This window comes from Paenibacillus oleatilyticus (assembly GCF_018998565.1).
Lineage (GTDB): Bacteria > Bacillota > Bacilli > Paenibacillales > NBRC-103111 > Paenibacillus_G > Paenibacillus_G oleatilyticus.
The window spans coordinates 56501-100348 of record NZ_JAHNZO010000030.1; the positions used below are offsets into that span (position 1 = coordinate 56501).

General features: G+C 42.6%; 36 protein-coding genes (1 of these 36 running past the window's edge). 7 read left to right on the forward strand and 29 right to left on the reverse strand.

What is annotated here, in order from left to right:
• The 6 genes from KQX66_RS29140 to KQX66_RS29165 form a co-directional block, all read right to left on the reverse strand.
• Window positions 1–1436 carry the 5' portion of a Tex family protein gene (locus KQX66_RS29140; protein WP_284439857.1) on the reverse strand. It extends 790 nt beyond the left edge of the window, so only the first 1436 of its 2226 coding nucleotides appear in the window; the start codon lies at window positions 1434–1436; the stop codon falls past the left edge of the window.
• Window positions 1437–1499: 63 nt separating this feature from the next.
• Window positions 1500–1850, reverse strand: coding sequence for a type II toxin-antitoxin system PemK/MazF family toxin (locus tag KQX66_RS29145; protein ID WP_010494553.1), 351 nt, complete (start codon window positions 1848–1850; stop codon window positions 1500–1502).
• A gap of 3 nt (window positions 1851–1853) precedes the next feature.
• Entirely contained in the window at window positions 1854–2135 is a 282-nt protein-coding gene (locus KQX66_RS29150; RefSeq protein ID WP_010494551.1) for a CopG family ribbon-helix-helix protein, read from the reverse strand.
• A gap of 272 nt (window positions 2136–2407) precedes the next feature.
• Window positions 2408–3595 carry an alanine racemase gene (gene alr / locus KQX66_RS29155; RefSeq protein ID WP_216796538.1) on the reverse strand — a complete coding sequence of 396 codons (1188 nt, stop codon included), beginning with the start codon at window positions 3593–3595 and terminating at the stop codon, window positions 2408–2410.
• A gap of 170 nt (window positions 3596–3765) precedes the next feature.
• Window positions 3766–5136, reverse strand: a complete 1371-nt coding sequence (locus tag KQX66_RS29160) for an outer membrane lipoprotein-sorting protein (RefSeq protein ID WP_216796461.1) — start codon at window positions 5134–5136, stop codon at window positions 3766–3768.
• A 130-nt stretch (window positions 5137–5266) separates the two neighbouring features.
• Window positions 5267–6676 carry an undecaprenyl-phosphate glucose phosphotransferase gene (locus tag KQX66_RS29165; protein ID WP_216796463.1) on the reverse strand — a complete coding sequence of 470 codons (1410 nt, stop codon included), beginning with the start codon at window positions 6674–6676 and terminating at the stop codon, window positions 5267–5269.
• Between the two features lie 981 nt (window positions 6677–7657).
• Here KQX66_RS29165 and KQX66_RS29170 point away from each other — a divergent pair.
• Entirely contained in the window at window positions 7658–9481 is a 1824-nt protein-coding gene (locus tag KQX66_RS29170) for an acyltransferase family protein (RefSeq protein WP_216796465.1), read from the forward strand.
• A 911-nt stretch (window positions 9482–10392) separates the two neighbouring features.
• On the opposite strand, the gene KQX66_RS29175 is transcribed toward KQX66_RS29170, so the two are convergent.
• The 12 genes from KQX66_RS29175 to KQX66_RS29230 all read right to left on the reverse strand — a co-directional run bounded on the left by KQX66_RS29175 (window position 10393) and on the right by KQX66_RS29230 (window position 25932).
• Window positions 10393–12225, reverse strand: coding sequence for a putative hexosyltransferase (locus KQX66_RS29175; protein ID WP_216796467.1), 1833 nt, complete (start codon window positions 12223–12225; stop codon window positions 10393–10395).
• 96 nt (window positions 12226–12321) lie between these two features.
• Window positions 12322–12735: a divergent PAP2 family protein gene (locus KQX66_RS29180; RefSeq protein WP_216796469.1), complete on the reverse strand. Its 414-nt coding sequence runs from the start codon at window positions 12733–12735 to the stop codon at window positions 12322–12324.
• A 17-nt stretch (window positions 12736–12752) separates the two neighbouring features.
• The gene (locus KQX66_RS29185) at window positions 12753–13091 is read right to left on the reverse strand and encodes an EamA family transporter (RefSeq protein ID WP_216796471.1); all 339 of its coding nucleotides are present in this window, start codon (window positions 13089–13091) and stop codon (window positions 12753–12755) included.
• Window positions 13092–13107: 16 nt separating this feature from the next.
• Window positions 13108–14022 (reverse strand): decaprenyl-phosphate phosphoribosyltransferase, encoded by a 915-nt coding sequence (locus KQX66_RS29190; protein ID WP_216796480.1) that lies wholly within the window; start codon window positions 14020–14022, stop codon window positions 13108–13110.
• 477 nt (window positions 14023–14499) lie between these two features.
• Window positions 14500–16497 carry a glycosyltransferase gene (locus tag KQX66_RS29195; protein WP_216796482.1) on the reverse strand — a complete coding sequence of 666 codons (1998 nt, stop codon included), beginning with the start codon at window positions 16495–16497 and terminating at the stop codon, window positions 14500–14502.
• The gene (locus KQX66_RS29200; protein ID WP_216796484.1) at window positions 16494–17603 is read right to left on the reverse strand and encodes a glycosyltransferase; all 1110 of its coding nucleotides are present in this window, start codon (window positions 17601–17603) and stop codon (window positions 16494–16496) included. The genes KQX66_RS29195 and KQX66_RS29200 overlap by 4 nt, the downstream gene beginning before the upstream one ends.
• Window positions 17600–18871: a class I SAM-dependent methyltransferase gene (locus KQX66_RS29205; protein ID WP_216796486.1), complete on the reverse strand. Its 1272-nt coding sequence runs from the start codon at window positions 18869–18871 to the stop codon at window positions 17600–17602. Before KQX66_RS29205 ends, KQX66_RS29200 begins: the two co-directional genes overlap by 4 nt.
• 1 nt (window position 18872) lies before the next feature.
• A complete protein-coding gene (locus tag KQX66_RS29210) occupies window positions 18873–20150 on the reverse strand; it encodes an ABC transporter ATP-binding protein (protein WP_216796488.1) in 1278 nt (425 codons plus the stop codon).
• A gap of 21 nt (window positions 20151–20171) precedes the next feature.
• The gene (locus KQX66_RS29215) at window positions 20172–22250 is read right to left on the reverse strand and encodes an HAD hydrolase-like protein (RefSeq protein WP_216796491.1); all 2079 of its coding nucleotides are present in this window, start codon (window positions 22248–22250) and stop codon (window positions 20172–20174) included.
• 11 nt (window positions 22251–22261) lie between these two features.
• The gene (locus KQX66_RS29220; RefSeq protein WP_216796493.1) at window positions 22262–22978 is read right to left on the reverse strand and encodes a hypothetical protein; all 717 of its coding nucleotides are present in this window, start codon (window positions 22976–22978) and stop codon (window positions 22262–22264) included.
• Window positions 22971–25118 carry a glycosyltransferase family 4 protein gene (locus KQX66_RS29225; protein WP_216796499.1) on the reverse strand — a complete coding sequence of 716 codons (2148 nt, stop codon included), beginning with the start codon at window positions 25116–25118 and terminating at the stop codon, window positions 22971–22973. The genes KQX66_RS29220 and KQX66_RS29225 overlap by 8 nt, the downstream gene beginning before the upstream one ends.
• Window positions 25119–25140: 22 nt before the next feature.
• Complete coding sequence (locus tag KQX66_RS29230; RefSeq protein ID WP_253957509.1) at window positions 25141–25932, reverse strand: ABC transporter permease; 792 nt, start codon at window positions 25930–25932, stop codon at window positions 25141–25143.
• A gap of 196 nt (window positions 25933–26128) precedes the next feature.
• Here KQX66_RS29230 and KQX66_RS29235 point away from each other — a divergent pair, with 196 nt between their 5' ends.
• On the forward strand, window positions 26129–28612 hold the full coding sequence (locus KQX66_RS29235; RefSeq protein WP_216796503.1) for an O-antigen ligase family protein: 2484 nt from the start codon (window positions 26129–26131) through the stop codon (window positions 28610–28612).
• Between the two features lie 158 nt (window positions 28613–28770).
• Window positions 28771–30438, forward strand: a complete 1668-nt coding sequence (locus KQX66_RS29240; protein WP_216796505.1) for an S-layer homology domain-containing protein — start codon at window positions 28771–28773, stop codon at window positions 30436–30438.
• Window positions 30439–30744: 306 nt separating this feature from the next.
• Here the strand turns inward: KQX66_RS29240 and groL are convergent, their stop codons facing one another.
• From groL to KQX66_RS29285, 9 genes are all read right to left on the reverse strand, one after another.
• The gene (gene groL, locus KQX66_RS29245; protein WP_054974092.1) at window positions 30745–32379 is read right to left on the reverse strand and encodes a chaperonin GroEL; all 1635 of its coding nucleotides are present in this window, start codon (window positions 32377–32379) and stop codon (window positions 30745–30747) included.
• Between the two features lie 99 nt (window positions 32380–32478).
• The gene (groES, locus tag KQX66_RS29250; RefSeq protein ID WP_010494510.1) at window positions 32479–32760 is read right to left on the reverse strand and encodes a co-chaperone GroES; all 282 of its coding nucleotides are present in this window, start codon (window positions 32758–32760) and stop codon (window positions 32479–32481) included.
• A gap of 198 nt (window positions 32761–32958) precedes the next feature.
• Complete coding sequence (gene tatC, locus KQX66_RS29255) at window positions 32959–33726, reverse strand: twin-arginine translocase subunit TatC (protein ID WP_216796507.1); 768 nt, start codon at window positions 33724–33726, stop codon at window positions 32959–32961.
• Between the two features lie 47 nt (window positions 33727–33773).
• A complete protein-coding gene (locus tag KQX66_RS29260) occupies window positions 33774–34037 on the reverse strand; it encodes a twin-arginine translocase TatA/TatE family subunit (protein WP_216796509.1) in 264 nt (87 codons plus the stop codon).
• Between the two features lie 42 nt (window positions 34038–34079).
• Window positions 34080–35084, reverse strand: a complete 1005-nt coding sequence (locus tag KQX66_RS29265) for a molybdopterin-binding protein (RefSeq protein ID WP_216796511.1) — start codon at window positions 35082–35084, stop codon at window positions 34080–34082.
• Complete coding sequence (mog, locus tag KQX66_RS29270; RefSeq protein ID WP_088834226.1) at window positions 35074–35574, reverse strand: molybdopterin adenylyltransferase; 501 nt, start codon at window positions 35572–35574, stop codon at window positions 35074–35076. Before mog ends, KQX66_RS29265 begins: the two co-directional genes overlap by 11 nt.
• Window positions 35575–35607: 33 nt before the next feature.
• A complete protein-coding gene (moaC, locus tag KQX66_RS29275; RefSeq protein WP_010494502.1) occupies window positions 35608–36096 on the reverse strand; it encodes a cyclic pyranopterin monophosphate synthase MoaC in 489 nt (162 codons plus the stop codon).
• The gene (locus tag KQX66_RS29280) at window positions 36089–36724 is read right to left on the reverse strand and encodes a 5-formyltetrahydrofolate cyclo-ligase (RefSeq protein ID WP_216796513.1); all 636 of its coding nucleotides are present in this window, start codon (window positions 36722–36724) and stop codon (window positions 36089–36091) included. Before KQX66_RS29280 ends, moaC begins: the two co-directional genes overlap by 8 nt.
• 235 nt (window positions 36725–36959) lie before the next feature.
• Window positions 36960–37535 carry a biotin transporter BioY gene (locus KQX66_RS29285; RefSeq protein ID WP_216796515.1) on the reverse strand — a complete coding sequence of 192 codons (576 nt, stop codon included), beginning with the start codon at window positions 37533–37535 and terminating at the stop codon, window positions 36960–36962.
• 164 nt (window positions 37536–37699) lie between these two features.
• Here KQX66_RS29285 and KQX66_RS29290 point away from each other — a divergent pair, with 164 nt between their 5' ends.
• Both KQX66_RS29290 and KQX66_RS29295 read left to right on the forward strand, forming a co-directional pair.
• Window positions 37700–38491: an ATP-binding cassette domain-containing protein gene (locus tag KQX66_RS29290; protein ID WP_308647298.1), complete on the forward strand. Its 792-nt coding sequence runs from the start codon at window positions 37700–37702 to the stop codon at window positions 38489–38491.
• Entirely contained in the window at window positions 38482–40239 is a 1758-nt protein-coding gene (locus tag KQX66_RS29295; protein ID WP_216796519.1) for an ATP-binding cassette domain-containing protein, read from the forward strand. The genes KQX66_RS29290 and KQX66_RS29295 overlap by 10 nt, the downstream gene beginning before the upstream one ends.
• A 41-nt stretch (window positions 40240–40280) precedes the next feature.
• On the opposite strand, the gene KQX66_RS29300 is transcribed toward KQX66_RS29295, so the two are convergent.
• A complete protein-coding gene (locus KQX66_RS29300; protein WP_216796522.1) occupies window positions 40281–41090 on the reverse strand; it encodes an endonuclease/exonuclease/phosphatase family protein in 810 nt (269 codons plus the stop codon).
• Window positions 41091–41374: 284 nt separating this feature from the next.
• Here KQX66_RS29300 and KQX66_RS29305 point away from each other — a divergent pair, with 284 nt between their 5' ends.
• On the forward strand, window positions 41375–43348 hold the full coding sequence (locus KQX66_RS29305; protein ID WP_216796524.1) for an ABC-F family ATP-binding cassette domain-containing protein: 1974 nt from the start codon (window positions 41375–41377) through the stop codon (window positions 43346–43348).
• 30 nt (window positions 43349–43378) lie between these two features.
• Here the strand turns inward: KQX66_RS29305 and KQX66_RS29310 are convergent, their stop codons facing one another.
• Window positions 43379–43675 (reverse strand): hypothetical protein, encoded by a 297-nt coding sequence (locus KQX66_RS29310; RefSeq protein WP_216796527.1) that lies wholly within the window; start codon window positions 43673–43675, stop codon window positions 43379–43381.
• Here KQX66_RS29310 and KQX66_RS29315 point away from each other — a divergent pair.
• Window positions 43631–43848: hypothetical protein (locus KQX66_RS29315; protein WP_216796529.1), on the forward strand; the 218-nt coding region annotated here is incomplete at its 3' end. The genes KQX66_RS29310 and KQX66_RS29315 overlap by 45 nt on opposite strands.

Here is a 43848-nt window from a genome sequence, read left to right on the forward strand (position 1 = left end):
GCTTTCGGCTCGATTTTGACCAGCTCCGCCAGCGGGTCCTGCAGCCGCCGCGCGATGGAGATCGCGCTCCGTTCCGCTACGTCCAAGTCCGGGAACTCCGTCTGCGCCAGCTTGGAAGCCGAATAGACGCTCGCCCCGGCTTCGTTGACGATCAAATACTGCAGCTTCCGCTGCTTTATCTCGCTGATCAGCTCGGCCACGAATTGTTCCGTCTCGCGGGACGCCGTCCCGTTGCCAATGACGATCAATTCGACGCGGTAAGCGTCGATCAGACGCTTGAACGTCGCTTTCGCTTCCGCTACTTTATTGTTCGGAGGCGTCGGGTATGTGACGGCGATCTCCAACATTTTGCCCGTATCGTCGACGACAGCCAGCTTGCAGCCTGTCCGGTACGCGGGATCGACGCCAAGCACCACCTTGCCCTTGACCGGCGGCTGAAGCAGCAGATTGCGCAAATTTTCGGCGAATACCTCGATCGCTTTTTCCTCGGCCTTCTCCGTCATTTCATTGCGCACTTCGCGCTCGATGGACGAGGCGATCAGCCGTTTGTACGCATCTTCAATGACAGCCGTCAATGTGTCGCGAACGATGGAAGGCCCCTTGAGCACTTGCTTCGCGATATACTCGTGAATCCGCTCGACCGGAACGTCCAGCGCCACCTTCAGCACTTCTTCCCGTTCTCCGCGATTGATCGCGAGAATCCGGTGCGGCGGTAGCTTGCGGACCGGCTCCTGGTAGCTGTAATACATCTCGTAGACGGATTCTTGCTCGGCGTCCTTGGCTTCGGTCCGCAGGATGCCCTGCTCAAACGTGTGACGGCGCACCCAAGCGCGGATTTTCGCATCGTCGGCGATTTGCTCCGCAATGATATCCATCGCGCCTTGTACGGCTTCCTCGGCCGTCTGAACGCCTTTCTCCTCGCTGACATACTTGCCCGCTTCGGCAAGCAGATCGCCCTGCTTGGGCTGCGTCTGAATCCAGAGCGCCAGAGGCTCGAGCCCCTTCTCCTTCGCCACGCTGGCGCGCGTCTTGCGCTTCTGCCGATACGGGCGGTACAAGTCCTCGACTTCCTGCAACTTGACCGACTGCTCGATCGCCGTACGCAGCTCGGCCGTCAGCTTGCCCTGCTCGTCGATCAGACGGATGACCTCCAGCTTCCGGTCCTCCAGATTGCGCAAATACGTCAGCCGCTCTTCAATGTCCCGCAGCTGATTTTCGTCGAGCTCTCCGGTCATTTCTTTCCGGTACCGGGCGATAAAAGGAATCGTATTCCCCTCATCCAGCAGACCGACCGTCGTCTTCACCCGGCCTGCGGCGATTTGCAGCTCGGACGCGATCTGCTTCAGAATGCGTTCCTGAATCGCCGCTTTCATCTCTTCCGTCAGTTCCACAACCGCCCGAACTTCTTCCGTCTGACCCGTTTTCTCTTTTGCCATCCGACTTTTCTCCTCCCAGACATAAAAAAGCGAGGGTACCCGCACCCCCGCCTCGTCAGCATGTTAAAACTCAATCAGACCTACGCTTATTTGCAAAGCTTCATCGACCTTGCGCATGGTTTCCTCATCCAAGTGCGTGATTTTGTCCGTCAGGCGCTGCTTATCGATGGTCCGAATCTGCTCCAGCAGGATGACCGAATCCCTGTCAAAACCGTGCGCTTCCGCGTCAATCTCCACATGCGTCGGCAGCTTGGCTTTTTGAATCTGCGCCGTAATCGCCGCTACGATCACCGTAGGACTGAAGCGATTGCCGATATCATTCTGAATGATCAGTACGGGCCGAATGCCGCCCTGCTCCGAACCGACGACCGGTGAAAGATCCGCGAAAAAAACATCGCCACGTTTGACAATCAAGCGTCACACCCCGCTTACCAGGCGGTCCAGCGTATTGTCCGCTTCTTCCTCCGCCTGAAACGCTTCCGAGGCCATGTTCAGGTTGATCTTAGCCATTTCCATATAGCCGCGTTGCATCGATTCGCGCAAATGCCGTTTCTTACGCTCCAACAAGTAAAGCTTCATCGCCTGACGGATAAACTCGCTGCGGTTGGAATTTTCCTTCTCCACCAGATGATCGACTTCCTGCAGCAAATAATCCGGCAAGCTGATCATGATTCGCTTCGTGTTATGCGCACCCGCCACCTATACATGCACCCCCAAAAACATACAAGAACCTATTTCCATTATGGCAAACTTCCAGATAAAATATACAAAATCAATATATGCCGAAGGTATAGCATATATGTTATACCTTGACGCGCTCCGCAGCATTTTGCCTCTATACTTATTCGCGGCAAACCAAGAAAATCCTCTCATGTTAGGAGGAAAAATTCAATGGAAAATGCAGCCAGTTCTTTTTTTGGACAAAAAGTATGGTCTTCCGCGAAGAGTTTGTAGAGGCGGCGGAGCCTTTATTATGCCTCCGGCTCCCATACGTGCCGCAGCAGCGGATTCACTGACCGTGCAGCGCAGCCTGCCTTTATATACACTCGGGGCACCCGATGCGAAATCATGCAGACGACCTCGTAATTGATCGTTCCGAGCCAAGCGGCGTGCTCTTCCGCCGTAATCCGGTCTTCACTCTGACCGCCCAGAATTACCACTTCTTCGCCCATTTGGATATCAGGCATTTCGGATACATTCAGCATGCATTGATCCATACAAATTCTTCCTACTACGGGGACCCGCCGCCCTCGAATCAATACTTGCGCCTTGCCGGTCAGCATTCGGGAAAAGCCGTCCGCGTACCCGATCGGCAGCGTCGCAATCGTCTCTTCACCCTGCGTCCGGTACACGATGCCATAGCTGATACCTGAACCCTCAGGCACTTGCTTCACCATGACGACGCTGGATTTGATGCTCATTACCGGCTGCAAATCAACCTGCTGCTTATTCACCTCTTCGGACGGATACAATCCATACATCGCGATCCCGAGCCGTACCATGTTGAAGGATAAATTCGGCGTATCGATCCCCGCAGCGCTGTTCCCGGCGTGAACGTACGGAAATTGAATTCCTTTTTGCGTAAAATGATCAACGACCTGCTCGAATCGGCCGTACTGCTCAAGCGTGTAGCTCTTGTCCGTTTCATCCGCGCAAGCAAAATGGGTAAACAACCCTTCCACCCGAATCCCCGGTGTCCGCATCGCCCGTTCGATCAGCACGATCGCTTCTTCCGCATCCGTTAACCCGAGCCGGTTCATTCCGGAGTCGATCTTAATATGAATGTTTAACGGGCGCTCCTTTGCCCCTAGTCGTTCCCACGCGTCCAGCAGCTCATGGGTATATATATTGAGCGTAATCCCATGGGCCCATGCGGTTTCCAGCCCTTCCGGGGGCGTATAGCCCAATACGAGGATCGGGGCTGTAATACCTGCTTGCCGAAGCTCCAAACCCTCATCCAAAAAAGCGACCGCAATATATTCCACGCCGCACTGCAGCGCCTCCCGGCATACCTCCACCGCTCCGTGTCCATAGGCATCCGCCTTGACGACTGCCATCATACGTACATGCTCCGGAAGCACCCGTCGAAACTCGCCCAAATTATGGCGCAGCGCATCCAATGAAATTTCCACCCGGGTCGGCCGGTAAAACGAATCCACCTGATCCACCTTCTTCGGTCTCATAAAATCAAGGGAAGCCGCTTACGAGGCCATAGCTTGCGCCTGTAAAGAAGCTTCCCGCTTAAAAATTCATATGATCATGGTAATGCGTACCGCAGGGCCCTGTCAACGAACAAAATAGTAACATCGCGCCCGTCAGTTTTTGGTTATTATTTACCGATTTCCCCTTGCACCGCTTGCGCCACCTTAATCATCTCCGTCTCGGGCAAGTCCCCTGTAGATAAGCGGAATTCGATACCGTCGTAGGTCCAGGTCAATGTTTTCTTCGCATCCCCGGTCACAACACCGAGCGTAAAGCCCAGATCCAAAATATCCCCCGGCAGGACCGACACCGTCTGTACCTGCGGACGCGACTCCATCAGCGTATAGTTGTATTTGCCGGAGTAGCGGAGCATCACCGCTTGATCTTCACCCAGCTTAAGCTCCGTCACGTCTTGTTTCTTCACGCCGCTCGGCATGTAACGCGGTTCAATGATGCCGAACGATTGCTGCTTGGAGGTGTCTTTTTTGGCGCCTGTGGCTGCCGCCTGCGTCCCGTTGGCTGCAGTAGCCTTCTCGCTTCCGGCGTCTGCCGCCGTGCCTTGGCTGCCGTTGGCGCTGCTCGTCTTCGTGCTATCACTGCTGGTTCCGGGTGCGGCAGCACCTTTGCTGTCACCTGCAGCTGTGCCTGCTGTATTGCCTTTGCTCGTGCCCGCTGCGTCGCTTTTTGCATCAGATCCCGACCCTTGTCCCGTAGCGGTTCCGTTTGTTCCTTTCCCTGTACCGTTACCGGTCACCGTTCCTTTGCCGCTCGCTGCCCCTGTGCCGGCCTTGGAATCGGTAGCTCCCGATTTCTCAGCGGCTTTCGAATCCTCTTGCATCATCGTGGGCAGCGTCTTCAGGTTCCAGCCCGTCATATTGCGCTGCATATCAAACTGATCCTTCTCAAACTTCGTACCGAACTCAAATTGGTCGAATTTCACAATGACCATCACATTGGAGTTGGCATCCGACACTTCCACATGCTGCGGAGCATAGTTTCTCTTGTCCAGCCACACCTTCTGCCGCGCCAGGGAGCCGTTCTGGTAATTCGCCACTACATCGAATACATACGCCTTCTCGTCCGACGTAAAATGCCGTTCATTATCCATCAGAATGCTTTGGACGAGCGACTGGTATAAGTAAACTTGGCCTTGATTCTCCGGCCAATCGCTTTGGAATCGGAAGCTTTTGTTCAAATGCGGCGTCAGCACGAATACTCCGTCATCGTTGCGCAGCACAATTTGCGTAATATCCTTCTTCGCATTCGTCAGCGAAATCCGGTAAAACGAAGGGGCCTGGAAGCTAACCTCCACATCGTATTCTTGAGGATCCTGCCCCGTGCGCAGCGTCATCTGCCCTTTTCCGTGATAGCTCTGCAGCTTGCTCATCACACCGTCCAATTCCTTTACTACCGATCCTGCATCCTTTTTGCCGCACCCGGACACTACCAGGCTTAAACAAACCATCACAAGGGCCACCACCCACGTGAACCGCCGCATCGTCTCATCCCCTCCACCACATAATCAATCCAGATTGATACCATGTCTATGTGGGGACTTGGCCAATTATGCAGACAAGGTTGGCGGGGAAATAAAAACTCCTATAACCGGTTGGTTATAGGAGTAGGGCTTAATATGCATTTTTATTAACAAAGCCATTAATGATGGTCTTCCAAATAATCTTGATGTCGAACAAAAAGCTCCAATTCTCAATGTAGAAAATATCGTACTTGATCCGGTCCTCTATAGATGTATCGCCACGCAGCCCGTTGGACTGAGCCCAGCCGGTAATCCCGGGGCGAATGTGATGCTTCACCATATACTTCGGAATTTCTTCTTTAAATTGTTCAACGAAATACGGTCGTTCCGGCCGGGGCCCGACAACACTCATATGTCCGAACAATACATTGAAAAACTGCGGCAGTTCATCCAAGCTCGTTTTTCTCAAGAACGTACCGAACTTTGTTTTGCGCGGATCATTTTCTGTCGTCCATTGGGTATCGGAAGATTGCTCCGTTTGTACTCGCATCGAACGGAATTTATACATCATAAAATTCCGTCTGTTTAAACCGACACGTTCCTGCTTAAAAATAACCGGACCCGGAGAAGTGATCTTCACACCGATAGTAATAAGGATTAATAATGGCAGTGTAATAAGAATGGCAGCTAATGAAAATGCAATATCAAAGGCACGTTTGAAAAAACGATTTCTGAATTCATCCAGCGGAATATCCCTGACATTAATTAAAGGAATGCCTGCGAAATTATCAAAATACGGCTTGGACGGAAGGTAATCAAAATAATCGGGAATAATTAACGTTTTGACTCCGGCCTTTTCACAAATATTAATAATTTTTCCGAACTTATGATGAGCGTCCAATGGTAAAGCAATGATCACTTCATCAATTAATGTCGTCTCCAGAATGGCCTCAAGCTCATCGACCCGTCCAAGAATAGGCTTGTAGTTTTCAAAACCGACTTCATGACAATCATGAAAATCATCCAGGAAACCCACTACTTCGTAACCTAATTCGGGGTACTGTAGTAAATTCCGGTAAAACCTTTTCCCGATCGAACCGGCACCAAGAATTAGTACGAATTGTTTATTGTATCCCTTCTGCCTCAAACGTTTCAAAGATATCTTAAGGATATAGCGGTAAAAGCTGATGGCGAGTATGCTATTTACTAAAAATAAGAAAAGGAACGAACGCGAAATATCAATTGCCTTAAATATGAACAAAAAACTTAACAAAATAAGTAAGCTTATTGTGTAAACTTGAACAATAGTGAATAATTCATAAGAAAATTTTTTTCTTCTTTTCGGGGTATAGAAATTAAAGGCGTAACTTAGAAATATTGCAATTCCCCCGTAAATTAAGCCCCATACTACATAATTTTGAAATGGGAGCCGATCATCGTCAAATGGAATCAATCCACTTTTAAATTTAAGCCACCATGAAAACAAGAAAATAAGCTGCACGCAAATAAAGTCAGTTAAAGAATAAATTTGCGATAAAAAACCTTGGCTCTGACGTACCATTTACTCACCTCACAAAACAAAAACAAAGTACTCCAATGATAGTAGCTCTAATACAATATAACATATTACAACTACGTTTGAATACTTGTGTGAAAAAAACTCAAACTATGTATTTATTTATTTTAGAAAATCAAATCTGAAAAAGTGATCTTGCTTGTACTATATAAAGATTGAATTTAAGTAAGCATATGAGACTCATACTGAGATTAGAACTTGGATCAATAGTCTTGGGTATCGTCTAATTGCTGATGACGATAATCCATTGGAATCTTTATTTTGAATACTTAATACTTAAAACATAACCACTAAGGTATGAAAAAATACAGACTGCAAAGATTCCATAACAAACCATTTTAGGGACATTTTTGCCAACAAAATATCAAACCTAGAGTGCACAAGATTAATATCACCAAGCACAGATGCAGGGTAGAAAGCAAACAAATAATGTCCTAAAACAACCATGAGACAAGCTATCCCCCTAAGACTCTCTAATTCTCCCCCTCAAACCTTTTCGGGAATAAACTACCTCTTAACTTAATGAATTTTACAAATTTATTGAAATCAAAGTTATGAGCAATTTAAACTTCCCATAAAATCAATAAGATTCATTCTTGCCCGAAAACAAGAAGTAAATCCTGAAAGCCAGATTTTTCATTATTGATTCGCACCTTCGATGAGGTTAAAAAACTTTTTTTTAATAAAAATATTATTCTCGTTAATATAAACAATATATTACGATTCTTTATATTTTAAGGTTATTTTTAGTTTGCAACTCTATCTAAACGTATAGTTCAATTCTACTTACTATCCTACGTTGCTTCTCTGAAAAATGTTATTTTTGTACGATATTCTACGATTGATTTACATGGTATAATGCAAAGATATGTATGACAAAGAGCTTCGTGAAATAAATAGCTCGGGTCAAACTAAATTTTCGATAACAAACAAACTTATAAACTAACTATGATAAGGAAATTTACAATGGCCAAATTTTTATGGATAATAACATTTTTTTTAGCACTCTTGATTGGATATTCTTATTTATATATTACTTTTCCTCAATATTTGGAAACATATAACATTAAAGCATTGTTGTCACTTTCATTTTTTGCAACTATTTTCACTCCTTTTATTTTCAAGATGTTTCTTCAGATAAAGAACTGTTTAACAAAAAAACATCTTTACATTTTTATTTTAATTTTAAGCCTTTTAGTTGCAATTGGAATTAATAAAATATCACTAAATTTTCCAAAAAAAACATCAATTGAAATAATTGCAACTGGTACCCAAAATGCTTTATCGAAGGGAACAGAAGTATGGATTAAATACTTTGAAATTGATAATAAAGAAATTGCTCTTAAAAACTTTGAACTGCCACCAAATTGGGAGTTAATTCGTGAAACACCTGTTTCGTATAAAATGCAACCTTCAATTTATAGATGGGATGGTTATATTAAAAACTTCGCATCGATAGGTTTTACTTCTCATCCATACTCAGGTAATGTTGAAATTGCTGTTAATGGAGTAATTCAAAAAAAAATTGATCTCTACTCTAATAATGAACACCTTCAATTTACAAGAATTGAACCAAGCAAATACTATTCTTTCAAATCGAAAATAGCTATAAGTGGTTTTTGCTTATTTGCCTGTATAATTTTATTATATTTATATGTTGTTTTCCAACACACTTATAAACTCTTAAAAAATAAAGGACTACGTTATTTTGAACAAGCTAATTTACCAAACCAACCGAAGCAGGGAGTACAAGAGATCTATATTTTAAGGGCTGTATCTTGTTTATCCATTGTTATTATCCATATATTATCAAGCGTTTATACAATCGGAGCCGACATTAGTCCTTTTAAAGAAATGACCCTTCAAACATTACAAATAATATTAATGTTTGGCACTCCTGCTTTTACATTTATGTCTGAATTTATAACATCTTATACGTACAAAAATAACATTCCTAAGCATTTTCTGAAAAAGAGATTTTTATTTATTTTTACACCGTATATAGTGACTAGCATTTTATACGGAGTGATTATTTCATTATTTAGCGAAAGCTTCATCGGTAGATTTATAACGTACTTAGGAAATTTCGAATTTATTAGTTTTTTTATATTAGTTATTTTCCAATTCTATATCTTTCATATTTTTTTCGTTAAATATATTATTAAGCGCTATTCAACAAAATCAATAATTATTTCAACATTTTCAATTAATTTCTTGTATCTTTTAAATTTTAATTTAATTAATCCACCCGAACCAAATGCATCATTTATCTGGAAACATTATGATTTATTATTACTTGCGTGGATTTTTTACTTTGTTCTCGGTTATTATGGCGGTATATATTACAAAGAGGTCAAATATTTTATAAATAAAAATATAAATCTTATTATTTTTTGTCCTGTTTTAACGGCCCTAACTATGTTGTTTTTTCATTGGAATAATACTATTAGTATCCTAAGTTCAAAAAGAATCGATATACTTTTTTATACAATAACTGTAATCATTGTTTTATTTTATTTAGCAGATGTAATAAATCAAAGATTGAAAAAAGTTCTAATCTGGATAAGTAGTTATTCGATTGGAATTTATTTTTTACAGCCTTTTTTTATTTTTATATCTAATGTTACAACAAAGTATTATTTTAGTACTCTAAGAAATACGTTTTTAGTAGAATTCTATATACTATCTACTTTTGTGTTTACGATAAGTGGCTCGATTTTTGTTTTATGGGTGGCAAATAAATGGAAAATAGGAAAATACATGTTTGGAAAAATAAATAAGATCAAGTAAAGCCTGAAGAAAAAAGCATTACAGCGCAAAGCGTGCGTGAATGTTATGACTTCCAGTATATTGAAAGCAAAGACGAAAAGAAGTGGAAGGCGGGTTTCCAAATCCATCACGCCCGTCTGTCCACTTCACAAGATGTTCGCGGCTTCTTTCTTTTGCCTGCATACTTCGAATTTAGGGGTGATTCGAGCTTCTCATTAACTTCGTTTTAACAACGCAATGTCTCGATGGCGGCCAGTTCGCAAGTCGCATTGAACACAGTATCCCCTGATTCGGACCCGGTGAGGAACTTTTCTACGTGAGGCCGTGTTCGTCGTTATAGTTTCACCCTTCTTTCGCCTAGGTAACCTCCACGGCGATCTTCTCATTTACTTCAGCAGTTGCCTGCCCGCTTAGCCGCTTGCGAAAGTTGGTCATGAGGGATGAATAAAGCAGCGGATCACCTTAGCCCGCCAAACCTGGAAGTATTGGGGTACAGGTTTTCTACGATCGTTTCGACCGTTTCGCGATCCGATTGTTAAAGCCGTTCCTGGATGATCAGGCTCCGAGCACCATACGAACAGGACTGTAAATTGGTTTATCCCTATTGCTACCATCTTCCTCGCTGATCTAGTCTCCCGGATTACCTCATCATTTATTCGTACGTTTTTTATCCAAAGTAATCGTTGTTTTCGATACGCCCACTTTTCCTCTACGTGTACTGAATGGCTTTTGCCTTTAGATTCTCTGAATAGTTGTTACTTTCGTCCTTTTAACCGGCATAAAAATACACCCCCTAGATTTTCACAAATAACCTAGGGGGGCCATTATATTTCTAAGGAGTGGTCAGTCATAAGCGTTCTTTTACTTAAAATTAATAGATCCCCAATCATTACACTTTTTGTACAGAGCTTCTTAATTATGGATCATTTTTATTACATTAATTCAGAGCTATATTCCTCATGTTTTTTAATACTCTTTAAAAAATGCACCCCTTTTAGTAGGAAAATAATCCCTAATGCCAGCATGGCTGTATTGGAAATAGTAAATACAGCGGAAATCATTTTGACCGTATCCCCTTCACCTAAACTTTGTATTTTTGTCCAAAATAACGGTGCTGCATTCCAGCCTCTCCAAATTCGGCTTATATCTCCAAAGTCCATAAAAAAATAAGAAAAAACCGATAATAGAGAAACAGAAAAAATGTAAATTTTTGAAACAAAGTCTTTAGAGGTTGCATATAAAATTACAAAAGCACCGGTTGTATGAAGAAGAATTGAAGGACTGTGCATAATTGTAAAATTAAACATATAATCAAGTGAACCAATAAGTAATATCCCATTAATTATAATTTTTTCTGTAGATATTTTACTATGCAAAAAATAATAATTTATAAGTAGAACTGTCAAGGGTAGAACTATTGATAAGAATAAAAATAGTTGAGGAGAGTATTGAACTACTGTCCACCAAATACGTTCTGTTTGTTTGAAACTATTAAGAAATACATACATAGGGCTCCCATTTTGACTAGGCACTACGAAAAATAAAGCCAATACACTCAAATGAAGAAGAAAACTTAGACAAAAGCGTTTTATTTTAAGTCTAAATGACATCTGTTCGGAAAAAATAATGAAGAGCAATGTTATAAGAATGACTGGATAAAAAAGGAATAGTTGAAGTTTTGTCAATAAACCTAATGATATAACAAATACCGATAGATAAGGAGAATGAGTTTTATGCATCAAAAGTAAACCAATAATTATTAGATACATTGGTAAAGTGTCGACTTGCACAAACAAAATAGCAATGTAGTAAAAAACCGGATTAAATAGACTTAAATATAAAGATACCTTAATTTTTTTCCAGTCAGAAATAACTTTTTTGTCGATTAAAAATGAAAGTATGGACAACGCTGTCAATAGGCCGAATAATAAATTCATAATTTTAAATATCCCTATTTGAAAATAAGGATAACCTCTTAACGAATTAAAATTACCAAAAATTAAGTCCCAAACATAAACGATAGGAGTCCAACCTAATAACATACTTGGATTGTAAGCAAACTCCGTGTATTCAAAATGTGTATATGCACGTTTATTAATTTGAAATTGATAAATATCTAATCCTAAAGAATTTATTTTAAGAGCATTATAAATACCGATAGCATCTACACCAACTACAAGAAAGAACGTGACAAGCAAAGATAATATCAATAATACGACATCATATTTGTTGAAGTATTTGAGGATTGAGGGAGAATAAATTAAAATATGAATTCTTTCTTTTCTAAATATTAGAGCAAGGAAAAAACAAAATAATAATGAAAAAAATACAGTAATCGCAAATTTATAACCATTTAAGAAAGAACCGATCTTAATAACTGAAAAACCTTCATAACCCGAATTAGGTATTGTTTTTTCTTGGATATCATAGAATATAGTTTCTTTTACTAACATCTTATTTTTTTCTGCTGTAACTTTTATAATTTTACCCAAATCATCAAAATTTATTGTTAATTCAAGCTCATCTTTTAATATTTCTTTTGAAAAAGAAACGTGATAAAGATTATCCGAAATAAAATCCATGTTTTTTACTAAACCATTTTTTTGGTATGTAGACACTTCAACTTTTTTATCATGAATCAACTTTGAATTTACGAGGAACTCATAATCAGGCATTATAGATTTAATAATAGTAGAAACTACAAAACAAGAAAAAGAAAACAGTATAATATATGTTAATATTTTTTTCAGTAAAGATCTGGACATTTTTCTAAAAACACCTCATTTAATTAATCAATCCAAGGAAACTCTTTCTTTCTATATGAATTGGATAAAATTTTATCTGACAAAGGCAGTTGTTAATTAATTTATTATCTTAATTCCGATAGCAATAAAAAATCCTAATAATAAACCACCTAGAATCTCATAAATGTTATGCCCCTGCCTTTCTCTCAATTTTTCTTCTCCAGAATTCATTGTTTCCGTATGAATATTTATAATTTTGGCGTGTTTACCCAACGATCTTCTAATACCTAAAGCATCAATTATTGTAATAATTAAAAAGGTTACACCCAATCCAAAAAAAGGAGTATCGACTCCTTCTTTTAACCCTATATAAAAGACCATACCAGAAACAACAGTAGTATGAGTACTCGGGAAACCACCATTTCCAATAAGTGAAAATGCACCGTTTCTGTGAAAAAGGTAATTAATTATAAATTTCAGCGATCCAGCCAAAAACCAGCAAATAAACGGTAAAGAAACGTAAAAAAACATTATATTTTCTCCTAACATTATGATTTTGCAACAATAACAATTCCAACCAAAACAACTACCAATCCAACTATTCGCATAAAACTAATTGATTCATGGAATAAAAAGTACGAAGCAAAAAATACTAAAATATATCCTAAACTAACCAAGGGATAAGCGTAGCTAAGTTCAACCTTCCGTAATATAATCATCCAAAGCAATGCACTTAAACCATAAAATAATAGTCCTAAAACGTTATATACATTTAAAAAAGCCATAAAGTTCTGAGAATCAAAATTTGATCTTGTCGCCCCGAATTTTAATAATATTTGCCCGACTGCACCAATAGAAACTGAAATGATAATATAAAACAGATTCATTTTTCAAGCCCCTTTATTATTTTAGGAAAGCTAAAATGAAAGCTACAGATGCACCAAATAATATGACTGTAATTAAAATATGTTTATCTTCATACAAAACCTTATCTGGGGCTCCCCCTGCCTCTTCAATGTGAATCAAGTATAAATACCTAAAAACACCATAGATCACAAGAGGTATTGTCCACATAAGATGAACAGTTTTTCCTGAAGTAAATGTAAACAATGAATAACAAATGATCGTTGAAGTAGCTACTATATTGTTCATTTGATCAAGTAATTGAATCGAATACTTTTCTAGTACTTTCCTGTGTGAGGTCTTGTTATCTGTTAATAAAATTAGCTCATGTCTTCTTTTTCCAATAGCAAGAAATAACGAAAGTAGCATGGTACATAGCAAGAACCATGGTGTAAAAGGAACATTTATAACAAGTCCTCCTCCAATAGCCCTCAAAACAAATCCAGATGCGATGATCATAACATCAATGATTACAACATGTTTTAATTTGATAGAGTAGAATACATTAAGAACAAAATATAATATTAATAAAAACATTAGTAAGTGACTTAAAAAGAACGCAACAGTTAGAGAAATGATTAAAACACTAGCGCCAAAAACTAATGCAAGTTTTGGACTTAGTGCACCTGAAGCCATAGGTCTATTTTTTTTTATCGGATGTTGTCTGTCTGCTTCTATATCAAGGTAATCATTAACAATATATACACAACCAGAAATAAATGAGAATAGAAAAAAGCATACTACAGTATTGAATAGTGAATAGTAATTTATCATTTCATAAGAAAATAACAGTGCTGCAAAAACCAATAAATTTTTTGTCCACTGCTTTGGTCTCAATTGTTTAAAAAGCAAAAAATATGTATTGGAATAACCGGAACTATTCGCTTTCTTATCAGCCAAATCCAAATAATGCATTTTTCTAGCCTCCGAATATTGTTATTTAATCACTAAAAAATTATAATTTTATAATAAATATTTTAATGGAGTAACATTCTTAAATATGCCCTATTAAAAGGGACGGAAATATTGATACATATGAAAACAACGATCTTTGCATTTTTGTTGGGGAGTAGAGTACCAGATTATAACGTTCTTGTAATTAAGACCATTACAAAGGGCGACGGTAAGCTTCCACCTACCTGTTATAGCAGTAACTTCTTAGCGCGACTGTCAGGCCAATGCGACAGTCGCACTCCTGGATTACCATCTCCTCGGTCAACAGCAAGTGGTGCAGGAATTTCTTTTCCTTAGGCATTGCTTCCATTTCGCAAACTTCTTGCAGAAAATCGAACTATTGTATAGGCACAGAGGGCTATAGAGAACATATTAAATACTACTAAATTCAAGATTTTAATACAACTTAAAAAAATTTTGCCTACCCAAAGTCTTAATTTAATTATTTTGCAAAACTTCACAATAAAGCGAAATATAGTTATCCACCATTTTATCGACAGTGTAATCTTTCATAAATTGTTGCTGAGCACTATCAATAATTTTTTCCCGAACTTGATATTGTTCCAAAATTTCATTTATTTTCTGAGCATACAACTCAACGTCAAAATCATCAATTAATATTCCCGTTTTGGAATTTACTAATAAATCATTCCAGCCATCTACGTTACTAACTACTAATAATACTTTGGAAGCCATAGCCTCTAAACCTATAATAGGTAAACCTTCTCTAATAGAAGGTAATATTAAAATATCAATTTCTTCATGTAACATTCGCCTTACTTCATTCGAGTTTAACCCCTTCAATAATTTTATTTTCGTTGAAAATATTTTCTTCTTGCACTTTCGGAATAACGGACCCTCTCCTGCCAAGAATACTTTGTCAATTTTATGATAATTACTTTTCTTCGAAAGTCTTCTAATAACTTCTATAAAAAAAAGAGGATTTTTTTGTTCGTCAACCCTACCAATAAAGGCCAAATTTAACTTCTGATCGTTTCTTTTACTTTTATTTCCGTTTATCCATTCTGTTCCTATTCCATTGGGTATTACATATATTTTATTTGAGGAAACTAAATATTTTTTTTCCAAAATTTCTTTTTGCCGGTCTGTTAGAACTACGAAACAGTCAATATCTTTCTTAAATTCGCTACTCACTTTAAAATAATCCCATGCTTCGTAAGGCTCTTCCATATGGAGATGATTACAAATATAAATATCCGGATAATACTTTTTAATTAATGGAATGGATTGATTTCCAATTAAAGAATTTGATATTTGTATTAATCTAACATTGTAAAAATTTAACAAATCCATTAAAAACAATAATTGATCTTCTTGATTTTTGCTTATAAGATCTAAATGATAAATGAATTTAGTATATTTTTCAAACTCTTTTTTCCAAGGATGTTTTGAATTTTTAGTTGTAATTAGAATAACATTAAACCAAATATTAATTTTACTAATTAATTCCAAATAAACCCTTTCTACTCCTCCAATATTCAACCAAGGCAATATGATTACTATATTATTTATTTTAGTAGTATTTCCAAATGAGACTGGTTCAAATTTATACTCATCGAATTTTTTTTGAAAATTTCCGTTATTTGTTAATTCATTTGATTTTCTTGTAGAATAGTAGATTTTTTTTAATGAAACTCTAAATTTATGTGGAAATTTTGATACTAATCTTTTTCCCATGTATTTAATGTAGCGATAAATGTTTTTAATAATCAACTTAATTTCAATAGAACTATTAGTGGAATACATAGAGTATTTTTTCTTTAATATATTCACTAATTCGCTTCTATTTTTATTTGATTCAGTGAGCATGGAGTGCTCATGTTTTCGATAGAAAAAAAGAACTTCATCTATTTTATAACCTAAAAATGATTTACTAGCCAATCTTAGCCAAAATTCCCAATCTTCATAACCTTTTATAAAAGTCTCATCATATCCCCCTACTTCTTCCCATGTTTTTTTCTTAAATAATGCAGTTGCGGGGATATAGTTTTCCTCTAACAATTCATTGAAACTGAAATCTTTCGTATACCAAACATAATCTTCTTTACCAAAAAGTTGAACATTCGAATATACTAGTGATATCTCAGGTTTTCTAATCAAAACCCAGACTGCTTTTTCAATAAAAGTTGGGGCAATAAGATCATCGGCATCCAGAGGCAAAATATATTCCCCAGTTGAAACACGAATTCCAGAATTTCTAGCTCCAGGTAATCCTTTATTAGATTGATGAATAAAAACAATATCCTCATACTTTTTTTCTAGATCGTTAAGTATATTTACTGTATCTTCACAAGTTGAACCATCATTTACAACTATAATTTCAATATTCTCATACGTAGAAGCTAAGACGCTTTTTATAGCTTCCTCAACATATTTTCCATGATTATAACAAGGAATTACTACAGAAACCTTCATGAATTAACTCCTCGATTCAAGTAAATATCTTTTAGTATACTCATCGTTTTTTGTGGATCGTAATTTTCATAATATAATCTAAGTGAATTTTCTCCAAATTGGTATCTTAGTGATTTGTCATCAATTAGCTTTTTTAAATATAAAAAAAGCTCTTCTTCATTTTGACCTATAAAACCATTATAATCTTGAGTAACTAACTCCCTAACACCGGGATAATTTTTAATAATAATTGGTTTTTGATGAAACATTGCTTCTAATATTGAAATAGGCAAAGCTTCCCATGATGCAGTGTGTAAGTATATATCAATGTTGGAAAGAAGATTTAAAACTTCAGTTCGGCTTTTCCAACCAGTGATTTCTATATTATTTTGTCCGAGTATTAACTTATTAATTTTTGTTTGCCACTTCTTATTTCCTCCACCAATCCAAATAAACTTAATATCTTGATTATTGCTAAATTTCTTTGCCAAGTTTATGAATAGTTGAGGGTTCTTTTGGGTAGATAATCTACCTATTGTAGCGATAACAGTTTTGTGTGTTTGAACATTTTTATTTGAGGCATTAAGTGACTTTTGAGCATTATGAGATAATGTATTATAAACCAAATAACTTTCATTGGCCCCAATTTTATATGCAAGTTGTTGTTCGTGTTTCGAAACGGCAATAATCTGGCCACAGCGTTTTGTCAAAAAAGTCTCAATTAAAAGATATATTTTTTTGATTATCAAATTTACATCATTTCGCTCAAATGCAAAACAATGAGGAGAATAGAACACCTTCGTATCCGTTGCAGAAGATAAAAGTGCTATTCTCCCTATGAAACCTGCATATGATGAATGTAAATGTATAATATCCGGTTTATACATTTCTACATATTTTTTGAATTCTTTAAATAATTTGAACAGCTTAAATGTTCCACTCGGAATTTGACGTATATTAACCCTATTACCCAATCTTTTTCGTAATTCATCGTGGCTTGGAGTTTCTTCTCTTGAGTAATACAAAAAAGTAATTTCAAAATCGTTATCAAGATATTTACAAGTATTTTCTATAGCCGAGAGCACACCCGCGCCAGTTGCTTCGGTAAATAATAAGAGTCGTTTCATTCTTTATTCTTCCTGTTCAATACTAGATAAATAGCATTCTTTAAACTGGCACGAACACTTTTTAATATTAGATCTTTTTTCTTAATCGATTGTTCCAATTCCTTATTAGTTTGTTTTTCATTTTCAAGCTCAAGCTTTAGATTGTTGTTTTCACCATTATGCTTATCTAATTCTTCGTTAAGCTTACAAAAAGTCTCTTCATAGTTGTTTATTAAGAGATTCTTTTCGTTTACTTCCTCGTTCAATTTCATAATTTTCTCTTCATAATACTTAACTAAGCGATCTCTTTCATCAATCAACAATGTTTGAGTGGTTATTGCTTCGTCTCTATCTCTGATCATTATTTCTTGCTTTAACAAAATTTCGTTTTTTTCAATTATCATTTCGTCTTGCTTCTTAATTAAAGAATCTCGCTCATCAATAAGTTTGGTTTGATTACTAAGAGCGTTATCCTTATCGATAATTAATTGGTCTTGCTTTTTAATTAAGCTATCTCTTTCATCTATTAATTTTGTCTGGTCACTAATCGTTTTGTTTCTTGGCACCAATATAATTCTATCATATTCCACTAACGGCATGATGTATTCAACATCATTGATATCACCAGAGCTTGTAATTTCATCAAACAATTTATGAGAATTTGTTGCCAAAAATAAAAAGGATCCCATCTTACTATTTAGGTCATCGTTAATAATGTTACACTTCGAAATATCTAATTTAGAAATCGTACTAACAATACTGAGATATGCATTGTATATCATTACATATTTAAATTTGTTCTCAAGCATGCTTTTTAAAGCAGACTCCGAAAATTGTTGAAGATGATAAGGATTAGGTCCATATACCTCAGTACATGTTTCTTCATAAGCTGATGTTGGGACTGATCCTATCATAAGGCCCTCTGGCTTTAAAATTCGTTGAAATTCATCTAACGCTTTTGAGGGGTTATCAAGATGCTCCAATGTTTCTAAAGATATAATCGTATCAATAGAATGATCTTCTAAATCTAAGCTATAACAATTACCTAACTCAAACCGTATATTATCGGATGAATAATTGTTTCTAGCATAAGCAATAGCTTCTTCAGAAATATCATAACCAATATAAGAATGAATTTGGTTATTAGCCTTTACAATGAAACTTCCATATCCATTACCACATGCAATATCACAGACATTTCCAAAAGTCCATTTATTAGCCCAATCATATCTGTGATAGTGTTCCCTCAGTACTATCTTCGTTTCGTTCTGAGGATCAATTCTTTCCATTTTATACACCTCCGTTCGTTTTAATAACCCATTCCCTTTCCAAATTCACCAACCCCACTGCTTCCAAGTCGTCAATGACATTGAAGATTTCGGTATAAGCTTCGACATATATACCCAATCCACGGTCATCATCAATGGCTACTCTCCATTTATAATTCCCAGACAACAACCTTATTTTAGGAAAGTAAATTTCAACTTCTCCTGTGCAATTTGTAGGGAATGGAGTTAGTTTATCCATTAATGTCGTATTTCCACATATATATAGTCCATCATGCCGATAAAGTGAAAATACGAACACCACTTTATCATCGTTATTAGTTAGCTTTTTGTAATTAAATCTTAATCTAATATCTTGGCCTGACTTCACAGTGGTTATTACTTGGTCATTAGAATCTAACATTTTAACTTCTTCGATTCTATAAAGAGGACCTTGTTGTATAGATATATCTTTTGCTTCAGAACTTGCTGATTCCTTCTCTGTAAGCAATAACTTTTCTTCTACCTTTTTCTCGTCATCCAACTGAGCTTTTTCGATTTCCATTAAATATTTTTCTGTAACCTCGGTAGGGTTACCATAGGCGACAATCTGTCCTTTACGCAAATAAAGAGCAGATGTACAAAATGTTCTAACCATATAAGGATCCTGAGCTACAAGAAGAACCGTACAGCCTTTTTCTCGAATATTATGGAAAGCTTTGTTACACTTTGCCTGGAACGCTGCATCGCCAACGGCCAAAATCTCGTCTACTATTAAAATTTCTGGATCTGTATTTATAGCAACAGAAAAAGCAAGCCGCGCATGCATTCCGCTAGAGTAAGTTTTAACAGGCCGTTTTATAAATTCACCTATGTCTGCAAATTCAATAATTGCTTGCATGCGCTCATCCATCTCTTGCCTAGTAATTCCAAGAATACTCCCACTCAAGTATATGTTTTCTTCTCCAGAAAATTCTGGATTGAAACCACTCCCTAATTCTAACAATGCAACAACTCTGCCATTAACACTAATATTTCCAGAAGTAGGTTGCAATGTTCCTGCTATTAATTGTAATAGAGTGCTTTTGCCAGAACCATTTCTACCTATAATACCGACTGTTTCGCCTCTATTAACACTAAAATTTATGTCTTTTAACGCCCAGAATTGCTCTGAGTATGTCTTTATTTGTTCTTTTGGAAATAAAGAAAACATCATTTGTTTTAATCTATCTTGAGGTCTTGCATAAACATGATAGCACTTACTTATATTATCCACTGAAATAACTTGCTCATTTGTATCCACGTTATCACCACAAATTTTAATTTATTGTTTACGTGTTGAATTAAAATCAGCTAAAAAATTCAAAAAGGGTATCTTCAAGTTTCTTAAAACAGCTTCCGGCCACATTTGTTTTCTTATAATTTCCTTAATTCTATAAGGTGCTTTGTTTAAAGGTTTTCTGAAAAACTCTTTTAATAAATTTCCTTTAAAATTAAAAGTAGTTACTTCAAAAACACCAAAACTCTCAACATGTGAATATTCAAAAAAAGATTTAACTTCCTGTTTTGAAGGATACAGTATATATCTTCTAATCTGGTCTATAAAATAAATTTTAAGTTGTTCGGTCTCGTCTTGCAACAAGGGATATACTATTAAAAAATCCTGCAAATAATCATCAATTGCCTCAAAAACATCAGCAAAATACTTATTAAAATTTTCTTTTTCTATTTCGAAAGATTTTAATTTAGGGTGAATTTTACCATTCTCGTTATAGTACCCAATTGTAGTTCCATGATTTGGAGTTGTACACATTTCAAAAATCGAACCATTTTTGAAGATAACATTATTTATGTGATTATTTTCTCTCGAATCCGCAAAAAAACCAAATTTATCGGATTTCTTTCCCCAATCATTATGACCATTAATCAAACCAACATAATACCCATAAACATAAGGAAATTCGTCATCGTCTTCAAATGTTCGTGTTATATTGTCTTGAATTGTACCTTTCCAACCAATATCGACAAAAGCAACTTTGTCCAGTCCCCATATACCTTCTTGCTTAATATACTTTTTAAAATTATTTTTTGCTTCGTCTCGATGCTTTATAAATAATGCTCTAACTTCATCATGATTTATAAAATTAAGAAATTTTTCATTTTCACTTGGATTTTCTATAATTTCATCAAAATCTTCCAACCCAACCTCTAAAGCGTATTTATGATATATCTCGTTCGGTAAACTTAAATTTGATAATAAACTATTAATAGATTGTTTATTGTATTGAACCATAAAACGCTCTATCTCTTTCCAGGAAAACTCCTTCATAGAAGGAAGAAAAGTAGATTTTCTACTAACATAAAGATAACTAGCAGGCGGGTACTCATTTTCTAAATTAAAAGTAGTTATAATCTTATTATAAATATCATAGAAAACTTTACCTTCTCTAGCTAAAAACACAATTCTATTTAGCCTATTTTTTTGGCTCTGCTCCATGATATATAACACAAACAAGATTAGAATCGGAGAAACAAGCAAACCTAATTTATAATTAGGATTTTGGTTTTCCTTAATATGTTCAGAAATATTTTTCACAACATATTCTAGGTATTTTCCTTTCCAAAAATCATTTCGATTCGAGGCCCAATGATGCAAATTCAAACCTGTCCTTCTTTTCTTTTCTAGTTTATCAGAAATATGAATTACATCTATTCCTTTACTACTTGCCATTTTTGCATCACTATAAATGTTATCTCCAACAAAAAGCATTTTATTCGGCTGAATAGATTCTGTTTTCATTACAAACTCAAACAATTTACCAGTCATTTTTTTCGTTAAAGTTTGAGACGAGCAAAATCCCTTATGAAAATATCGCGAAACTCCCAATTTGTCCAAGAATCTCCATATGATATCAATCGAGAAATACATGTCTGATATGAAGATAATTTTTTTGTTTTCATCAAGGAGCCTTTTTAAAACTTTTTTTATATTCGGTGTAAGAGATTGAGAAGACATCTCTAACTGAATTTCCTTCTCGTATAACATGTCAAACAATACTTTTTTGTCTAATGATACATTAAAACTATCAATCCACTCGCTTAAAAAATTCTCATATAAAAATTCATGATCAAATCCTAAAGCTTCATTTCTAGTACCTAACGTTACCTCAAGATCGAACCTTTTTTTTCTAATTAGTTGCCAATCGAGTTTTTCTTTTGTTTCTTTATAAATCAAATCAACCGCATATTTTGCCACTAAATCTTTTATAACTTCAGGTTCAAGTCTTCTTCTAATAATTGTGTCGAAAATATCGAATCCAATTACGTCTTTTTCCTTCATTGAATAAACAATATTTTTTTCCAATTGATTAAAATCTGAAACCCGAACCGTACCCAATGACATAATATTTCTCCTTATTTTATCAGTATCCACCCTAAATCTATACTATTGTCCGCGGTGCTTTGTATAGACAATCTTTCAAAAGTTACAGGATTATAAATACCAACTTTGATTTTATAGTATCCAGACGCAAACGACGAAAAATCAATAATATTTGTATAAGTTTTCTTTCCAGGCCAATGACGTATTGGAATAGCCGGCCAATTGTCTAACGAAAAATATCCTTGGGACAACCTTTCTTGTGACAATTGACTAACATTTTCAGGGTAAGCATGGACAAAAAACAGCAGATCGCTTTTTATTTCTTCAAATCTAGAAAAATAAAGAAAAACCTTTTTACTTTCCACCCTAAAACCATGAAAGGCTATTATATCGCCCATTATAATTGTATTACTTGAATAAGGTAACCCGTCCGTAAATGTTGTCGAATGGCGGTCTTTCCTAAAAACTCTTTTTATTTTTTTCAACATTGTTAAAGTAAGCTTTGCAATTCTATAGAAAAACTTTAAAAAACTATAGAACAACAAAACTAGTCTTTGTAAAGAAAAAGCTATTTTTATTAAGCCTTCATGACCAAATTTATTAAAATAGCTTAATGGAGCCCTTTCAAATATAATGAATGCAATAACTTCAACTAACGATGGTGCTGATACATCATTCTTTTTCTTTTTATAAATCTTCCTTGTCAAAAGACGATAAATCAAAGGGAAAATTTTTTCATTTTTAATCATTAGCATCTCCATAAATACTATTAATCATATTCAAATACACATCATCAGACAAAAATTCCTTGCTTTTTTCCATACCGACTCTTCTTACAATATCATAACTATCCGGAAAAGTATTGAATATATTGAGAATCCTCTCTAATTCAGTAACATTATCGTAGGATAAATAATGTTCCCCTGGCATGAAAGTATAGTTAGATTCAAATTTAGGTGCAATAACTAAGCATCCACTTGTCATATCACGTAAAGCATAAGTAGGCATTAAATAATCTTCTTTTATACTTGGTAAATAAAGAACTACTTTTGAATTTTTCAATAGTGGTGCTAAAAGTTTTTCGTCTGAAACCTGATTAACATGGAGATACTCAAAGTTTTCAATAATTTGAAACCAGTCTTTATTTTGTTCCGTATGTTCAGACCCAATTATTAATAAAGGGATTTTTCTCTCCAACCAGTCATTAAGGCTTGAATGACTTAAAAACAATTCTGAATTAATAGGCAAAAAGATAGAACTTAATAATCTGACGTTTTTGGAATGCAATAAAGTTGCGATTTTGCTATTTACATGTACAACGAACACATCGTCTTTTAACTTTCGCAAACGATCAATCTCAGAAACTGTCATTTCCTTAGTCATAACAAGAAACTTAACGTTAGGAATCCGATCGAGAAGTTCTGTATTAATTGGATTCAAATCATATATTACACAATAATCAGGATTTTTTTCTTTAATTTTATTAATAATTGAATCATCAATTTGGTTTTCAACATGAATAAAAGACACCGTCAAGTTGCTGGAAGAAGACGGGACTGTACTGAAATGTCTTCTTTTATCCCCCACAAAACAAACCAGAGGACTGTCAACTTTTGCATGAGCACTAAAATTTTGCGGAAACTGCGGCAACTCTTGTTCGATAACAATTTCTTTTGTATTCTTGATTTTTTTAATTTTCTGAAAAACACCTGGAAATTCCCGTTTTACAAACCTCTTTAAACCTTCTTGAAATAAAAGTGCTAATTCCTTTTTATTATAGCTTCTATTAATTGCAGCATGGAGAGGGCCAGCTAATTTTAAACTTGCAATAAGTACATTCATAGTAACATGTTCTAAATTAGTTTCATTAATATCTTTTTCAATTTCCTTTACTATAAACTTTTCCATCTCTTTAACTGCTACTTCCCAAGAAGGCCATTCGTTTGCTGTTTTTGCTGCATTGGTCTTTAGTTGAGTAAGCAGACTATCATCGTGTAGTAAATTTCTTAATTCTTTAATTACTTGTTGGTCATCCCCCATAGGAACAACAATCCCATTATCATAATGCCTCATATATTCGTCGTGACCAGTAACATTAGATGTAATCGCAGTTCCGCCACAATGCATGATTTCTAGCGGAGGACCAAACATTCCTTCGACTACACTTAATTTAACTAAGACATCACAAGAACGATATATTGCTGGAACTTCTTTCATAGGTATTTTGGAAAATAGCCTGTTTACACCTTTATATTCGTTAGTAGGTGTAGAAGTTAGTAACCAAATATCTTTCACTCCTGCTTGTTGGCACAAAGCTACAGTTTCTTCTACTTTTTTAAAGGGGACCCCTAATGGGCCTTCAACTAAAACTCGAAGCCCCAGAGGCCTAGAATCATCTATAATTGGCCCGTCCGTAGTGAAAATATCTTTTTTAATGCCATTTCTAACCAAGGTCACATCAGAACCATAATGGTTTCTTAAATACTCCATAATCCATGTGGCCTCTGTAACCACAGGATAAGGCAAGCGATAAGTAAATTCCGCAAGAGCTTTCATATCGGGATCTTTCTCAGAGAAAAATCTGGATTCAATGGATTGACAAAAGTATGCATACCTTCTAGCGCGAACGAAAGGAAGATCATACACGCTACGCCACCAGGTTGCGATAGAAATATCAAAAAGAATACCTCTGCATTGTTCATGAGAGAGACATTCCAATTGCATTGCTTCGGGATGCCAAGATAATCTCTGCTTATCAAAAGGAATTTCTGTAACAATATAAACTTCATGGCCTAGTTTACTTAATCCAACAGCATGCTCCATTATAACATTTGTTCCACCTGATATTTCAGGATATCCAAGCAAGAAAGCTATTTTATATTTAGACACGGTTTCCACTCCAATCCTATAACTACATTACATCAGCAAACGCTTTTTTAGTCTTTTTAAACCATATATACCCTAATACCATAATCACAAGAGATATACCAAGAGTTTTAATAAACCATACCCAATCTGGCAAGTTTCCGTAAAATAATATTGCCCTTGCATTCTCAATAACACCAGTCATTGGGTTTAACATCATTAACGGTTGGAATGATTCGGGAAGTGCTGTTACGGGATAAAAAATAGGTGTAACAAAAAACAAAATTTGTACAACGATATTAATAAAGTACGAAGTATCTCTAAAAAAAACTCCGATTGAAGAAATAAACCAACTAATTCCTAAGACAAAAAAACATAGAGGAATATATATTAAAGGTAATAAAACAACAGTCAGATGAATTTGTCCTGCTATAAAAAACATAGCCAATAATAAAATAATTATGCTAATAATCGAATGAATCAATGCATTAAATAAAGAGACTATACTAAGTAATTCTAAAGGAAACACAACCTTGGTTACATAATTAGGATTACCCAAAACTAATCCAGGTGCACGTGTAACTACTTCACTAAAAATAGTGTGAAAAATAAGGCCGATAAATAGCAAAAGAGCATATTCGGTTTTATTTGTACCTACGGCTGCTGTCCCCCATCTAGCTTGAAACACAACACTGAATACAAAAGTATAAATGGTCAACATAATTAAAGGATTTATAATTGACCATGCAATCCCCAAGAAAGATCCTTTGTAGCGCATAAGAACGTCTCTTTTAAGTAGCTGCATAAATAAATCTCTGTGCTTAAGTAATAAAAACATCATTATTCTCCTCAAATAAAATGTCGAAATTAGTCCGTTTCCATTTTATCAGATTAATATTACAAATTCTAGCCACTGAAAAACTTATGCATTCTAGCCACCTTTTTCTTACTCCAATACGTATCATTGATTTAATGCTAATTTCATTACTTTATGATAAGATAAATGTCGTAATTTAGATAAAAGGAGAGAAACCATGAGCGGCAAGAAGAAGTATTATGTCCCTGATCATGCAGTGGACAACAGTGCTCTGGCAAGTGATGATAAACATTCTATTTTGTTCTGGCTTTTAGCCGGCATTACCCTATTGATTTTAATATGGGCTCCATTTCAGAGAGCATTGTTTAATGGCAACAATTTCGATTTCGAGAGATCTATTTTTTCCACCTTCGTATGGTCGGCTATTATGTTGCTTCTTATTTCTATTTTAGCTTTTTATAAATGGAATTTGAACCGATGGTCTGACTTCCTAAGCATCATGATCTGGTTGATTCCACTTACTTATTTTATTTCTTCCATTTCGCCGGCATCCAAATATAGTGCAACGAATATGGTCTTCATCACGTTTGTGTATGCTAGCTTTTATTTAGTTGGTTTTTTTCTTGCCAAACAAGACAGCGGTAGTTCTCTTCTTATCAACGGAATTATGGGCTCCGGATACTTGGTCGTCTGGTTCGGCATAATGAACTGGTTTGGGCATAAAGAAACAGCCTATGCAATCGTGAAGTGGTTTGCTTCCGATATGGCACAATATAACATCTACCAACATGCTATTATGGCCGACGATAACGGCGTCAGACTGACATCCGTATTTCAATATGGAAATGCTTACGCCGCCTTCCTGATCGCTATGCTGCTCGGTTCTTTATATTTAATTTCAACATCCAAAAAATGGACTTCAACTGTATTTCATGGGTTTATGGTCATCCCGATTTTAATTTCTTTCTTTCTAACTTTGTCCCGCGGTGCGTTAGTGATCCTGCCCGTTATCTTTTTAGTCGTAATCATCTTTTTAAAGATGAAGAAGCAGCTCACCTTCATTCTTTACACCATTGTTGCTTCCATCATCACTATGGCTATTCTTAGTCCAGTTACAAATGTTGGTGTGGAGCAGGTGAAACAATACAATGGTGCCCTGGCCATGAAAGGCTGGACCACATTAATTATCGCGGTATTGCTTTTTACAGGGATCGCCGCTGTATTACAAAGATTCGTTGTGCCTCGCGTTGAAGAAAAACTCAACGCCATAAGCAATAAAAAAGTCTCATACTTTATTATTCCGGCAGGAACTGTCGTACTTGGTGCAATAGTCGCTTTCCTATTGCTTGGCAATACAGGGTTCCTGAATCTGTTTCCGGAGAACATCAAGCAGCGTATCGAAAATATTAACTTCGAACAAAACAGTGTATTGGAAAGAGGAACATTTTATAAAGACGCTTTAAAACTCTATTCGGATTATCCTGTGATCGGAGCCGGAGGAGGAGCTTGGTCGGCGCTCTATGAGAAGTACCAAAACAATCCTTATGTAAGCCGACAAGCGCATAACTTTTTCCTTCAATATTTAGTTGAGGTTGGAATTATTGGCTTTGTCATTTTTATTGTTATATTGTTATCGATTCTGTGGCTCTTTCATCGCAAGTTTCATAATGATAGTGGTGAAAACTCAAGTTCTCGATATGTTTATTATATTATAGCTATATCGTTACTTATCCACAGTGCGCTTGATTTTGATCTCAGTTTCGTTTACTTAGGAATTCTTTTATTCCTCTGCCTTGGAGCAATGATCGCTAATAATGATTTTGAAATAAAAGGATCGTGGAAGAAAAGTATTCAAAAAGCTAAATGGGTTTACCCTGCATTACTCGTTGTTCTTTCGATCATTTTTTTCTTCAACGGGGTTCAACTGTTAAGTGCTAATAGCAACTTCGAGAATGCCAGGATGCAGGCCTCAACCAGCAAAAATTTTAACGATATCACCGGACCGTTAGATAAAGCCATGAGCCAAAATTCCAATCATCCGGACTATGCATTATTTAAAATTGATATCTTGTTGCAGGTTTATAATCAGACTAAAGATGAAAACTATTTTAATGAGGCAAACCGTATTTTAACGGAAATGCTTAAGAAAGAGCCACATAATAGAACTCTCATCGATAGGGAGCTTAACACATTAACATTAAAAGGCAAGAACAAAGAAGCCTTGGAGCTAACCAATCAAGAAATCAACAATTTTCCTTGGGATATTAGTTTGTATGAAAAAAGCATTGTTTTAAGTACTGACCTGGGTAACGCAGCACAAGACAAAAATGATGCCAAAGAAATGAACCTGTACCATGATCAAGCTTTGTCCATTTACTCTAAAGTGGAGGAAAGAATCAAAGCTCTCTCTCTACTGCCCAAAGGACAGCTGCAAGGCCGAGAATTTAGTGTCACTCCTATAATGGGTATGGCTTTGGGTCAGATACAATATATAAGAGGTCATTATGATGCAGCTGAAGCAATGTTGCACATTGGCATTAATGGCTCGATCGATAATCAAACCACTCGACTAATTATTCGCTGGTACCTGGCTTCACTTCAAAAACAAGGAAAGGCAGACCAGGCCCTCTTCGATAAACTAGTAGCAAAAGACCCGAACGAACGTCAAGAAATTCAAAACCTTGTAAACGCAAAATTTTAAAATAACTTTATAAAAAAATGGTAGCTAAATTTACACTACAATTTGCTACCATTTTTTTGCCTATAATGTTAAAATAGATTCTAGGCCTTAAAGACGATTTTAAATCGAAAAAGGTATTGATTAGTCGATTCTACTCAGGGAGGGAGGTGAAATGCGAAATGAGTCAAATAGAGAAAAAAAATGTTTACAATCGTGAAAGGAGCAAGACCCAAGTGAAATCAACTGTATTGAAAAAAACATCCCAAGCACTGGCTGCGCTGATGATTGTTTCGATGTTGCTGCCTGTGCTTGCATTTGCCGCTGTAAATTTCCAAACCGTAACATACGATAAGTACAACAAAACAGTTAGCGGTTCGGTGTACAGCGATACTTATACTGTAAGTGACAAAGTTTACTTCAGTGTATACTCTGATAATGCGACAAAAAATGTAATTCCGTCTGAATTCAAAGCTTTTGGCTTCAACACTGTCAATGGAGTTACATACTACAACTTCAAAATTGATTTATCCTCGGTAACCAGTGCCGTGTATGACAGTGTATATGTAAAAACTTCCGATGGTTTTGCTGAAGCAGTGTATAATGCACTAAACAGCGGCACTCAAGGATCGCTTCCTAGCTCTGGTAGCGGCTATTACGGCGGTTTTACAGGTGGCCTGTCTAGCGACGGGGTCATCGAAGTTTACGGTGATTCTGTAGACGCCTACACCTTGCAAAGAGCTTTTGAAAACTCCAAAGAAGTTAAAATCAAAATCAAAGGCGACAAACTTGCTATCCCGGCTGATGTATTGGCAGAAGCGCTGAAAAAAGGTGCTATTTCTGTAACGATCATCAATGACAACGGCACTATCACTCTTCCGTTGGCTGCTTTGAAACTGGAAGCACTCGCGAAAGAATTGGGCGCTGAACTGAAAGAAACGAAAATCAATGTAACGATTGCAAAAGTAACGGGTACTGCAGCTGAAGATGTAACAAAAGCAGTTTATGCTGCTGGCGGCAACCCGATTGCCACAGCTGTTGACTTCAACGTAACAGCTTCCGGCAACAGCAAGTCTGTTAATGTTGATTTCGGCAGCACTTATGTTTCCCGTACGTTGAACGTTAACAAAAACCTGGATGCTAAAAAAGCAACCGGCGCTCTTTACAACGAAACAACGAAGAAGCTGAGCTTTGTACCTTCTACGTTCGAATCGAAAGACGGTCAAACCGTTGCAACGTTGAAACGTAACGGCAACAGCATCTACACGGTAATCGAAGCAAGCAAATCGTTTGAAGATCTCGCTTCCCACTGGTCCAAAGCAGACGTTGAGCTGCTTGCTAACAAATTGGTGGTTGAAGGCGCAGCCGACAAACAATTCCAGCCAGACCGCAACATTACTCGCGCTGAATTCGCAGCATTGGTTGTTCGTTCCCTGGGTCTGAACTCTGTAACGGCTAATACGTATTTCACTGACATTAACTCTTCCGCTTGGTACGCTGGTGTAGTAGCATCGGCATCCAAAGCAGGTATCATCAATGGCTATGAAGACAATACGTTCCGTCCGGATGCACAAATCACTCGTGAAGAACTGGCTGCTATGATCATCCGTTCCCTGTCTTATGCAGGCGTAGCTTCTGAAGTTTCCGAGTCGAACCAAGCTCAACAGCTTGCAAAATTCAAAGACTCTTCCAAAATCGTTTGGGCTAAGAAAGAAATTGCTGCTGCCGTAAATGCTGGCATCATCAATGGTTTGACTGACGACACCATCGGTTCTGCTGAGAAAGCAACTCGTTCCCAAGCAGCTACGATGCTGAAACGTTACCTCAAACTGGCTGACTTCATTGATTAATCTTTAATGCTTTAGGAGACCTGGTACCTTTGGTGCCGGGTCTTTTATTTTTTTAACCTTAATTCAATGCTTTACGGTCATCAACGATAAGCGAGCAAGGTATGCCCTGAGACACGAGTACCGCCCTATTAAGACCGTAAAATGCTTAATTAATCCTAAGGGGCCTATTGTATTAATTAGCCTTTAAAACAGCATCTCGCACACCTCAAAGAATCTACTCCTTTTATAGCATCGACATACCCCAACATAACAAAAACGGCAGCCATCCCAAAGGATGCTGCCGTTTCTATCCGGGCTAGGGTCGGATTAGAATCCGCCCATACCGCCCATTCCACCCATGCCGCCCATGTCAGGCATAGCAGGTTTGTCTTTTTCCGGTTTGTCTGCGATAACGGCTTCGGTTGTCAGGAACATAGCTGCAACGGAAGCTGCGTTTTGCAGAGCGGAGCGAGTTACTTTTGCAGGGTCAACGATACCGGCTTCGATCATGTTCACCCATTCGCTAGTAGCGGCGTTGTAGCCGATGCCAACGGATTCTTTTTTCAGGCGCTCAACGATCACGGAGCCTTCTTGACCTGCGTTTGCTGCGATCGTGCGAACAGGCTCTTCCAGAGCGCGCAGAATGATATTTACGCCTGTTTTCTCGTCGCCTTCAGCCTGCACAGCTTCTACAGCTGCGTAGACGTTCACGAGGGCCGTACCGCCGCCTGCAACGATACCTTCTTCTACTGCTGCACGCGTAGCGTTCAGAGCGTCTTCGATGCGCAGTTTGCGCTCTTTCAGCTCGGTTTCGGTAGCTGCACCGACTTTTACGACAGCTACGCCACCAGCCAATTTCGCAAGACGCTCTTGCAGTTTTTCTTTATCGAAATCGGAAGTGGTTTCTTCCAGTTGAGCACGGATTTGCGATACGCGCGTGCCGATGTCTTTTTTGTCGCCTGCGCCGTCAACGATGATCGTGTTTTCTTTCGTAACACGAATTTGACGAGCGGAACCGAGTTGGTCCGGAGTTGTGGATTTCAGCTCAAGACCGAGCTCTTCGGTGATCACTTGGCCACCAGTCAGGGCAGCGATGTCGCCGAGCATAGCTTTGCGGCGGTCGCCGAAGCCAGGAGCTTTAACCGCTACGCAAGTGAACGTACCGCGCAGTCTGTTCACGACGAGAGTCGCCAGAGCTTCGCCTTCTACGTCTTCTGCGATGATCAGAAGCTGCTTGCCGGATTGAACGACTTTCTCCAGGACAGGCAGGATTTCTTGAATGTTGGTGATCTTTTTGTCCGTGATCAGGATGTACGGGTTATCCAGAACAGCTTCCATTTTGTCCGTGTCCGTGATCATGTACGGGGAGATGTAACCGCGGTCGAACTGCATGCCTTCAACCACTTCCAGCTCCGTTGCAAAGCCTTTGGACTCTTCTACGGTGATTACGCCGTCTTTGCCCACTTTTTCCATCGCTTCTGCGATCAGTTGGCCTACTTCGTCGTCAGCAGCGGAGATTGCCGCTACTTGAGCGATGGATTGTTTGCCTTCGATCGTTTTGGAGATTTTCGCGAGCTCTTCTACCGCTGCACGAACGGCTTTGTCAATGCCTTTGCGGATAACCATCGGGTTAGCGCCAGCCGTTACGTTTTTCAGACCTTCGCGGATGATCGCTTGAGCCAGAACCGTTGCCGTCGTCGTACCGTCACCGGCAACGTCGTTTGTTTTGGTTGCTACTTCTTTTACAAGTTGAGCGCCCATGTTCTCGAAAGCATCTTCGAGTTCGATTTCTTTCGCGATCGTCACACCGTCATTGGTGATGAGCGGGCTGCCGAATTTTTTCTCCAGCACGACGTTGCGGCCTTTCGGTCCCAAGGTAACTTTTACGGCATTCGCAAGCGCGTCAACCCCGCGAAGCATCGCGCGGCGAGCGTCTTCACTGAACTTAATTTCTTTTGCCATGAATGAACCCTCCCGAGAATTAATCGTATATTTTTAACGGTTCGAATATTTTCGTAAGTAAATTACCAAAACTTAAGTATCGAATCGAGGCGTTGGTTCTTAAGCCAGAACGGCCAGAACGTCGCTCTCACGCATAATCAGCAGCTCGCGGCCTTCGAATTTTACTTCCGTACCGGCGTACTTGGAGAAAATCACGCGGTCGCCTTCTTTCAGCTCAAGCGCAACGCGCTCGCCGTCTTTGAGTGTACCGCTGCCTACAGCTACGACTTTGCCTTCTTGCGGCTTCTCTTTCGCCGTATCAGGCAGTACGATACCGCTTGCGGTCGTTTCCTCCTTAGCGATGGCTTCAATGACTACGCGATCACCCAACGGTTTGATCATGAGAAAATAGCCTCCTTTTGATATTAGGGTAACGATGGTTTATCTTATTAGCACTCAAACGTCTTTAGTGCTAACAACAATTCTTATGATAACTATTTCCCATCAATTTTGCAAGTGGTTTTACAACATTTTCACACCTCAATCATTGTTTCCATAAGTTTCCAAAATATACGACAAGCGGACAAACAAAAAAGCCTGTCATTCGACAGACTTTGCGGAGCTTTCCGCCTCCCAGGCTTGATCTTGCAGCAGTTGCTTCCGGTAGACGAGCGCCGACAGGTAGACGCTGAACTCGTATAAAATAATCATCGGCACAGCGACGATAATGGCGGACACGGCATCCGGCGGCGTAATCATCGTGGCGATCACGACGAGCGCCAAATACGCGTAGCGGCGCAATTTGCGGAGAAGCAGCGGATTGAGCAGGCGGATTTTGGTCAAAAACATCACGACAATCGGCAGCTCGAAGACGAGCGCAATTGGGATCAATATATTGAACATGAACGTAAAATATTGCGCGATACCGAAGTTTTCGTTCAGTTCCAAGCTTTGGCTGATTGCCGTCGTAAATAAGAACGCCATTTTAAAAACGATAAAGTAGCCAAATGCCAAACCGAGCAAAAACATAAGAAACGCAAAAGGGATAAAGATTAAAGAAGCTTTTTGTTCGACTTCACGGAGCCCCGGCTTCAGGAAAGCCCAGATTTGGTATAAAGCAAACGGAAGCGTGACCAGAAGACCAGTAACCAGAGAAAAGCTCATATACATCTTAATCGGGTCCCACGGGGAAAACACATACCAGTTCATGTTCGCGATCGGAGAAACGCTTTTCAAATAATTAATTAACGGCTTAGCTACAAGCAGCCCGACCACCATGCCGACGATCAGGACAAGCAGCACCCAAATAATTCGTTTGCGCAGCTCCGCCAGATGCTCCACCAGCGTCATGCCTTCATCATGTTCCATAACGGTTCACCTTCCACACGGTCAAAATCGGGAGTACAGATGCCTCCCTAATCCGGCAAACGACGCGAGTCTTGTCTCGCTTCTGGCTGTACGGCATGCGGCTGTGGCTGCTGCGCAGGCGCCGGTGGCGTAACGTCTTGACGTGGCGGCTGAGGCGCATCCGTCTCCATCAGATCGCGGGCGCCCTGCTTGAACTCGCGCAGCGTCTTGCCTAGTGCCCGGCCGAGCTCCGGCAGCTTGTTCGGGCCGAACAATAGTAGAGCAATGAGTCCGATGAGCAAAATTTCGCTGAATCCTATATTTCCGAGCATATCAAGTATCCTCCTTCACTGGAGATGTTGCCTGTTCATCATCTAGCAGCCGTAAAGCCCGCCGTAACCGAGTTCGGTAATATCGGCCCGGGTAATCGTTTCTCCTGCGCAAATGCGCGGCAGCAGAACGTCAAACGACGTGTACGGGTCGTGCATGACGCAGCCGGGCAGCCCCATAATCGGAATGCCGTCCAGATAGCCCATCAAAAGCATGGACCCGGGAAGCATCGGGGTACCGTAGCTGACAACGGACGCTCCGGCGCGCTTGATGGCGCCGGGCGTCCGATCGTCCGGGTCTACGGACATGCCGCCGGTAACGAGAATAAGATCCGCACGGTCTTCCTCCAGGAAGCGGCGGATTTCCTGTACGATCGTTTCGCTGTCGTCCGGCGCAAACCGCTGCTCGATCACTTCCGAGCCGAGCGCCGCAAGCTTGCTGCGTACGACGGGACCGAATTTATCCTCAATCCGGCCCTTGAACACTTCGCTGCCTGTTGTGATCAGTCCTGCCCGCAGCGGGCGGAACGGCTTGACCTCCACCAGGGGCTGTCCCGCGGAAGCGGCGATGCGCTCAACTGCTGCAATGTGGTCTTCTTCTATAACAAGCGGAATGACGCGGGTCCCCATCAAGGAACGGCCGGGTTCCGCCACCGTATTCGTTTTCACGGTCGACATGACAACTTGGTCCAGCGAATTGACCTGATCGATTAGGGCTTTGTCGATCTTGACCAAACCATGGATCGCGGATTTGAGCGTGACTTTGCCTTCGTGCGGCTCGGTCAACGTGACGCCCGCTCCCTGCGCGGCCTTCGCCATTCGCAGAGCCGCTTCGTCTTCGTGCAGATAGCCTTGCTGCAGACGAAGCGTATAAATATGCTCCTTGCCGATGCTGAGCAGCGCCGGGATATCCTCCTCGCGAATCACGTGTCCTTTTTTAAACAGGCGCCCCTTGAACTTTCCGGGAATAATCTGGGTCAAGTCGTGCGCAAGCACCATGCCGACGGCTTGTTCCACAGGAACCTCTTCGAGCATCGAATCATGCTTCATCGCCGTGGTCTCCCTCGCGTCCGGTCAGAATGGCAAGCGCGTGAGGCAATTGGTCAATAACGGCGGATAAATTTTCCGAAACCCCCTTGGGGCTGCCGGGCAAGTTCAGGATCAGCGTCTTGCCGCGAATCCCGGACACGGCCCGGGAGAGCATCGCGCGCGGCGTCTTTTGCAGCGAATACATGCGCATCGCTTCGGCAAAGCCCGGAGCGTGACGATCGATGACGCTCAAAGTCGCTTCCGGCGTGACATCCCGCACCGCGAGACCCGTGCCTCCGGTTGTCAAAATGAGATCGGCCCGGAAATAATCCGTCATTTCGATCAACGCCGCCATAATTTCGTCTTTCTCGTCAGGCACGACACGGTATTCGATAATTTCGCCGTTCATTTCTTCTTCAATCAATTCCCGAATGACCTGTGCACTCGTGTCTTCCCGCTCTCCGCGCGAACCACGGTCGCTAGCGGTCAAGATAGCCACTTTCCAGCGCATACATCTGCTCCTCTCCCGGATCTCATTAAGTCTCTATGGGACTGCGTGAAAATCTCCGCTCTTGCCGCCGGTCTTGCTCAGCAGCAGCGTCGGTCCGATCTGCATCGTTTTCTCCGCAGCCTTGCACATATCGTAGACCGTCAGCGCCGCGGCCGATACGGCCGTGAGCGCCTCCATCTCCACACCGGTCTGTCCCTTCGTGCGGACGGTCGCTTCGATGTATAATTGCCCTTCTCCGTTATCGCTAAACCGGACATCGACGCCGGTCAACGCAATCGGATGGCACATCGGAATCCAATCCGACGTTTTTTTGGCAGCCATGACCGCGGCAACCTGCGCGACAGCCAGCACGTCCCCTTTGCCGATGCCTCCCTGCCGAATCAGCTCCAGCGTAGCCGGAAGCATTGTAACGGTCGTGCGGGCCGTCGCCGTACGGACGGTTTCCTGCTTGTCCGATATGTCCACCATGCGCGCGCGGCCTTGCTCGTTCAGATGGGTAAGCGGCTGCCGCTCCTCAGTCATGGACATCCACTCCCTTCTCCGTCAAAATGCGGGTTTCCGTCACCAGTTCATCGATCCGGAAATCGAACAGTCCCATCGGGACTTCCGGGATCAACTGCTCCTCGTACGCGGCCGCCAAAATATAAGGCTTCGGCAGGCCGGTACGGACATACTGCTGCATAAAACGGTCGTAAAAACCGCCGCCGTAGCCAAGCCGGCCCATATTGGCATCGAACGCCAATCCCGGAACCAGCGCGACATCCACCTGCCGGATATCGAACAGCTGCTGCGCTTTGGCTATCGGTTCGCGGATTCCCCACGTTCCGCGCTCCAAGTCGGCGTACGAACGGACCTCGAACAGCTTCATCTGCTTATAGGCGGGCACGACCTTCGGGACGACGACGCGCCAAGGACGGTCCCAGCAGGCTTCCATAACCGGGGTCACGTCCACTTCGGTTTTGACCGGCATATAGGTAAGCAGCGTCGGACGTCTTCTCATCGACGGCTCGGGACGAAGCAGCGCTTCCAGCCGTTCGATCAGCTTGCCGCTGATGATCTCGGACTTGCGCTTCCGCTCGTTCTCGGGGATGGCTGAACGAACCGCTTCGGCCTGGCGGCGAAGTTCGATTTTTTTCTCTTTAATATTCATGAAACGGCCTCATTTCATCGGGTCGATTCTGGGTTAACAACATTCTAATGGGTACCATGCTCGATGGCAAACCCCTTTTGGGGCATTTTCTCCTAGTTTAACATAAATCGAAGCAAAATAACGAATTTCTACGATTTTACCCAAAAACTCGCTGCAAAATAAAAAAGCCTGCCCGAAGGCAGACGTATATGTAAAGAGTGCGCGTGAAAACGAAAGATTTTCCGACGCATCATTCCTACTCTTGGGGAATTCCTTGGCCTGTTAACCGTTCCGGCGGGAACACTTGACGCACGGAGGCGATAATCAGGGTGGCTGCGGCAGCCTTGATCGCATCGCCGATCAGATACGGGTAACACCCGGCAACCATTGCTTTAGACAATGACATGCCCGTCACATAAGCGAGCCATGGCACTCCGCTTACATACAGCAGCAGCGAGCCGAACAGCACGAGCACAAGAAACGAGGCAGCGTATCCCCATACCCCGCGAATACGTATCCGCGGCAGCAGCCAGCCGATCAGGAGCGCGGAGATTGGCCACATAAATACATAGCCTCCGGTCGGCCCGAGCAAAACGCCCAATCCTCCCGTGCCGTGCAACAGCGGAAAACCGATGGCCGTCAGCACCACGATAAGCGCCATGCTAAAAAAGCCGTACCGCGAGCCGAGCAGCCCGCCTGCCAGCATAACGGCCAGCGTCTGCAGCGTGATAGGTACGGGCGTAAAGCCGAGTGGAATGCTGATAAATCCAAAAAGCACGACAAGCGCAGCGAATAGCGCACTAAAAACAGTACCTCGAAGCGTAAGCTTCATATTGATGGATGCCTCCTTTTTTGGTATGGTTATGATGATAAAATCGTCAACCAATAAACGAACTTATAGGTTAACAATTGAGGATTATAGCACACGGCTTTTAAAAACGAAAGGATTTTTTACCTATGTCTTTTTCCTTCTTCATAGCCTTGCAGGAAGCATCTGTGAAGTACCCTACCGGCTCGGGCGCACATAAAGCTTTGTCCAACGTCACACTGCTCATCGAGCCCGGGGAGTGGATAACCGTTGCAGGTCCGAACGGAAGCGGCAAAAGCACGCTGGCCGGCGTACTGCTTGGTACGTGCCGGCTTACGTCGGGGCGGATGGTCCGAAAAGAGCGCATGGACATCCGCGGCGTGCTGCAGCATCCGGAGGCCCAGCATATCGGCGATACGCCGGCCGAAGAGCTCGCTTTCGCGTTGAACGACCGCCATTTAAGCAAGGAGGAGCTAAAGCTGTTTCAAAAGCAAGCGCTGCTTCGGGTGGGGCTCGAATTGTCACCCGACACGCCGCTGAACTCCTTGTCCGGAGGGCAAAAGCAGCTCGTCAACATCGCCACGGCACTCGCAACCGCTCCCGATGTGCTGGTGCTGGACGAGCCGACCGCCATGCTCGATCCGGCTGCAAGAGAATTAATGCTGCGGATTGTCCGGCAAGCTCATCTTCAAGGAACGACCATCGTATGGATTACGCACCGGCTGGAAGAAGCTGTCCACGCAAGCCGCATTGTCGCTTTTCAGAAGGGCGAGATTGCGTTTGACGGAGCGCCGGAGACGTTCTTTTATGGAGACCCTGCTGCGGCTTCCGATTCGGAGACGCCATGCGAGCGAATTGGACTTGCCCCTCCCTTCGTCGTACAGACGGCGCTGTATTTAAAGAAAAAGGGACTTGGCCTGACGGCCCCTCCCTTAAGCTTCGATGATTTGGCGAAGGCGGTGAGCCGCTTATGCCTCTGACGCTGCACAACGTAAGCGCAGCAGCTCCGGACGATCCGAACCGCCGCTTGTTAAGCGATGTCAATCTTACATTCGAAGACGGAGCCGTCACGCTGCTCGTCGGACATACCGGCTCCGGCAAGTCCACGCTGCTTCATCTGCTGGCAGGCATGCGGCCGCCTTCGTCTGGCGACATTCGTTTGGACGACGAGCCGTTATGGCGTCGCAAGCGGGTCACCCAGCCGCTTCTTCTTCGGCTCGGCTTGACGTTCCAGTTTCCGGAGCAGCAATTGTTCGCGCGAAGCCTTCGGCAGGAGTTCGGCTATTCGCTGCGTCCGTATGGGCTGACGGCGCTGGAAAAAGAACGACGCATTCAATCCGCTTGCGAAGACCTTGGCCTCGACGCCGCGTTCGATCCGGATCGTTCTCCGTTCGCGCTAAGTGGGGGCCAGCGGCGCAGGCTTGCTTTAGCTACGACATTCGCTACCTCGCCGGATTGGCTTCTGATGGATGAACCTACCGCGGGTCTTGAATCGGCGGCAGCCAAAGAGCTGCTCCGGTACGTACAAGCCCGTAGAACGGCCAAAGGCGGCATGATTATCGCCACCCATGATCTGGACTTATTCCTTCCGCTGGCGGACCGCGTGATCGTGCTCGATCGCGGTACGATTGCAGCCGATGGGACACCGGCCGCTCTATGCGCCAATCCCGAACCGTTCGTGCAAGCGGGAGTCGGGCTCCCCAGCTGCGTTCTGCTTTCGCACGCGCTGGCAAGGAACGGCATTGCCGTGATGGACGAAGGCAAGCTCTCGCCCGAGGAGTTGGCCGATGCGATAGCAGAGCGGCTGAAGGAACGACGCAAAGTTGCGGTAAAATCTGCACCGCCCGAAGAACATCCGGACGGCAAGCCGCAGATTAAATCCCAACCGGATGAATTTACACTGCTCACTTCGCTTCCGCCGCAGAGCCAAGCGGCCGGCCTGTCCCAGGAAAGCGAACATCCGCCTGCCGCCGTTAAATCGCTCTGGTATCGGCTCGATCCGCGCACCAAATGGCTGCTGTATCTTTTCATTGTCATGGGCACGATGCTGCAAAGCAACTGGCTCGGACTTGCCTGCGCCGCATTGCCGATTGCCGCCGCCTATATCGGACTGTCCCGTTCCGCACTGCTCGGCGCGGCCAAACTCCTAAAACCGTTAGTATGGTTCATGCTGATCTCCGTCGGCTTGGCCGGGTTGGAGTGGACGGCAAGCAGCAGCTTTCCCTTCGTCGGGTTTTCCCTGGAGCATGCGCTTGCTACTGGCTTGAATGTATTCCGCCTGTTTCTGATCACGCTCGCAAGCTACTGGTTTGCGGCCGCAACGCCTTACGGACGTATGGTGCAGGGCCTTGCCTGGGGGCTTGGATATGCGAAGCGGTTGAGGTTTCGAACGGATTCGTTTGCTTTGGCGGTATCGCTCATGTTCAAATTTATCCCGATGATCGTGCGCGAATGGCAGCGGTTCTCGGATATCGTCCGGGCAAGAGGCAAAGCGGCCATCCGGCCGGGAGCCGTACGGGGACGCGATATGCCGGCGCTGGTCGTCCCGCTCCTGCTGGCGCTGTTCCACCGGGCGGAGGAAATGACCTCCGCCTTGGAAATGAAAAAAATCGGCCGCCGAACCGAACTCTTGGGCCAAACCGAGTCTCTTCGCCTGGCCCGCGCCGATGGAATCGCCATCGTCTCAGGCCTCCTTCTTCTTGCCGGCCTTGCCGCCTTGCGTGGCTGACTTATCCAAAATCCCCCTTCGTCGCACGTGAAGCTGGCAGCTTAATGTGTGAGGAGGGGGATTTCGTTTTCGTTTAATGAGGCGGATACGGGCCTGTGATCGGAAGCGCGGCTGTTTCTAACAAGCGCGGGCCGATCCGCCGGCAAATTGGAAAAAATGTGGTCGATCCTGCCTCCATGGGCCACCGTCGGCAAGGAGGAAGGCTTCGGCCTGATTTCGTTGAGTCCAAGTCCGCGGACGGTCTCCTGAAGCTCGGGGCTGGAAGACGGGCTGTTAAAGTCACCGAGTAAAATCAGAGGCGTCTGCCCGTTCTGCAGCGCAGCAAGCAGCTGCGGCCATTCGCGCGTGCGCCCTTCGGCTTCGACGCTGAGATGCGTGGTCGCAACCGTCACGGTGCGGTCCGGCAAGCGCAGCTCGGCCGTCAGCAGCAGCCGCGGCTCACGTCCACCGGTAAGCCGGTGAATCTGCGGCGCTTCAAGCGGATAGCGGCTCAGCAGAGCGACGCCGTACTGCGATACGCCACGGCGGATCGCCGGAGCATAAATCCAATGCATGCCCATGGCTTGGGCAAAATAGCGGGCTTGATCCTGCATACCGCTGCGCCACTGCAGCCGGTCCACTTCCTGCAGCGCAATGACGTCCGCATTGGCGGCTTTTAGATCCCGCAGTACCGCTTGCGGGCTGACGCGGCCGTCCATTCCTTCGGCGTGGCGAATATTGTATGTCATCACTTGAAGCGGCCGCTCTTTGCCCGAATCGGGTCCCGTAGACGAGACGACCGGTACCGGGCGGGGCTTTGCACCGGAAGGCATCGGCTCCAAGAAGCCGGTATTCGAAACGAAGAACGCCATCAGCAGAAGGGCGCTCCATACGAAAAGCCAGATGAGGCGAGACACTGCGCCACGTCGCGGGCGAGCGTCTTTTTGTATAGACACCGGAAGCACAATGATCGCCTCCTCTCACTCTCTTTGAACTACAATTCGGAAGCATGCGTATAAAAGCATAAGACTAGCGGGGTGCTTTTGTATACCAGGGAACGGATGGAAATCAAATCGAAATTGGCGGGCAAATATGCTAAACTGAGGGAGATTGTCGCCTTTTTTCAGGACTTTGATTTCAGGAGGCTTTATTCATTATGCTGCTTCAAGTTTCGAACATCATCAAAAGCTACGGCGTCAGCACCGTACTTTCCAATATATCGCTTCAAATCGAAGCGCGGGAGCGCATCGGACTCGTCGGTGTGAACGGCGCAGGCAAATCGACGCTGCTTCAAATCATCGCGGGCGAGCTGTCCTACGATTCGGGGAGCATTTTTAAGGCAAAAGAGACGAAAATCGGCTATTTAAAACAAAACAGCGGATTAGCGTCGGACCGCTCCATCTGGAATGAGCTGATGAGCGTATTCGACCGTTTGCTGGAAATGGAAGAGGAGCTGCGGCGGCTGGAAGCGCGCATGTCCGATCCGGACGTGCTGGCCGACGAGAAAAAAACGGAGGAAACGATGCGCCGCTATGCCGAGCTGTCGGATGCGTTCCGCGAGCGCGGCGGCTACGAGATCGAGGCGAGAATTCGCGGAATCTTGAGCGGGATGGGCTTCGGGCACATGGACCCGGCTACCCCGGTGCAAACGTTGAGCGGAGGACAGAAAACGCGGCTCGCGCTGGCCAAAATGCTGCTCGAAGCGCCGGACCTACTGCTGTTGGACGAGCCGACGAACCATTTGGACATTCCGACGCTGACGTGGCTGGAGCAGTACTTGCGCTCCTATCCCGGAGCCATCCTGGTCGTCTCGCACGACCGTTATTTTCTCGATTCGCTCGTTGGCGCCATCTATGAGATCGAACGAACTTCGTCGCGCCGGTACACCGGAAATTATTCGCGGTACATTGAGCTGAAAGCAGCGGATTACGAAGTGCAGCTCAAGCAGTACGAAAAACAGCAGGAAGAAATTTCGAAAATGGAAGACTTCATCCAACGCAACTTGGTCCGCGCTTCCACGACCAAACGGGCACAAAGCCGCCGCAAAGCATTGGATAAAATGGAACGGCTCGACAAGCCGCTCGGCGAGCTGAAGCGGGCCAGCTTCTCGTTCGAGGTCGAGGCGCCTACGGGCCGGGAAGTGCTCGACGTGCGGGGGCTGACCGTATCCTACGATCGGCAGCAACCGCTGGCGCAAGGCATTACGTTCCAATTGCGCCGCGGCGACACGGCCGCCTTGATCGGTCCGAACGGAATCGGCAAATCGACCCTGCTGAAAACACTGATCGGGCAGCATACGCAGGACCGCGGGGCTTTCGATTGGGGAACGAATGTCAAAATCGGCTACTACGATCAGGAGCAAACGGGTCTGAATCCGAACCAAACCGTACTGGAAGAAGTATGGAACGCCTTCCCTCATCTGGAGGAAGCGCGCATCCGCACGGTGCTCGGCAACTTTTTGTTCAGCGGCGAGGATGTGTTCAAGAAAGTCGGCTCGCTCAGCGGCGGCGAGAAGGCCAGGGTCGCGCTTGCGAAGCTGATGCTGCAAAAGGCGAACGTGCTCATTCTTGACGAGCCTACGAACCATTTGGATTTGTACAGCAAGGAAGTGCTCGAATCGGCCCTGATAGAGTACGAAGGTACCCTGCTTTTCATTTCCCACGACCGTTATTTCTTGAACAAAATGGCCGAGAACATGCTGGAAATGGACAAGGACGGAGTCACCGTCTACCTGGGCAATTACGACGATTATGTAGAAAAGAAGCAGGAGCTGGCCGAGATGGAACAGCAGCGGCTGGCGGAAGCGGCAAGCCGCGGAGGCGCAGAAGCCGCCAAAGGCCGCGGACATGCGGAAAGCAGCACAGCGAAAACGGCTGAACCGGGAGCCGGCAGCGATTATGAGGCCGGGAAGCAAGCGAAGCGCGAAGAGCGCACCCGCCAGCGCAAGCTGGAGCAATTGGAGCAGCAGATTGCGCAGCTGGAGGAGGCCATCGGCGGCTTGGAAGCCGAGCTGACCGACCCGGACGTGTATAACAACTACATGCTCGTGCAGGAGAAGAACGCAGCGTTGGAAGCGAAGCGCGAACAGCTTGCGGAATGCTATGAGCAGTGGGAGCAGCTTGCGGAATAGGATGATTTTGGAGGGCGCCTGTCGTTAAGATCAGGCGCCCTCTAATTTTAAAAGCAGCAGCGGTACGCTGCTGTAGACGATCATCGCCGCGGCGGCGACAATGCCGGAATCGTTCAAGGCGAACGCGGCCAGCGCGCCGATGACGTTGGCATAGCACCCGTGCATCAGGTACGGGTAGCGCTGCTCCCACAGGCGCAGCCGCCCCGAGGGCCGGAGTACCAGCACGGCCATCACGGCCAAGGCCGTGAGCAGCACTTTGCTCCAAGCGGAGACGCGGAGCAGGTGAACGTTCATCGCCAGCTTGCGGGCGATGATCGCGCCGATCACGTCGTAGCGCCCGTGGCGCAGGTCATCGAAGGCACGGCCGATATGGCTGCTTGGGGCGGCCAGGGCGGAGCCGGCTGCGGGCGGCACAGCAGCGGCGGGCGCGTTCGCGGCTGCGGCGGCGCTTGGCTCCCCGGCCGGGCCGGGGAGCCAAGCGGCGTTCAGCAGCCAGAGGC

Excerpts from the sequence above, each read along its gene's own strand:
- groL (WP_054974092.1), bottom strand. The coding sequence starts at position 32,379 with ATGGCAAAAGAAATTAAGTTCAGTGAAGACGCTCGCCGCGCGATGCTT.
- KQX66_RS29230 (WP_253957509.1), bottom strand. The coding sequence starts at position 25,932 with ATGTTTTTATTACTTAAGCACAGAGATTTATTTATGCAGCTACTTAAA.
- KQX66_RS29240 (WP_216796505.1), top strand. The coding sequence starts at position 28,771 with ATGAGTCAAATAGAGAAAAAAAATGTTTACAATCGTGAAAGGAGCAAG.
- KQX66_RS29165 (WP_216796463.1), bottom strand. The coding sequence starts at position 6,676 with ATGGTACGTCAGAGCCAAGGTTTTTTATCGCAAATTTATTCTTTAACT.
- KQX66_RS29215 (WP_216796491.1), bottom strand. The coding sequence starts at position 22,250 with ATGTCATTGGGTACGGTTCGGGTTTCAGATTTTAATCAATTGGAAAAA.
- KQX66_RS29265 (WP_216796511.1), bottom strand. The coding sequence starts at position 35,084 with ATGAAGCATGATTCGATGCTCGAAGAGGTTCCTGTGGAACAAGCCGTC.
- KQX66_RS29185 (WP_216796471.1), bottom strand. The coding sequence starts at position 13,091 with ATGAATCTGTTTTATATTATCATTTCAGTTTCTATTGGTGCAGTCGGG.
- KQX66_RS29180 (WP_216796469.1), bottom strand. The coding sequence starts at position 12,735 with ATGTTTTTTTACGTTTCTTTACCGTTTATTTGCTGGTTTTTGGCTGGA.
- KQX66_RS29175 (WP_216796467.1), bottom strand. The coding sequence starts at position 12,225 with ATGTCCAGATCTTTACTGAAAAAAATATTAACATATATTATACTGTTT.
- KQX66_RS29305 (WP_216796524.1), top strand. The coding sequence starts at position 41,375 with ATGCTGCTTCAAGTTTCGAACATCATCAAAAGCTACGGCGTCAGCACC.
- KQX66_RS29190 (WP_216796480.1), bottom strand. The coding sequence starts at position 14,022 with ATGCATTATTTGGATTTGGCTGATAAGAAAGCGAATAGTTCCGGTTAT.
- KQX66_RS29200 (WP_216796484.1), bottom strand. The coding sequence starts at position 17,603 with ATGAAACGACTCTTATTATTTACCGAAGCAACTGGCGCGGGTGTGCTC.
- moaC (WP_010494502.1), bottom strand. The coding sequence starts at position 36,096 with ATGACTGAGGAGCGGCAGCCGCTTACCCATCTGAACGAGCAAGGCCGC.
- KQX66_RS29235 (WP_216796503.1), top strand. The coding sequence starts at position 26,129 with ATGAGCGGCAAGAAGAAGTATTATGTCCCTGATCATGCAGTGGACAAC.
- KQX66_RS29195 (WP_216796482.1), bottom strand. The coding sequence starts at position 16,497 with ATGAAGGTTTCTGTAGTAATTCCTTGTTATAATCATGGAAAATATGTT.
- groES (WP_010494510.1), bottom strand. The coding sequence starts at position 32,760 with ATGATCAAACCGTTGGGTGATCGCGTAGTCATTGAAGCCATCGCTAAG.
- KQX66_RS29220 (WP_216796493.1), bottom strand. The coding sequence starts at position 22,978 with ATGATTAAAAATGAAAAAATTTTCCCTTTGATTTATCGTCTTTTGACA.
- KQX66_RS29280 (WP_216796513.1), bottom strand. The coding sequence starts at position 36,724 with ATGAATATTAAAGAGAAAAAAATCGAACTTCGCCGCCAGGCCGAAGCG.
- KQX66_RS29285 (WP_216796515.1), bottom strand. The coding sequence starts at position 37,535 with ATGAAGCTTACGCTTCGAGGTACTGTTTTTAGTGCGCTATTCGCTGCG.
- tatC (WP_216796507.1), bottom strand. The coding sequence starts at position 33,726 with ATGGAACATGATGAAGGCATGACGCTGGTGGAGCATCTGGCGGAGCTG.
- mog (WP_088834226.1), bottom strand. The coding sequence starts at position 35,574 with ATGCGCTGGAAAGTGGCTATCTTGACCGCTAGCGACCGTGGTTCGCGC.
- KQX66_RS29295 (WP_216796519.1), top strand. The coding sequence starts at position 38,482 with ATGCCTCTGACGCTGCACAACGTAAGCGCAGCAGCTCCGGACGATCCG.
- KQX66_RS29205 (WP_216796486.1), bottom strand. The coding sequence starts at position 18,871 with ATGGAAAGAATTGATCCTCAGAACGAAACGAAGATAGTACTGAGGGAA.
- KQX66_RS29160 (WP_216796461.1), bottom strand. The coding sequence starts at position 5,136 with ATGCGGCGGTTCACGTGGGTGGTGGCCCTTGTGATGGTTTGTTTAAGC.
- KQX66_RS29260 (WP_216796509.1), bottom strand. The coding sequence starts at position 34,037 with ATGCTCGGAAATATAGGATTCAGCGAAATTTTGCTCATCGGACTCATT.
- KQX66_RS29170 (WP_216796465.1), top strand. The coding sequence starts at position 7,658 with ATGGCCAAATTTTTATGGATAATAACATTTTTTTTAGCACTCTTGATT.
- KQX66_RS29300 (WP_216796522.1), bottom strand. The coding sequence starts at position 41,090 with ATGGCGTTCTTCGTTTCGAATACCGGCTTCTTGGAGCCGATGCCTTCC.